The 57,494-nt window shown below is 40.4% G+C and carries 58 protein-coding genes (1 of these 58 only partly in view); 33 read left to right on the plus strand and 25 right to left on the minus strand.

What is annotated here, in order from left to right; genetic code table 11:
• On the plus strand, positions 1-756 hold the end of the coding sequence (locus tag G564_RS0105695) for a DnaJ domain-containing protein (protein ID WP_029036807.1). Its footprint begins 831 nt before the window's first position; the window shows 756 of its 1,587 coding nt (coding positions 832-1,587); its start codon lies beyond the left edge, outside the window; it ends in the stop codon at positions 754-756.
• A 672-nt stretch (positions 757-1,428) separates the two neighbouring features.
• Here the strand turns inward: G564_RS0105695 and G564_RS0105700 are convergent.
• The 4 genes from G564_RS0105700 to G564_RS0105715 are packed head-to-tail and all read right to left on the minus strand — an operon-like array spanning position 1,429 to position 3,501.
• Positions 1,429-1,812: a hypothetical protein gene (locus G564_RS0105700; protein ID WP_029036808.1), complete on the minus strand. Its 384-nt coding sequence runs from the start codon at positions 1,810-1,812 to the stop codon at positions 1,429-1,431.
• A 15-nt stretch (positions 1,813-1,827) separates the two neighbouring features.
• Complete coding sequence (locus G564_RS0105705; protein WP_029036809.1) at positions 1,828-2,118, minus strand: hypothetical protein; 291 nt, start codon at positions 2,116-2,118, stop codon at positions 1,828-1,830.
• Positions 2,119-2,130: 12 nt separating this feature from the next.
• The gene (locus tag G564_RS0105710) at positions 2,131-2,613 is read right to left on the minus strand and encodes a hypothetical protein (RefSeq protein ID WP_156879183.1); all 483 of its coding nucleotides are present in this window, start codon (positions 2,611-2,613) and stop codon (positions 2,131-2,133) included.
• Positions 2,614-2,658: 45 nt separating this feature from the next.
• Complete coding sequence (locus G564_RS0105715) at positions 2,659-3,501, minus strand: hypothetical protein (protein ID WP_029036811.1); 843 nt, start codon at positions 3,499-3,501, stop codon at positions 2,659-2,661.
• Positions 3,502-3,678: 177 nt separating this feature from the next.
• On the opposite strand from G564_RS0105715, the gene G564_RS0105720 reads away from it, so the two are divergent.
• Entirely contained in the window at positions 3,679-4,050 is a 372-nt protein-coding gene (locus tag G564_RS0105720) for a hypothetical protein (protein WP_156879185.1), read from the plus strand.
• A 2-nt stretch (positions 4,051-4,052) separates the two neighbouring features.
• On the opposite strand, the gene G564_RS0105725 is transcribed toward G564_RS0105720, so the two are convergent.
• Positions 4,053-5,552, minus strand: a complete 1,500-nt coding sequence (locus G564_RS0105725; protein WP_029036813.1) for a tyrosine-type recombinase/integrase — start codon at positions 5,550-5,552, stop codon at positions 4,053-4,055.
• Positions 5,553-5,706: 154 nt separating this feature from the next.
• Between G564_RS0105725 and bcp the strand changes: the two genes are divergently transcribed.
• On the plus strand, positions 5,707-6,156 hold the full coding sequence (bcp, locus tag G564_RS0105730) for a thioredoxin-dependent thiol peroxidase (RefSeq protein WP_029036814.1): 450 nt from the start codon (positions 5,707-5,709) through the stop codon (positions 6,154-6,156).
• Between the two features lie 90 nt (positions 6,157-6,246).
• Here bcp and G564_RS0105735 read toward each other — a convergent pair whose 3' ends face one another.
• From G564_RS0105735 to porX, 6 genes are all read right to left on the minus strand, one after another.
• Positions 6,247-6,618 carry a DUF4258 domain-containing protein gene (locus G564_RS0105735; protein WP_029036815.1) on the minus strand — a complete coding sequence of 124 codons (372 nt, stop codon included), beginning with the start codon at positions 6,616-6,618 and terminating at the stop codon, positions 6,247-6,249.
• 6 nt (positions 6,619-6,624) lie between these two features.
• Positions 6,625-7,824, minus strand: coding sequence for an alanine dehydrogenase (locus G564_RS0105740; protein WP_029036816.1), 1,200 nt, complete (start codon positions 7,822-7,824; stop codon positions 6,625-6,627).
• 53 nt (positions 7,825-7,877) lie between these two features.
• Positions 7,878-8,177 (minus strand): hypothetical protein, encoded by a 300-nt coding sequence (locus G564_RS20675; RefSeq protein WP_245583661.1) that lies wholly within the window; start codon positions 8,175-8,177, stop codon positions 7,878-7,880.
• 232 nt (positions 8,178-8,409) lie between these two features.
• Positions 8,410-8,553, minus strand: coding sequence for a hypothetical protein (locus G564_RS20470; RefSeq protein WP_169578113.1), 144 nt, complete (start codon positions 8,551-8,553; stop codon positions 8,410-8,412).
• 277 nt (positions 8,554-8,830) lie between these two features.
• Positions 8,831-9,235, minus strand: coding sequence for a tRNA (adenosine(37)-N6)-threonylcarbamoyltransferase complex ATPase subunit type 1 TsaE (gene tsaE, locus G564_RS0105750; protein ID WP_029036818.1), 405 nt, complete (start codon positions 9,233-9,235; stop codon positions 8,831-8,833).
• A gap of 45 nt (positions 9,236-9,280) precedes the next feature.
• A complete protein-coding gene (gene porX, locus G564_RS0105755) occupies positions 9,281-10,831 on the minus strand; it encodes a T9SS response regulator signal transducer PorX (protein WP_029036819.1) in 1,551 nt (516 codons plus the stop codon).
• 40 nt (positions 10,832-10,871) lie between these two features.
• On the opposite strand from porX, the gene G564_RS0105760 reads away from it, so the two are divergent.
• The 20 genes from G564_RS0105760 to hisIE all read left to right on the plus strand — a co-directional run bounded on the left by G564_RS0105760 (position 10,872) and on the right by hisIE (position 30,415).
• Positions 10,872-12,101, plus strand: coding sequence for an HD domain-containing protein (locus tag G564_RS0105760; RefSeq protein ID WP_029036820.1), 1,230 nt, complete (start codon positions 10,872-10,874; stop codon positions 12,099-12,101).
• Between the two features lie 24 nt (positions 12,102-12,125).
• Entirely contained in the window at positions 12,126-13,145 is a 1,020-nt protein-coding gene (gene lpxD / locus G564_RS0105765; RefSeq protein WP_029036821.1) for a UDP-3-O-(3-hydroxymyristoyl)glucosamine N-acyltransferase, read from the plus strand.
• Complete coding sequence (locus G564_RS0105770; RefSeq protein ID WP_029036822.1) at positions 13,145-14,533, plus strand: bifunctional UDP-3-O-[3-hydroxymyristoyl] N-acetylglucosamine deacetylase/3-hydroxyacyl-ACP dehydratase; 1,389 nt, start codon at positions 13,145-13,147, stop codon at positions 14,531-14,533. The genes lpxD and G564_RS0105770 overlap by 1 nt, the downstream gene beginning before the upstream one ends.
• A gap of 5 nt (positions 14,534-14,538) precedes the next feature.
• On the plus strand, positions 14,539-15,324 hold the full coding sequence (gene lpxA / locus G564_RS0105775; RefSeq protein ID WP_029036823.1) for an acyl-ACP--UDP-N-acetylglucosamine O-acyltransferase: 786 nt from the start codon (positions 14,539-14,541) through the stop codon (positions 15,322-15,324).
• A 13-nt stretch (positions 15,325-15,337) separates the two neighbouring features.
• Positions 15,338-15,904, plus strand: a complete 567-nt coding sequence (gene efp, locus G564_RS0105780) for an elongation factor P (protein WP_029036824.1) — start codon at positions 15,338-15,340, stop codon at positions 15,902-15,904.
• 150 nt (positions 15,905-16,054) lie between these two features.
• A complete protein-coding gene (locus G564_RS0105785; protein ID WP_029036825.1) occupies positions 16,055-16,987 on the plus strand; it encodes a UDP-3-O-(3-hydroxymyristoyl)glucosamine N-acyltransferase in 933 nt (310 codons plus the stop codon).
• Between the two features lies 1 nt (position 16,988).
• A complete protein-coding gene (locus G564_RS0105790) occupies positions 16,989-17,399 on the plus strand; it encodes a nuclear transport factor 2 family protein (protein WP_029036826.1) in 411 nt (136 codons plus the stop codon).
• A gap of 64 nt (positions 17,400-17,463) precedes the next feature.
• The gene (gene sucD, locus G564_RS0105795; RefSeq protein ID WP_029036827.1) at positions 17,464-18,336 is read left to right on the plus strand and encodes a succinate--CoA ligase subunit alpha; all 873 of its coding nucleotides are present in this window, start codon (positions 17,464-17,466) and stop codon (positions 18,334-18,336) included.
• 135 nt (positions 18,337-18,471) lie between these two features.
• Positions 18,472-19,218: a 3-oxoacyl-[acyl-carrier-protein] reductase gene (fabG, locus tag G564_RS0105800; protein ID WP_029036828.1), complete on the plus strand. Its 747-nt coding sequence runs from the start codon at positions 18,472-18,474 to the stop codon at positions 19,216-19,218.
• A gap of 166 nt (positions 19,219-19,384) precedes the next feature.
• Complete coding sequence (locus G564_RS0105805) at positions 19,385-21,412, plus strand: hypothetical protein (RefSeq protein ID WP_029036829.1); 2,028 nt, start codon at positions 19,385-19,387, stop codon at positions 21,410-21,412.
• Between the two features lie 21 nt (positions 21,413-21,433).
• Positions 21,434-22,249, plus strand: coding sequence for a prohibitin family protein (locus G564_RS0105810; RefSeq protein ID WP_029036830.1), 816 nt, complete (start codon positions 21,434-21,436; stop codon positions 22,247-22,249).
• A gap of 215 nt (positions 22,250-22,464) precedes the next feature.
• A complete protein-coding gene (gene hisG, locus G564_RS0105820; RefSeq protein ID WP_029036831.1) occupies positions 22,465-23,322 on the plus strand; it encodes an ATP phosphoribosyltransferase in 858 nt (285 codons plus the stop codon).
• 11 nt (positions 23,323-23,333) lie between these two features.
• A complete protein-coding gene (hisD, locus tag G564_RS0105825; protein WP_029036832.1) occupies positions 23,334-24,632 on the plus strand; it encodes a histidinol dehydrogenase in 1,299 nt (432 codons plus the stop codon).
• Positions 24,625-25,677 carry a histidinol-phosphate transaminase gene (hisC, locus tag G564_RS0105830; RefSeq protein ID WP_029036833.1) on the plus strand — a complete coding sequence of 351 codons (1,053 nt, stop codon included), beginning with the start codon at positions 24,625-24,627 and terminating at the stop codon, positions 25,675-25,677. The genes hisD and hisC overlap by 8 nt, the downstream gene beginning before the upstream one ends.
• Complete coding sequence (gene hisB, locus G564_RS0105835) at positions 25,674-26,810, plus strand: bifunctional histidinol-phosphatase/imidazoleglycerol-phosphate dehydratase HisB (protein ID WP_029036834.1); 1,137 nt, start codon at positions 25,674-25,676, stop codon at positions 26,808-26,810. The genes hisC and hisB overlap by 4 nt, the downstream gene beginning before the upstream one ends.
• Positions 26,811-26,837: 27 nt before the next feature.
• Entirely contained in the window at positions 26,838-27,458 is a 621-nt protein-coding gene (gene hisH, locus G564_RS0105840) for an imidazole glycerol phosphate synthase subunit HisH (RefSeq protein ID WP_029036835.1), read from the plus strand.
• 60 nt (positions 27,459-27,518) lie between these two features.
• Entirely contained in the window at positions 27,519-27,869 is a 351-nt protein-coding gene (locus tag G564_RS0105845) for a four helix bundle protein (protein ID WP_029036836.1), read from the plus strand.
• Between the two features lie 52 nt (positions 27,870-27,921).
• Positions 27,922-28,641 carry a 1-(5-phosphoribosyl)-5-[(5-phosphoribosylamino)methylideneamino]imidazole-4-carboxamide isomerase gene (gene hisA, locus G564_RS0105850; protein ID WP_029036837.1) on the plus strand — a complete coding sequence of 240 codons (720 nt, stop codon included), beginning with the start codon at positions 27,922-27,924 and terminating at the stop codon, positions 28,639-28,641.
• Between the two features lie 90 nt (positions 28,642-28,731).
• Positions 28,732-29,487 (plus strand): imidazole glycerol phosphate synthase subunit HisF, encoded by a 756-nt coding sequence (gene hisF, locus G564_RS0105855; RefSeq protein ID WP_029036838.1) that lies wholly within the window; start codon positions 28,732-28,734, stop codon positions 29,485-29,487.
• A 325-nt stretch (positions 29,488-29,812) separates the two neighbouring features.
• The gene (gene hisIE / locus G564_RS0105860; RefSeq protein WP_029036839.1) at positions 29,813-30,415 is read left to right on the plus strand and encodes a bifunctional phosphoribosyl-AMP cyclohydrolase/phosphoribosyl-ATP diphosphatase HisIE; all 603 of its coding nucleotides are present in this window, start codon (positions 29,813-29,815) and stop codon (positions 30,413-30,415) included.
• A 52-nt stretch (positions 30,416-30,467) separates the two neighbouring features.
• On the opposite strand, the gene G564_RS0105865 is transcribed toward hisIE, so the two are convergent.
• The gene (locus G564_RS0105865) at positions 30,468-33,029 is read right to left on the minus strand and encodes an ATP-dependent Clp protease ATP-binding subunit (RefSeq protein WP_029036840.1); all 2,562 of its coding nucleotides are present in this window, start codon (positions 33,027-33,029) and stop codon (positions 30,468-30,470) included.
• A 258-nt stretch (positions 33,030-33,287) separates the two neighbouring features.
• Here G564_RS0105865 and gyrA point away from each other — a divergent pair, with 258 nt between their 5' ends.
• Both gyrA and G564_RS18665 read left to right on the plus strand, forming a co-directional pair.
• Entirely contained in the window at positions 33,288-35,843 is a 2,556-nt protein-coding gene (gene gyrA / locus G564_RS0105870) for a DNA gyrase subunit A (protein WP_029036841.1), read from the plus strand.
• Between the two features lie 21 nt (positions 35,844-35,864).
• Positions 35,865-37,142, plus strand: a complete 1,278-nt coding sequence (locus tag G564_RS18665; protein WP_037373568.1) for a tetratricopeptide repeat protein — start codon at positions 35,865-35,867, stop codon at positions 37,140-37,142.
• A gap of 48 nt (positions 37,143-37,190) precedes the next feature.
• Here G564_RS18665 and G564_RS0105880 read toward each other — a convergent pair whose 3' ends face one another.
• On the minus strand, positions 37,191-37,937 hold the full coding sequence (locus tag G564_RS0105880; RefSeq protein ID WP_029036842.1) for a C40 family peptidase: 747 nt from the start codon (positions 37,935-37,937) through the stop codon (positions 37,191-37,193).
• 23 nt (positions 37,938-37,960) lie between these two features.
• Complete coding sequence (locus G564_RS0105885; RefSeq protein ID WP_029036843.1) at positions 37,961-39,139, minus strand: acetyl-CoA C-acyltransferase; 1,179 nt, start codon at positions 39,137-39,139, stop codon at positions 37,961-37,963.
• Positions 39,140-39,250: 111 nt separating this feature from the next.
• Between G564_RS0105885 and G564_RS0105890 the strand changes: the two genes are divergently transcribed.
• On the plus strand, positions 39,251-41,296 hold the full coding sequence (locus G564_RS0105890; RefSeq protein WP_029036844.1) for an HD family phosphohydrolase: 2,046 nt from the start codon (positions 39,251-39,253) through the stop codon (positions 41,294-41,296).
• Between the two features lie 10 nt (positions 41,297-41,306).
• Here the strand turns inward: G564_RS0105890 and G564_RS0105895 are convergent, their stop codons facing one another.
• The gene (locus tag G564_RS0105895) at positions 41,307-41,759 is read right to left on the minus strand and encodes a transcription elongation factor (RefSeq protein WP_029036845.1); all 453 of its coding nucleotides are present in this window, start codon (positions 41,757-41,759) and stop codon (positions 41,307-41,309) included.
• A 99-nt stretch (positions 41,760-41,858) separates the two neighbouring features.
• Positions 41,859-42,266, minus strand: a complete 408-nt coding sequence (locus G564_RS0105900) for a hypothetical protein (RefSeq protein WP_029036846.1) — start codon at positions 42,264-42,266, stop codon at positions 41,859-41,861.
• 159 nt (positions 42,267-42,425) lie between these two features.
• On the opposite strand from G564_RS0105900, the gene G564_RS0105905 reads away from it, so the two are divergent.
• Genes G564_RS0105905 through G564_RS0105915 form a run of 3 tightly spaced genes read left to right on the plus strand, consistent with a single transcriptional unit; the run spans position 42,426 to position 44,620 of the window.
• The gene (locus tag G564_RS0105905) at positions 42,426-43,778 is read left to right on the plus strand and encodes an NAD-dependent succinate-semialdehyde dehydrogenase (protein WP_029036847.1); all 1,353 of its coding nucleotides are present in this window, start codon (positions 42,426-42,428) and stop codon (positions 43,776-43,778) included.
• Between the two features lie 5 nt (positions 43,779-43,783).
• Entirely contained in the window at positions 43,784-44,209 is a 426-nt protein-coding gene (locus G564_RS0105910; protein WP_029036848.1) for an NUDIX domain-containing protein, read from the plus strand.
• 21 nt (positions 44,210-44,230) lie between these two features.
• Positions 44,231-44,620 carry an acyl-CoA thioesterase gene (locus tag G564_RS0105915; protein ID WP_029036849.1) on the plus strand — a complete coding sequence of 130 codons (390 nt, stop codon included), beginning with the start codon at positions 44,231-44,233 and terminating at the stop codon, positions 44,618-44,620.
• A gap of 3 nt (positions 44,621-44,623) precedes the next feature.
• Here G564_RS0105915 and G564_RS0105920 read toward each other — a convergent pair whose 3' ends face one another.
• From G564_RS0105920 to G564_RS0105930, 3 genes are all read right to left on the minus strand, one after another.
• Entirely contained in the window at positions 44,624-45,721 is a 1,098-nt protein-coding gene (locus G564_RS0105920; protein WP_029036850.1) for an endonuclease/exonuclease/phosphatase family protein, read from the minus strand.
• A gap of 111 nt (positions 45,722-45,832) precedes the next feature.
• A complete protein-coding gene (locus tag G564_RS18670) occupies positions 45,833-47,164 on the minus strand; it encodes a mechanosensitive ion channel family protein (protein ID WP_051205330.1) in 1,332 nt (443 codons plus the stop codon).
• A 3-nt stretch (positions 47,165-47,167) separates the two neighbouring features.
• A complete protein-coding gene (locus G564_RS0105930) occupies positions 47,168-47,452 on the minus strand; it encodes a DUF3817 domain-containing protein (RefSeq protein WP_029036851.1) in 285 nt (94 codons plus the stop codon).
• Positions 47,453-47,668: 216 nt separating this feature from the next.
• Between G564_RS0105930 and galE the strand changes: the two genes are divergently transcribed.
• Positions 47,669-48,700, plus strand: a complete 1,032-nt coding sequence (gene galE, locus G564_RS0105935; protein WP_029036852.1) for a UDP-glucose 4-epimerase GalE — start codon at positions 47,669-47,671, stop codon at positions 48,698-48,700.
• A gap of 135 nt (positions 48,701-48,835) precedes the next feature.
• On the opposite strand, the gene G564_RS20120 is transcribed toward galE, so the two are convergent.
• Positions 48,836-48,979: a YqaE/Pmp3 family membrane protein gene (locus tag G564_RS20120; RefSeq protein WP_084625583.1), complete on the minus strand. Its 144-nt coding sequence runs from the start codon at positions 48,977-48,979 to the stop codon at positions 48,836-48,838.
• Positions 48,980-49,191: 212 nt separating this feature from the next.
• Here G564_RS20120 and G564_RS0105940 point away from each other — a divergent pair, with 212 nt between their 5' ends.
• Positions 49,192-50,304: a DEAD/DEAH box helicase gene (locus tag G564_RS0105940; protein WP_029036853.1), complete on the plus strand. Its 1,113-nt coding sequence runs from the start codon at positions 49,192-49,194 to the stop codon at positions 50,302-50,304.
• On the opposite strand, the gene G564_RS0105945 is transcribed toward G564_RS0105940, so the two are convergent.
• From G564_RS0105945 to G564_RS0105955, 3 genes are read right to left on the minus strand one after another with little or no spacing between them, the layout of a single operon-like run.
• Positions 50,305-51,207 (minus strand): cation diffusion facilitator family transporter, encoded by a 903-nt coding sequence (locus G564_RS0105945; RefSeq protein ID WP_245583662.1) that lies wholly within the window; start codon positions 51,205-51,207, stop codon positions 50,305-50,307.
• Positions 51,208-51,244: 37 nt separating this feature from the next.
• Positions 51,245-51,886 carry a YqaA family protein gene (locus G564_RS0105950; RefSeq protein WP_037373570.1) on the minus strand — a complete coding sequence of 214 codons (642 nt, stop codon included), beginning with the start codon at positions 51,884-51,886 and terminating at the stop codon, positions 51,245-51,247.
• Positions 51,887-51,943: 57 nt separating this feature from the next.
• Positions 51,944-52,318, minus strand: coding sequence for a hypothetical protein (locus G564_RS0105955; protein ID WP_029036856.1), 375 nt, complete (start codon positions 52,316-52,318; stop codon positions 51,944-51,946).
• A gap of 229 nt (positions 52,319-52,547) precedes the next feature.
• On the opposite strand from G564_RS0105955, the gene G564_RS0105960 reads away from it, so the two are divergent.
• The gene (locus tag G564_RS0105960; RefSeq protein WP_029036857.1) at positions 52,548-53,267 is read left to right on the plus strand and encodes an SDR family oxidoreductase; all 720 of its coding nucleotides are present in this window, start codon (positions 52,548-52,550) and stop codon (positions 53,265-53,267) included.
• Positions 53,268-53,298: 31 nt separating this feature from the next.
• Here the strand turns inward: G564_RS0105960 and G564_RS0105965 are convergent, their stop codons facing one another.
• Positions 53,299-54,207 (minus strand): alpha/beta fold hydrolase, encoded by a 909-nt coding sequence (locus G564_RS0105965; protein ID WP_029036858.1) that lies wholly within the window; start codon positions 54,205-54,207, stop codon positions 53,299-53,301.
• Between the two features lie 9 nt (positions 54,208-54,216).
• Entirely contained in the window at positions 54,217-54,897 is a 681-nt protein-coding gene (locus G564_RS0105970; protein WP_029036859.1) for a type 1 glutamine amidotransferase domain-containing protein, read from the minus strand.
• 200 nt (positions 54,898-55,097) lie between these two features.
• On the opposite strand from G564_RS0105970, the gene G564_RS0105975 reads away from it, so the two are divergent.
• Positions 55,098-57,311 carry an FUSC family protein gene (locus G564_RS0105975; protein WP_051205331.1) on the plus strand — a complete coding sequence of 738 codons (2,214 nt, stop codon included), beginning with the start codon at positions 55,098-55,100 and terminating at the stop codon, positions 57,309-57,311.
• The last annotated feature ends 183 nt before the right edge of the window (positions 57,312-57,494 follow it).

Here is a 57,494-nt window from a genome sequence, read left to right on the forward strand (position 1 = left end):
GATGATTATTTTGAAGAAAAGGCAGTTACTAATTACATATTAAAAAATGAATCATCCGAAAAAATTGATGTTGCAGTTAGCTATCTGAATAAAGATGGGAACGTTGTTACAGAAGGTTGGTGGGTTGTAGAACCTTATGGGAATACAGAGTTGGAATTAGAAAAACCAGGAGATAAATTATACTTGTATGCAACCTCCTCCAATAATAGTTTAATCTGGGATGGAAGAAATAATGCTAATTCTACTACGAATCCAGTGAGAATAAATTCCAAAAGATTCGAAATTAATGGAAATATTTCTGGATTTGACGGAATTAAATATGAGCATTTCTATCCTATTAATATTAATGAAAGTGGGAAAATGATAAGCTTATCCCCATTTGATAAGAATTGTAACCGTTATTACAATTTAAGCTTGGAAAACCGTTGCTACGAATCTATTTCTGTTGCAGTTCATTATCAGGGTTTAAAAGGAGATTGGATAACAACAGGTTGGTTTATCTTAAAACCTGATGAAACTCTAGATACTGGTTTAAAATTCCAGAATAAGCACGTATACTTCTTTGCTGAATCAAATACTTATAAGTGGTCAAAAGATTCTAGAAATATTACCCGAACAGTAACTTCTGATCGATTTACAATTAAAAATAATTCCGGGTTAGAACCAAATAATCGGAATATTAGGAATGAGAACTTTTTCGAAAGACAAATAGGTATAAATTACGGTACCTATACCCATTTTTTTACCTGCGATTGAGAGCCAGTTAACTGCACTTTTCCAAATCATATTAGATAAAAATGGAATCAAAGGCGAGCTGCAAAAAAAATTGCGCAGGTCGTAGGATACGCCCTTGGATTTATCTAACTCCCAATCTCTCATTAAGCCTTTTCTTTGTACCGGATCTACTCCTAAATCTATAAGATGCTCTTCAATTCGGGACTTTATAAGTGTCTTTACTTCCTTCCGGGAGACGATCTGGTGAGATCTACGTTCATATAACCTCTCCTGGTGATCATAAATATATGTCCATAGAAGAAGCGAAACCTGTGTGCTGGTAGAGCTAATTTTCTTCCCGGCAAATTTGTAATCAAAGGTTACTCCAAGGTGAGCCTCTTCTATTCTACAACTAAGGTGTGAATCTATGGAGTATTTCAAAGAAGAGAATGACAGCTCTAGGCGTTCCAGTTAAGGAAGGGAATTGAGGGCAGTACTCTACAAGTAAACAGGCTAATGAAGAAATACTTCTCAGGCTCTGACATCTCTTCTCACACCTTGGAAAGAGTTTTTGTAGAGGAGTGTGGAATAGCCCTCAACAGTCAGAGAAAGCCCTGATATGCTTCTCTGAGCTGTTCAATCACACCTCTGTATCTGTGACCAGGAAGTATTTGGAATCCGGCAGGAGGAGTTGGATGATATTTACATGAACCTTTAAGAAGAAAGGCTTTTAAATTCAGTACTTCGCCTTATTTTGGTCTCAAGGTCTAATTCAGGGTCTATTAATATTCTGATGTAATCCGGAAGGTAGGAGCTTCTATCAACTTTCTTTAATAGCCGTTCTATAAACCTTTGATGAGTAGTACCACCTATTCTTCCTATGTAGTGAGAAACATAAGTCATGTGCTTAAGAGCTTCATACCACCTCTTCTCCCTGGCTAAAATATCTGCCATTTGGTAGTACATCATGTACCACATTTGATGACCCTCAGAAACAAGCTTTAGCATGTTCTCATTTGCCTTTCTCCATGCTAAGTCATACTCCTTTGTCTTCTTCAGGTCTATAACTTCTTTCACATATACTTCAAAATTATTCATGCAGCTCCATATGACTTAGAACTTGGTATTTTCGAATAGCTCATCATACTTTTTTTCTAATGCTAAATTTATTAAGTAGCCATTCATTTGTACTTTCTTCCATTCTATCTTTACCTTGATGTTTTGAGGTTCTCCATTAGTAAGCATATACTCCATCTCATCTCTTATACCTTCAATTTTATGAGCATTTATTTCCTGCAGCCTTACCAGCTCAGAGAAAGATAACCAAGTTAGCTTCTCAAATATCTGAGGATTTTTGTCTATTGCTTCTTGAGCAATTTTGTTGAGGTCAAGTTGTTCTATCATTGTTTCTTTAATTTATTTTTTATTGTCATAGATCTTTTTTGCAGCCTCAAAAAATTTCTTCAAGGTATCTTCTATGTTAGAGGCTTCAATATCACCCTTTACTATTTTTGTGAGTTTCTCGTTATTGGATCTCGCTAGTTCATCTATTTCTTTGAAGGCTTGACTATCCTTATCCAACATCATCTGGATTTTCGTTATTGTACTGGTTAATTGACTTAGTGATAATGAGGTATTGGCTATTGAATGGTCTTTTGCAGCCCCTCCAAATGGTGATGCTTTTAAACTAGTAGTATTAAATAATGCAGTCATGTATGCCTCCAAATAATCGGAAACATGCAGCCGGAAATCTTCCTTCCATTTGTTCCTAGCCTGGAGTTTAATACTCTGCCTTTGATTGTATAGTGCTATGCCCCCGGCAATGAAAACTAGGAGTAGGGGAGAGATAAGTGTTATAATTTCTTTGAGGGTGTATTCTTCCATAAAATCTAGTATCATTGGCAATGATTTTATTCCCGTAGGAACAGCCATCGGTTGAGACGACTAGTTAAAGGTGTAGCTATATTCTATCCTCCCTACTTGTTCAAATGTCTCATCAAAATCACCTGCTTCGAATACGTCAATTTGATGGATTGAACCATTCTCCTTGTATCCATATTTGTGCTGTTGAACATAATACATTGATGACGTAAAAGTTTTTATAAGAATATCTCCTTGATTGGCATACTCATATTCAGCACGATATTGTGTAGAAACATTTCCCGTATGTGGAGATCTATATGATTCCTTAATCACGTTGTCGTAATTATCATATTCCCAATAGAGAACCCCGTTCTCTTCGTCTTCATTCTGAAAATCTATTTCCTCTTCAATTTTGTTTCCCCTTGAGTCGTATTTGTATGTGTGAATAGTAGGGGGATTATCAAAAAAGTTCCACCAATAATGCATTTCACTCGGATTAGAAGAACTTCCTGAGTAGAAGTAAAGAAACTTTTCTATTAAGCCGTCTTCATCATAGACTTCTTCTTTAGTCAGTCGATTATCTGAATATGTGTAGACATGCCTACTTTTTCCGGAAAGACTCCATTCTTCCATTTCAATTAATTGATCATTCTCATACGTAAAGTCTTGGATATAGAGAATATTCGTTGGAGAGTCCACACTGTTGCCGGGACGGAATTGCCTTTTAATTATTCTACCTTCACTATCATAGGTCTCTGATTCCCATATCAGATCATCAGTAGGACTTGGTTCCCCATATTTGAAAGGAATCATAGTTGCGGTAAAACTTTGGAGATTTTCTTCTGTTTGAGGTGAGTCGGTATCTTCTTTTGAGCAGCCTACAACAATAAAAAAGACAATGAGGGGGAGAATAATTCTTTTCACTTAATTGGGATTTGGTTTGTTCTTTGGTGTAGGGACTATAAATGTATGAAATTTATTGTAGGAAGAATATATATTTCACCCCGGCTTGCATTTCGTTGGCAGATACCAGGGAAAAATCTTATAGGGTATTATGGAGTAATTCCAATTATTATATATTTGTTGGAAACATTCCATACTATGAAATCACAGCTAAAACTACAGGGAAAAGTGGATTTGCACCCACAACCGGAAATAGAGGAAAGCATCAGAGGAGTAGAGTACGACTTCTTTTACACCGGAAAGAGGCAAGCCCTTAGAAGTCCAGTGATAGAGCTACATATCACTTCAACTGTTTGTGACTGGGCAGAGAATGTGTATATAAGGAAAGCCTGGTACATGGGTCACAAAGATCAATGGAAGCAGTGTATAGAAGATCATGTCAGACAACATTTGTTAGATCTTTCTGCTGGACATATGCTCGTCATGCGACTAATGCAGGACTTTGAAATAGGAGAGAAGCACTTTAAGGAATGGGATAAATACAATCCTAATCACTTCCGTACTGCCTGATTTTAGCTGCTAAAGGTATCACTAAATAACTGAGTCACGTCCTTTGCTTCATCCGTAACCAGCTTCTCCCGGTAATTCTCTGTCACTTGTAAGGTCGAATGACCTAGAGCCATACTGATGTAGTGGAAGTTAGCTCCACTTAAAAATAGCCTCTGAGAGAAGATATGCCTTGCCTGGTGATTACTGATACCAGTATTTATTTCACAAGCAGTCTGAATGAGCTTTAGGTGGTAATTGAAGGTGTTTTTAAGGACGTGGGACTTATTATGGAGGTCAGTATTCAAAGATTGTTCTCCCCTGTAGAAACCTCTCATATAAGGCAGAATAGTATCTTCCGGATGGGCTGCTCTTAGCTCCATGATCTTATTGCCATAGTGTTCAAGCCTCGCCCTATTTATGAGCTCTAGATTTCTTTTTTGACTATTGATACGGTGTTGTAATTCTTCTTTTTCCATTTCTTTTTCCTGCTCTCGAATCACAAGATCTTCAAAATCACCACTGTTCTCATTCTCATTTTCATATTCTTCCTTAAGTTCCTGAAATGACAGGATTTTAATAAGATCATGATCACTTTGCAGTATTCTTAGTCTACTCTTGATTTCTTTTGATGTCTGGTCTAGGTAATCCGCTTTTTCACCAAACCCTTCATCATACTCCTGTAGAAATACCCTTAGCTGTACCAATGCTTCAATGGTCAACTTAGTTTCCATTACAGTACCTGTTTTTTGAATCCGGTACTGAAGAAAGTAGCTATCATTAACCTTCTGAATATTCTTCCATTGTAAGAGTAGAGCATCTGATATTCTTATCCCGGCTGCATACATCATGAACAGAAAACTCTTTTGTACAAGAAGGGTGGATTTTCTTGATGGTTCGTATTCCATAAATATTTTTAGTTCCTCCTCATTTAGAACCCTGTACCTCTTAATACTTTTCTTTTTTTTGAGACCTTTAAAGGGATCTTGAGCGTACACATGTAAACCATTCTCTACTCCTTGATTCACGAGATACCGGAGGACAGTGATGTATTCATTTGCTGTTGAATACGCTAGCCCGGAGTCAATTAAAAAGCTATAGTACCCTCTTACCAGGAAGATATCTATGTCACTGAACTCAATGTCATCTTTGTTAATGGTCTGCAGGTACTCCTTAAACTTGTTTAGAGCGTCTCTCCTGCCTCTTCTTGTATTTCTTGAGGATATCACATCAATGACCTTCTCAGCATAGGCTATAACTGATTTATTGCCACGCTTGAGATTGAGAAAATCAACTTTACCACCTCTAGCTTCAAGCAGTACTTTCTGGATTCTGTCATTGATCTTATCACTGTCAGGTTCCTTGCTATAGACAACCTGCTTCTCAGCATTCCAGTTCTTAATTTGTATCTTTATGCCAAGAGATTTATCTGAAGGTTTCCGGTTGGTTATTGATCTTAATTTTAAATAACCCTGTTTTTTATTCCGGGGGTCTTTTACAAGAACAACATTATGAGTAGTTGCCATTTCAAAAATTTAGGTGAAGCAAATATACTCTAGTGACAAACATGTAACAAACAATTTGAGGAAAATATCCTCAAATGTGACAAACAAAAAATTATAAATAGCTATAAATAAATAAGTTACAAGATAAAGTAACTTTGAGACAAAAGTAATAATTATGACAACACTTCAACCCGGCGATAAGGCGCCACAATTTTCTGCAAAAGACCAGGACGGGAATCTCCATAGACTGGAAGATTACAAAGGGAAAAAACTGGTGGTTTTCTTTTATCCTAAAGCCAGTACTCCCGGTTGTACTGCCGAAGCCTGTAACCTTCGTGATAACTGGAAGACCTTTCAGGCAAAGGGTTACGAGATCCTTGGAGTAAGTGCCGATTCTGAAAAACGCCAACAAAATTTTAAAGAAAAATACGAACTTCCATTTCCTTTACTTGCCGACGAAGACAAGGAGGTTATAAATGCTTTTGGTGTTTGGGGTCCTAAGAAATTTATGGGAAAAGAGTATGATGGTATTCATCGTACCACTTTTGTTATTGATGAAAACGGACAGATCTCTGATGTAATTACAAAGGTAAAAACAAAAGAACACGCCTCTCAAATCTTATAGATTGAATATTGAATACTGAATATTTATTATATTAACCCTACTCAAGTCCTGGTTCTTGGTTCTTGAAGCGCAGCGGTCCTGGTTCTTTTTTTATTTTTTCCAGATCTGCTGAAGGGTGGCGGTGGAATCACAGTTCTCGAAAAGCATTTCCAGGGCTCCCGATTCAGTTTTACCGGTTATCATGTAGACCTTACATGAGTCTGGTTTGGTGTTACTCCGGCTAAAGTCAACATCTCCTTTGTGCAGGGCAGTGGTAATAGAAGCAGTATCTATTTGAAGACGTTCTATTTCGGCCAGGGCTTCGGGGGTGTAGATTCTTTCTTTATTCCTGATGTTTTTTAGAACACGGGCATCAACCCCATAGGCGCAGGAAGTTTTTTTACCGCTTAAAAAGAATGCAAGAATAACGAGCCCGATGGCAAAACCTCCGAGGTAAAAACCAAGTCTGTGAATGAATTTCATGGAGAATTAAAAAATAAGCAGGTTGATATCTCTGTAAGAGAGATCAAACCAGTCTGCAATAGATTTGTTTGTTAGAATTCCGTGGTAAAAATACAAACCATTTCGCAGACCCCGGTCAAAACGTAGCGTATTTTCTAATCCGCCCTGTTCTGCTATATGGAGCAGGTATGGAGTAAAAATGTTACTGATGGAAAGAGAGGAAGTCCGGGCGTATCTCGAAGGGATATTAGGCACGCAGTAATGGACAACTCCCGATTTTACAAAGGTGGGTTTGTCATGTGTGGTGATCTCACTGGTTTCAAAACATCCACCCATGTCAATACTAACATCAATAATGACAGCACCTTTCTTCATATGTTCCACCATGGTTTCTGTTACCAGAATAGGGGAGCGGTTCTTTCCTCTCACAGCTCCAATTACGACATCACAGCGTTTAAGAGCTTTAATAAGATTTTTTGGCTGAATGGTAGAGGTATGTAATGGCCGGCCCAAATTCGCCTGAACGGCACGGAGGCGAGTGAGGGAATTGTCAAAAATTTTGATGTTAGCTCCAAGTCCCAGGGCAGATCGGGCAGCAAATTCACCCACAGTCCCGGCACCAAGGATCACTACTTCAATAGGAGGCACTCCGCTGATGTTCCCGAACATTAGTCCGTTACCGGCGGGATTATTGCTCATGATCTCCGATGCAATAAGAATAGAGGCTGTACCTGCGATCTCACTAAGAGCTCTGACAGCGGGATAAGTGCCATCATCATCACGAATAAATTCAAAGGCAAGAGCGGTAATACGTTTAGATGCCAGTTTTTGGAAATAGCTTTTGTCCTGCGTCTTTAGTTGGAGTGCAGAGATGATGGTAGTTTGAGGATTCACCATGTCCAGTTCCTCCAGAGTGGGAGGTTCTACCTTAAGGATCATGGGACAGGAAAAAACCTTTTTGGCATCTTTCGATATCTCGGCTCCTGCTTCGGAATAATCCTTGTCACTGAATTTCGCTCCATCCCCGGCACCAGATTCGATCATTACCCGGTGACCATGAGCGGTCATCGCGGCAACGGCATCGGGACTAAGGCATACCCGCTTTTCCTGATAGGCGTTTTCTTTGGGAATGCCAAGAAATAACTGGCCCTTGTGTTTATAGACTTCCAGGGTCTCCTCCTGCGGAAGCAACTGTTCCCTGGTGAAAGGCGAAACTTGTTCGGTCATAATTTGTTGGTCAGGCAGATAAAATTACGACTTTTTAAGGAGTAGCGGAAATTTTAAAGTTTTGCGTAGTATTCCTCCTGGATTTCTTCTTCCGGAGTATCTTTTTTGAAATCTTTAATTTCTTGATACTCCTTATCAGAAAATGGAGAAAAAGGTGATATATTTTCTCGTTCAAGCTCTGTCAGATCAATACCGAAAATTCGGTCAAAAATTTTAATTCGAATTAAATAAACCAACGAAAGAATAATAATAAAAAAAGGAGCTAAATAAATTAATTGGTTGGTATCCATATATCTGCTAGAATCAACATAGACATCACTGTAAAAAGCAATCAATAATTGGTATGCGTACATAGAAATGGGAATAAGAATAACATGATACCACCAGTGTTTACATGTGAAAAACCAGATGAGAAGAAGGAAAAGTGGAGTAACTTTTCCTAGATAGGTCCACATTGCTGTGGTAACATTCTCGTAATATCTGCTTTCATATGTAAAAAAATAATTTTCCCAGATGGGTCCATCTGGGAAAATTTCATATAAATAAAATAAATATGGTGAAAATGCTATGGAAATAGCTATTAGACTACCCAGCAGGAGGAATTCTGATGGTCGTTTTGTCGACAGCTGTTTTCTTGATTTCATCTTTTTGGCTATTTTCTGATGTTGAAGTTACAAAGAAAGTTGCTCCAAAAATAGATACGGCTAGGAAAAGGGCTTTAATTTTCATGATATAGTTTTTTAAAGTTGTGTTTGTTTCGATTTGTTGATACAAACCTATAGAAAACTAAATCCCTAATAATTAATACATTATTTGTACTTTTGCCGCCTTTTTGAAGGAAAAATCTTTAAACTCTTAAAATATTATATTTAAATAAAATTAGTTAAAATAACCCTCATTTCGTTCAAGTGCTTCTGCTCAGTCCTAATATGTTAACAAAACCTTAATTATGAAAGAAATTTCTCACGTTACATTTTGTTATTCAGCACGAAGAAATTCTTTAAAATTAACAAAACTTTAACTTTCTAGCCTCATTATCCTCGATAGAAATTTCAAGTTTTTGATGCTCCTCTTCAATAAAATTTTCAATTTTTTGAGGCCATTCAACAAAATTCCAGTTGCCTGATTGTAAATATTCTTCAAATCCCATGTCCCAGGCTTCAGATTCATCATTGATCCTGTAGAAGTCAAAATGATTTACCGTTCCATTCTCAGTTTCATATACATTAACAAGGGAAAAAGTCGGACTGGAGCCAATATCTTCGGCGCCTAAAGCCTTTAGGAGTGCTTTTATAAGAGTGGTTTTACCTGCTCCCATTTCACCATAGAACAAGATTGTTTTACTCCTGGTTTTTTCCAGAAGTTCACGGGCAACAGCTTCAATTTCAGATAGAAGGTAGGTTACTTCCATTCAAAAGTATTATAATTTGGGGTGATAAATATAGTTAAATTATTGTTATCTAGGTGATAACACCGCAAAAGGGATGATCATTTCTTCCATAGATACTCCTCCATGTTGAAATGTGTTGCGGTAATAACTCACGTAATGATTATAGTTATTAGGATAAGCAAAGAACAGATCTCCCTTGGCAAATATAAAGGAGCTACTCATATTTATTGCGGGTAAATGTATGGTCTTTGGGTTTGGAGCTGCCAGTACATCCTTTTCTTCGTATGTGAGACTTTTTCCCGTTTTATACCTCAGGTTAAGACTCGTCTGTTTATCTCCAATAACCTTTGAAGGGTTCTTTACATTAATAGTACCATGATCTGTAGTCATTATCAATTTAAAGCCGAGCGTCTGTGCCTGCTGGATGATCTCAAGTAAAGGTGAATTCCTGAACCAGCTATGCGTAAGAGATCGGTATGATTTATTCGTCGAAGCCAACTCCTTAATTACTTCCATTTCTGTCTTGGAATGGGACAGCATGTCCACAAAGTTGTACACCACTACAGTCAGGTCATTGTTTTTTTGGCTTCTAAAATTTTCCACCAGTCTCTTTCCTGCTTTAAGACTGCTTATTTTGTGATATTCGTGTTTGATGTTTACTCCCAGTCTTTTTAATTGGGCCTGCAGGAATTCGGCTTCATGTAAATTCTTGCCGCCTTCCTCAGTGTCATTTTTCCAGAGGTCGGGGTGTAATTTTTCCATATCTCCCGGCATTAATCCGGAGAAAATAGCATTTCGGGCGTATTGAGTTGCCGTGGGCAGGATACTGAAAAAGGGTATTTCCTGCTCCTTTTTATAATAATTGTTTATTACGGGTTCAAATGCCTTCCATTGATCGTAACGCATGTTGTCAATCACCACCAGTAAGGTAGGTTGTTCTTTAGAAATCTCGGGGAGTACCTTCTCCTTAAATAAGGTATGGGACATTATCGGGGCATCGGCATTCTTTTCAAACCATTTGGGATAATTCTTATCAATGAATTTGCAGAACTGGAGATTAGCTTCTGTTTTTTGGGATTCCAGAATTTCAAACATGCCGGTATCCTCAATATGCTCCAGTTCCAGTTCCCAGTACAGCAACTTTAAATAAAGATCTTCCCAACCTTCATAGGAATTGATCATAGCCATGTCCATAGCAATTTTCCTGAATTCCTGCTGATAGCTGGAAGTAGTTTTTTCGGAGATCAACCGGGAGTGATCAAGATTTTTCTTTATGCTTAACAAGATCTGATTTGGATTTACAGGCTTGATCAGGTAATCGGCGATCTTGGAACCAATCGCTTCCTCCATAATATACTCTTCTTCACTTTTGGTGATCATCACCACGGGGAGATTCGCCTGCTTCTCCTTAATTTCAGATAAGGTTTCCAATCCCGAAAGGCCGGGCATATTCTCATCCAGGAATACAATATCAAAATTCTCTTTTTCTATTTCTTCCAATGCTTCAGTTCCACTTTGGCATGTAAAGACCTTATAATTTTTGCTTTCCAGGAATATTATGTGAGGTTTGAGCAGATCAATTTCATCATCTACCCAGAGTATTTTGATATCGTTCATATATGTATCTTTGTTGACATTAATAAATAAAAGACCAGGCTTGCTTCAAGGAAACAAACTCAAGATTTTAAACGATCCAATTTACGGATTTATTACGATACCCAATGAGCTGCTCTTTGATATCATGGAGCACAAATATTTTCAAAGACTCCGCCGAATTTCTCAAATGGGGCTGTCTTACCTGGTTTATCCCGGAGCACACCATACACGTTTTCATCACGCTCTTGGTTGTCTGCATTTAATGCAGAAGGCTGTAAGAGTCCTACGATTAAAGGGAATAGAGATATCCGAAGAGGAAGAGGAGGCACTTCAGGTTGCTATCTTATTGCACGATATTGGGCACGGACCGTTCTCCCATGCAATGGAACACAGCATAGTGGAAGGGGTGAGTCACGAGACTATTTCCTTCCTGTTTATGGAAGAATTAAACCGGCAGTTTAACCAAAGATTAACTTTAGCCATCAGGATCTTTCGTGGGGTATACCCCCGGAAGTTTCTTTGCCAGTTGATCTCAAGTCAGCTGGACATGGACCGTATGGATTACCTGAAGCGGGATAGTTTTTATACCGGGGTGGCAGAAGGGAATATCAATAGTGAGAGATTGATAAGTATGCTAACCGTGGTCAATAACGAATTGATGGTAGAGGAAAAAGGCATTTACTCTGTCGAGAAATTCCTCCTTGCCCGCCGGCTTATGTACTGGCAGGTTTACCTGCACAAAACCGGGGTGGTGGCCGAGCAGTTGCTCATCAGGGTCCTAAAGAGAGCTAAGGAACTGGTAAGTTCCGGCCGTGAGCTTTTTGGAAGTACCGCTTTAAATTACTTCTTAGAGCATCAGGTCACGGCGGATAATTTTTCTGAAGAAACGCTTCATATTTTCGCAAGACTTGACGACTATGATATTCTTTCAGCTATGAAAGAGTGGGCCCATGATGAAGATTTTCTCTTAAGCAGCCTGTGCCAGATGATCATCAACAGGGATCTTCTAAAGATCAAACTGAAAAAAAATCCTGTTTCCGAAGAAAAACTGGAAGCTCACATCCAAAAGATCATGGCGCGTTTCAATATCAACCGGGAAGAAGCACAGTATTTCGTCTTCAGTGGAGATATTAGTAACCTGGCTTATAAAAGGGAAGATGAGAAGATCCATATCCTGTTTAAAAGCGGAAAGGTTACCGATGTTATAAAGGCTTCAGATCATTTTAACCTGAAGGCGCTATCGAAGCCGGTAATCAAATATTATATCTGTTACCCTAAACCTAAAGATTAATCCATTTTTTTTACTTTTGCCAGAATGAAGTTCACAGCAGCGCAAATAGCAGGTATATTAGAAGGAGAGGTCGTGGGTGACCCCGGGGCAGAGGTTGACAGGTTGTCAAAGATCGAAGAAGGATCGGCCGGTTCCATAACCTTTCTTGCAAATCCAAAATATACATCTTTTATATATTCGACCAGGGCTACTATTACTATAGTCAGTAAAACATTTAATCCTGATGATAAGATTTCTACGACACTTATAAAAGTTGATGATCCTTACAAGGCTTTTTCCAAACTCCTCGAATATTACAACCAGGTCAAACTGAATAAAACAGGGATTGAGCAGCCTGTACACATTTCAAAGACGGCTAAATACGGAGAGAACCTTTATCTCGGGGCCTTTTCTTACCTTGGAGAGCAGGTACAGCTTGGAAATAATGTAAAAATTTTTCCCAATACTTATATTGGAGATAATGTTCGTATAGGGAATGATGTCATGATCTTTCCCGGGGCTAAAATATATTCAGAGACTATCATAGGTAATAATTGTATTATTCATGGCGGTGTGGTCATTGGAGCAGACGGTTTTGGTTTTTCTCCAAACCCGGAAGGAGAATATTCCAAGGTGCCTCAAATAGGTAATGTAATCATAGAGGATAATGTTGATATTGGTGCGGGAACAACTATAGACAGGGCAACACTTGGATCTACGATCATAAGAAAAGGAGTAAAGCTGGATAATCAAATACAGATCGCCCATAATGTGGAAATAGGAGAGCATACGGCTATTGCAGCGCAAACAGGAATTGCCGGCTCTTCGAAAATCGGGAAAAACTGCCTTATTGGTGGCCAGGTTGGAATTGCGGGACATATTCATATTGGGAACAGAGTGAAAGTTCAGGCACAAACGGGTATCGGCAGGAATATTAAAGATGATGAAGTGATTCAGGGTTCTCCGGCAATTGGATATAATGAATACAATAAATCATATGTACATTTTAAGAATCTACCCAAAATAGAAGATCGCTTAACCAAACTAGAAAAAAAAACTGAATAATGGCTAAACAACGCACCATAAGTAAAGAAGTTTCTTTACAGGGAGTGGGACTTCATACCGGCAACGAAGTCACCCTTACTTTTAAACCTGCTGCTAATAATACAGGTTATTGTTTTGTACGAACAGATCTTGAAGGGAATCCTGTGGTTGAGGCCGATGTCAATTATGTAGTTAACACCAAGCGCGGAACTAACCTTAACAAGAATGGAGTGAGTATTCAAACTTCAGAACATGTGCTGGCGGCCTGCGTTGGTTTGGACATAGATAATATCATTATTGAATTAAATGCTTCTGAACCTCCTATTATGGATGGGTCTTCGAAATATTTTGTGCAGGCTCTTGAAGAAGCCGGTATCGAAGAGCAGGAGTGTGACAGGGAAGAATTTGTGGTTACAGATGTTATTCGCTACACAGATGAGAATTCCGGAAGTGAGATCCTGGTAATGCCTTCAGATGAATACCAGGTTACGACCATGGTGGATTTTGGAACCAAGGTTCTTGGTACACAGAATGCTTCTTTGCAAAAGTTGTCGGATTTTAAGACGGAGATCGCCGATGCACGAACTTTTAGTTTCCTGCATGAGCTGGAAACCTTATTAGAACACGGACTTATCAAAGGCGGTGATCTCAATAATGCAATTGTTTATGTTGACAAAGAGCTAAGTCCCGAGACTATGGACAAGCTGAGGGTGGCTTTTAAAAAGGATAATATTTCTGTAAAACCAAACGGTATACTGGATAATTTAACTTTGCATTATCCAAATGAAGCTGCACGTCACAAGCTTCTTGATGTAATAGGTGATCTTGCCCTTGTGGGAACAAGAATCCGGGGTAAGGTCATTGCCAACAAACCCGGGCATCATGTTAATACCCAGTTTGCAAAAAAGCTTGCAAAGATCATTAAAGCTGAAAAGCGAAATAATGTCCCTAAGTACGACCTTGACCAGGAGCCGCTTATGGACGTGAATGAGATCATGAACATTCTGCCTCACAGGCCTCCCTTTATCCTTGTAGATAAGATCATTGAATTAACAAGTGATACCGTGGTAGGGGTCAAAAATGTGACTATGAATGAACCTTTCTTTGTAGGTCATTTCCCGGGAAAACCGGTAATGCCCGGGGTTCTTCAGGTGGAAGCTATGGCGCAGACAGGAGGAATCCTGGCACTTAAATCTGTTCCAGATCCTGAGAATTATCTCACCTTCTTCATGAAGATCGATAATGTGAAATTCAAAAGACAGGTAGTACCCGGAGATACTTTAATATTTAAACTTGAATTGCTGGCACCAATTAGAAGAGGTATTTGCCAGATGCAGGGATATGCTTACGCTAATGGTAAGCTTGTCACCGAAGCCATTTTAATGGCACAAATTGTAAAACAAAAATAAAAACTATGAATCAACCCTTAGCATACGTACATCCCGGTGCCAAAATCGCGAAAAACGTTGTTATTGAGCCTTTTACTACCATACATAATAATGTAGTAATTGGAGAAGGAACGTGGATAGGCTCGAATGTTACTATCATGGAAGGGGCGAGGATCGGAAAGAACTGTAATATTTTTCCCGGTGCCGTTATTTCTGCAGTTCCTCAGGACAAAAAATTTAATGATGAAGATACGCTCACGGAAATTGGGGATAATACCACCATCAGGGAATGTGTGACCATAAATCGTGGGACTACAGACAGGATGAAGACCAAGATTGGGAGTAATTGCTGGATCATGGCTTACTGCCACATTGCGCATGATTGTGTGGTAGGCGACAATTGCATCTTTTCGAATAACAGTACTTTAGCCGGACATATTAATGTTGGAGATTATGTGGTACTTGCCGGTATGGCGGCTATTCAGCAATTCTGCAGCATAGGAAGTCATGCTTTTGTTACCGGAGGATCTTTGGTGCGTAAAGATGTACCACCTTTTGTAAAAGCCGGAAGAGAACCACTATCTTACGTTGGGGTAAATTCCATAGGTTTGAGAAGAAGAGGTTTTACTACGGAAAAGATTCGGGAGATCCAGAATATTTACAGGATCCTTTATCAGAAGAATTATAATAACAGTCAGGCAGTTGCGATCATCGAAGCTGAAATGGAAGCAACTTCAGAAAGAGATGATATTTTAGAGTTTATCAAGAATTCCCAGCGGGGGATCATGAAAGGATATATAAGTTCAAACTAATCAGACGAAAAAAATGGCAAGTACAAGTGACATCAGAAATGGATTGTGTATAAGATACAATCATGATATTTTTAAGATCATTGAATTCTTACACGTTAAGCCCGGTAAGGGTCCGGCCTTTGTAAGAACCAAATTAAAAAGTGTGACTACCGGGAAAGTTATCGATAACACTTTTTCTGCAGGTCACAAGATCGACGAAGTGCGTGTAGAAACCCATAAATTTCAGTTTCTCTATAATGACGGGGAATTCTACCACTTTATGAATACAGAAGATTACACCCAGATAAGGCTTTCAGAAAGTGCACTTGATGCACCCGGGCTTTTAAAAGAGGGGGAAGTGGTTACTATTCTTATCAATACTGAAGATCAAATGCCGCTATCTGTTGAAATGCCTGCAAGTGTAATTCTGGAGGTGACGCACACTGAGCCGGGGGTCAAAGGTAACACGGCTACAAACGCCACAAAGCCTGCAACGGTAGAAACAGGAGCCGAAGTGAATGTTCCGCTGTTCATCAACGAAGGAGATAAGATCAAGATCGAAACTGAAAAAGGTACTTATAAGGAGAGGATTAAGGAGTGATCAGTGGTCAGTGATCAGTGGTCAGTGGTCAGTGGTCAGTGTTCAGAGTGAAAGAGCAAAACCCTTCTAACCTCTAGAACCTAACTTCTCAATACTCAATACTCAATACTCAGTACTCAATACTCAATACTCAATACTCAGTACTAACACATGAAGTTTCCGCAACAGCATACACTTGAGCAAATTGCCACTATAATTTCATCGGAATTTATTGGTCCAGCAGACTTTCCTGTATTGGGGATGAATGAGATCCATGTAGTGACACCAGGAGATATTGTATTTGTAGATCATCCCAAATATTATGATAAGGCATTAAATTCGGCAGCAACGGTAGTGCTTATTAATAAAGAGGTGGATTGCCCGGAAGGAAAAGCATTATTGATATCAGATGATCCTTTCAGGGATTTTAATAGGCTCACCAGGTATTTTAAACCTTTTGAAAAAGCATCTTCCAACATTGCTGTTTCCGCAGAGATAGGGGAAGGAACAATAGTGCAGCCGACCGCTTTCGTAGGGAATAATGTAAAGATTGGAAAAAATTGCCTTATTCATGCGAACGTAAGTATCTACGACAACACTGTCATTGGAGATAATGTTACTATACATTCCGGCAGTGTATTGGGTGGAGACGCTTTTTATTACAAAAAACGACCCGAAGGATATGATAAACTACTTTCCGGCGGAAGGGTTGTTATTAAAGATAATGTTGACATAGGAGCAAATTGCACCATTGACAAAGGTGTAAGCGGAGATACTACTATAGGAAAGGGAACCAAGCTGGACAATCTTATTCAGGTAGGTCATGACACGGTGATTGGCGAAAATTGTCTTATTGCATCCCAGGTGGGTATTGCAGGTGCTGTAGTTATTGAGGATGATGTCACCATTTGGGGACAGGTAGGCTTCCGCAGCGGGATCGTGGTAAGAAAAGGAGGAGTGATGATGGGACAGGCCGGTATTACTAAATCAACAAAAGAAAATACCGTATATTCGGGAAATCCTGCGATGGAATCCCGGGAGTGGCTAAAAGAGTTGGCTCTTTTGCGTCGATTACCTAAATTAATGGAAAATTTAAACGGTTGATATGAGCTTAGAACCTAAAGATTGCGTTGCCAAATTTTACTCTTCTGACTTTCATAGAAATCCTGAAATGTTGAAAGAATATCTTCATCCAGATGTTCAGTTATTCTGGAACAGCAGTGCCGGGTTTAACAAACTGGAATATTCAGATCTTGAAAAACTGTCTCAGGAACTATCGAAATCCTTTGAACATCTTCGTGCAGACATAAGTCACCTGTTAAGTGATGGCAATATGGTCACAATCAGGTTTACATACTATGTGCGCACTGTTGAGAATCCCGATGAAGAACTTCCCATGGCACATTTCATTGCTATATGGCAGGTAAAGGATGAAAAGCTATACAAAGGTCATCAAATAAGTCAGCAGGCCGATGACAGCCCGGAAAATCTCGATTCTTTCATTCCAATTAATTAATAAAACCTTTTAGGTTTCTTTTATAAAAACCTAATTTTGCACCTGAAAAATCAAATAATCAACTATGAGCGTTTTAGTCAATAAAGATTCAAAAATAATTGTACAAGGATTTACCGGAAGTGAAGGTACTTTTCACGCCGGACAAATGATCGAATACGGAACGAATGTGGTAGGAGGAGTTACTCCCGGAAAAGGAGGGCAAAAGCACCTTGAAAAACCTGTTTTCAACACCGTGTCTGATGCTGTAAAAGAAACAGGAGCCGACGTTTCAATTATTTTTGTGCCACCGGCATTCGCAGCCGATGCTATTATGGAAGCTGCAGATGCAGGGATCAAAGTAATTATTACAATTACTGAAGGGATTCCGGTAGGCGATATGATTAAAGCAGCCGATTATATAAAAGATAAAGATTGCCGTCTTGTAGGTCCTAACTGTCCCGGAGTGATCACTCCCGAAGAAGCTAAAGTAGGGATCATGCCCGGATTTGTTTTCAAAAAAGGGAAAGTTGGTATCGTATCAAAATCAGGTACATTAACCTATGAAGCTGCCGACCAGGTTGTAAAACAGGGATTAGGTATTACTACTGCAATTGGAATTGGAGGAGATCCTATCATTGGAACAACTACAAAAGAAGCCGTTGAACTTCTTATGAATGATGACGAGACAGAATGTATCGTTATGATCGGAGAAATTGGGGGGCAACTTGAAGCCGATGCTGCCCGATGGGTGAAAGAAAACGGTAACCGCAAACCTGTGGTTGGATTTATTGCCGGAGAAACTGCTCCCAAAGGAAGAACAATGGGGCACGCCGGTGCAATTGTTGGTGGTAGCGAAGATACAGCACAGGCTAAAAAGGCCATTTTAAGAGAGAATGGAATTCACGTTGTTGATTCTCCTGCAGAGATCGGCAAAAAGGTAAAAGAAGTAATGGGATAAAAGCTCCCGTACCAGAATAACAAAAACCTCCGTAACTTGCCAAAAAGGCAATTTCGGGGGTTTTTTACTGTAAACCACTTGTTTTATTATATTTGAACGAATATTAACCCAGACCAGGAAAACAGATATTTAATCATGAAATTATTAGAAGGAAAAAATGCTATTATCACCGGTGCCAGTAGAGGGATTGGAAAGGGAATAGCCGAAGTATTTGCAAAACACGGGGCTAATGTTGCCTTTACATACAGCTCTTCTGCCGAAGCTGCCAACCAGCTGGAAAAAGAACTACAGGAATTAGGTGTAAAAGCCAAAGGATATAAATCTGATGCGGCCGACTTTAAACAGGCTGAAGAACTTGTGATGAATGTTTTGGAAGATTTTGGAAGCATTGATGTTCTGGTGAACAACGCGGGGATCACAAAAGATAATCTGCTCATGCGAATGAGTGAGGAAGATTTTGACAAGGTAATCGAAGTGAACCTGAAATCTGTCTTTAATATGACCAAAGCTGTACAGCGTACTATGCTGAAGCAGCGACAGGGGAGCATTATCAACATGAGTAGTGTTGTAGGTGTGAAAGGGAATGCAGGACAGTCAAATTATGCAGCTTCAAAAGCCGGAATGATTGGATTCTCCAAGTCTATGGCTCTTGAGCTTGGTTCCAGAAACATTCGTACCAATGTTATTGCTCCCGGTTTTATTGAAACCGAAATGACCGGAAAACTCGACGAAAAAGTTGTGAAAGGATGGAGAGAGGCTATTCCGTTAAAAAGAGGGGGAACTCCCGAGGATATTGCAAACACCTGTGTTTTCCTTGCAAGTGATCTAAGTGCATATATTACCGGCCAGGTGATTGGTGTAGACGGGGGAATGCATACCTAAAATAATAGAGGCTGTTCAAAATAAATATGTCATTCGGAATTTCTTTTCAGAATCCGGATGATCTGAATTTATAACTGATTGAAACCTGAAACTCCCGATGCCTCGGGACAGGTTGACGTTGAATAGGAATTCTTTGAACAGCCTCTTTTTCTTAAACTGAGATTCAATGCCGGCTACAACAGTATTTCTTCTTATTGCTGCTTTTCTTCTTTCGCTGGCACTCGCGGGATTTCAATATTTTTTCCGGTCAAAAGGAAGGAGGGCCCAAAATCTCATTTTTGGCACCTTAAGGTTTATCACTCTTTTTTGTGTTTTACTCCTCCTTATTAATCCGAAGATCACAAGTACCGAATACACTCTCGAAAAACCCACTCTGGTTCTTGCTGTCGACAATTCTTCTTCAATTAAGGAACTTGGAGCAGGGGAGGAGGTTAGGAGTTTAGTGGAGAAGATTCAGGATGACAGCGAGCTGCAAAAGCAATTTGATATCCAGACCTTCACGTTCGGAAGAGATCTTGAACAGAACGGCGAGATCAATTTTTTGGAGAAGCAAACAGATCTTCCCCGGGTTTTCAAGGATCTGGAAATGCTCTTCCGTGAAAAAAATGCTCCGTTACTTCTTATAACCGACGGAAATCAGACTATGGGTGAAGACATTACTTTCGTAGCCCGGAGATTTCGGCAGCCTGTGATTCCGGTGGTGGCAGGAGACACCACAACCTATCAGGATCTAAGTATTTCCCGGCTCAATGTAAATAAATATGCTTTTTTGAATAACAGGTTTCCTGTTGAGGTCATAGTTAATTACTCCGGAAAAACTTCCGTAGAGACACAACTGGAGATCAGGACCGGGAACTCAGTGGTATTCAAGAGAAATATATCTTTTTCTGCCGAAAATTCTTCCGAAGTTATCAATGCCGAATTATCTGCAAACAGTATTGGTACCCGTATCTATGAGGTGCGTCTATCCCCTCTAGAATCCGAAAAAAATATCCTGAATAATAAGCGGGAATTCGCGGTAGAAGTTGTTGACGAGCGTACAAATGTCCTAATTGCCTATTCTTTTCTGCACCCCGATGTGGGTGCCCTAAAAAGATCTATAGAAAGCAATCAACAGCGGGAGGTGGATCTAAAGCTCATTACGGAGGTAACAGATCCCGATGCTTATCAACTTCATATACTTTACCAGCCAGACAACCGGTTTGCAAATTTGATCTCGGGTTTAAATTCGGGTAATCGAAATTACCTGGTTGTCACAGGTCCTAAAACAGATTGGCGGTTCCTCAACCAGGTCCAGAGCGTTTTTGAGCAGGAGCTAACTTTTCAAACGGAAGAGTTTTTTCCGGTTTGGAATGAAAATTTTAAAGCTTTTCAAAACGAAGATCTTCAGTTTTCAAGATTTCCTCCTTTGGCAGGTAATTTTGGGCATCTTGGATTTCCTGAAGATATGGACATTCTGCTGTACCGGCAGGTTCAGGGAGTAAAAACTCAGGAACCTTTGCTGGCTATCGCAGAATCTGAAGGCTCTAAAATGGCATTCCTATTGGGTGCTGATATCTGGCGCTGGAGAAATCATGTCTATCAGGAATCGGGATCATTTCAGAAGTTTGATGAGCTCATTGGAAAGCTGGTACAGGTATTAGCGTCCGGAAGCAGAAATGAGAGGCTAATAGTTTCTTACGAGCCACTTTACCAGGGGGATGAGGCCGTTATCATTCAGGCAGATTATTTTGACCAAAATTATAATTTCGATCCCCGGGCCAGTTTAAAACTGCGGTTAACAGAAGAGGGAAATGGTACAAGTGAAATTCCTTTTCTTTTAAAACAAAATTCTTACCAGGTAGATCTGAGCAACCTGGAAGCGGGGGAATATAGATTCAGAGTTAATGTAGATGGAGAATCCATTTCCAGATCGGGCAACTTTAGAATTGAGGATTTTGATGTGGAGAAGCAATTTGCGAGTGCGAATCTTAGCGGTATGCAAAAAGTGGCTGCAGATAAGGGCCAGCAGGTATATTTCCCCGCGGAATTCGAAAAGCTTAGAAATCAGCTTTTATCAGACGATTCTTACGCTATAGTCCAAAAAAGCCATGAAAAGGACGTATCTTTGATCGACTGGAAATATTTGCTGTTGATCATCATTCTGGCATTAAGTGCAGAGTGGTTTTTGAGGAAATACTACGGTCGAATTTAAACCTTTTATATATTTATTACTATGGACAGATTGCCCAAAATTGGCCTGCCAATTCTATTTGCAGGTATTATTCTTATTATTCTTATGGCCAAATCAACTGTGACGATCAACTCGGGAGAAGCAGGAGTACTTTACAAAACCTTTGGAGGTGGTGTGGTCACAGATGAACCCCCGCTTAATGAAGGTTTTCACTTTGTAGCTCCCTGGAATAAAGTTTTTGTTTATGAAGTACGTCAACAATCTCTTGATGAGAAAATGCAGGTACTTTCATCTAACGGTCTTGAAATCAAGCTTGATGCTTCCATATGGTTTCAACCAGATTACCAGGATCTTGGTTCACTTCACAAAGAAAGAGGGGAAGCCTATGTACAAAGAGTTTTACAACCGGCGGTACGTTCTGCTGCAAGAGCTGTAGTCGGGAGATACATTCCCGAGCAACTTTACGCCAGTAAAAGAGAAGCTATCCAACAGGAAATTTTTGAAGAAACTCAAAAATTACTCCAGGATCAATATGTGCAAATAAACGAAGTCCTGGTGCGTGATGTTTCTTTGCCATCCACTATTAAAGAGGCTATTGAACGTAAGCTACGCCAGGAACAGGAATCTCTGGAGTATGAGTTCCGTTTGACCAAAGCCGAACAGGAAGCTGAAAGACAACGTATCGATGCTGAAGGTAAGGCACGTGCCAACCGAATTCTTGATGCATCCTTAACACCATTGGTACTTCGTGAAAAAGGTATTCAGGCTACAGTAGAACTAGCAAAATCACCAAATGCAAAAGTTGTGGTTATAGGATCCGGAGATGACGGAATGCCATTGATCCTTGGAAACAATTAAACTTTAGAATAAAATTTACTTTTGTTTTTAAAATAAAACTGTATTTTCGCAGTAACAAAATGAAAAAACAACAACTACATCATCATCATTCTCATATGTTCGCTCTTGCGAGGTGAGATTGATATGTGTATAATCCATATTTTCAAAACCCGTTTGAGCAGCTCAAACGGGTTTTTTTGTTCCCTTTGGTCTGCCTTGAACACAAAATTAAACACATGAACAGAATTAGAATAGCAGTACAAAAGTCAGGAAGATTACACGACGATTCCCTCAAGCTTCTTAAAGATGCAGGAATCTCTGTCGATAACGGGAGAGAACAGCTTAAAGCGGCTTCAGGAAATTTTCCCCTTGAAATATTTTATCTCCGCAACGGTGATATTCCTCAATATCTGAGAGACGGCGTGGTAGATGTAGCAATCATTGGAGAGAACGTCTTGATAGAAAAAGGAGAAGACATTGTAACCGCCGAAAAACTTGGTTTTTCAAAGTGCCGTGTTTCTCTTGCAGTTCCTAAATCCGCCAAATATAATGGAGTGCAAGATCTGCAGGGCGCCAGGATCGCAACCTCTTATCCTAATACTGTAAAGGATTACCTCTCAAAAAAGGGAATTACGGCCGATCTTCACATTATCAACGGATCGGTAGAGATCGCACCTAACATAGGTCTTGCCGATGCTATTTGTGATATTGTCTCCAGCGGAAGTACCCTTTTTAAGAATAACTTGAAAGAAGTGGAAGTAATGCTGAAAAGTGAAGCAGTACTGGCTGTTTCGCCTCAAATTTCTTCTGAAAGAAAAGAGATCCTGGAAAAGCTTCAATTCCGTATAAAATCTGTTTTACGCGCCCGCAATTCAAAATACATTTTGATGAACGTTCCTAATTCCAAAATTGATGCTGTAGTAAAGCTGCTTCCGGGAATGAGGAGTCCCACGGTTCTGCCTCTGGCTGAAGAAGGCTGGAGCTCCCTTCACACTGTAATTTCAGAAGAGAGATTCTGGGAGGTGATCGATGAGTTAAAACAGAATGGGGCAGAAGGTATCCTTGTTGCTCCTATTGAAAAAATGGTACTTTAAAAACTGAGAAAATGATTAAAAGTTTTGATCCCGAAAAGAACGAATGGTTTTCTTTATTAAAACGTCCTACCCAAACAGTTGAAGATATTGAAAAGGTGGTGGAGCAAATATTTGGGGAAGTAAGAGACCAGGGAGATGAAGCCGTTAAAAAATATTCCCGCCTTTTTGATGGGAATGGTTCTCCCAATCTTGAAGTGAGCGAAAGCGAATTAGCCAATGCGCCGCTGCAGGTTACCGATGAGTTGAAAAAAGCAATTGATCTGGCTAAAGAGAATATTCGGAAGTTCCACACTGCTCAGAGAACAGAAAGAGTTTCTGTAGAAACAATTGCCGGAGTAAAATGCTGGCAGGAAAAACGTCCTATCCAAAAAGTGGGACTATATATCCCCGGGGGGACTGCGCCACTATTTTCGACTATATTAATGCTTGCTGTACCTGCTCAGATAGCAGGCTGTAAAGAGATCATCCTTTGCACCCCGCCTGCCAAAGACGGTTCTGTCAATCCCGTCATCCTGTATACTGCAATGATCTGTGGGATCAAAAGGATCTACAAAGTTGGTGGAATACAGGCTATCGCTGCCATGACCTTTGGTACAGAAAGCATTGAAAAAGTTTATAAGATCTTTGGTCCCGGAAATCAATACGTCACCGTTGCAAAACAATTGGCTACCAAATATAATGTAGCTATCGACATGCCCGCCGGTCCGTCAGAATTACTGGTGGTTGCCGATCAGTCTGCCAATGCCGCTTTCGTAGCTTCCGATCTGCTTTCACAGGCCGAGCACGGAGCCGATAGCCAGGTTGTTCTGGTTTCCCTATCCAAACAGCTTCTGGAAGAGGTTGAGGAAGAAGTGCAAAAACAGTTAGAGGTATTGCCGCGGAAGGAGATCGCAAAGTCAGCTATTGAAAATTCGCGGTTGATTTTTATGACTTCGGAAGAAAAAGCACTTGAATTGATCAACGAGTACGCTCCCGAGCATTTTATAATTTGCACCAAAACTCCCGATTTCTTTGTGGAAGGAATCAACAATGCCGGCTCTGTTTTTATCGGAAACTATACTCCCGAAAGTGCCGGAGATTATGCTTCCGGGACAAATCACACCTTGCCGACAAACGGATATGCAAAACAATACAGTGGAGTCAATCTTGACAGCTTTACCAAAGCCATCACTTTTCAGGAGATTTCTGCGGAAGGAATTCAGAAGATTGGAAACGCTATTGAATTAATGGCTGAAGCCGAAGGTTTACAGGCACACAAGAATGCCGTAAGCCTCAGATTAGATGAATTGAAAGCTTCAAAAAATGAGTAGCAGCTTTGACCTAAATCGCCTGGTGCGGGAGAATGTGCTGAAAATGAAACCATATTCTTCAGCCCGGGATGAATACAAAACAGACGGCCGAAAAATGACATTTTTGGATGCCAATGAAAATCCGTTTGAGAACGGAGTCAACCGCTATCCCGATCCACAGCAGGGAAAAGTGAAGCAAATGTTAGCCTCTCAAAAAAGCCTTTCTGCAGCACAAATTTTGCTTGGGAACGGCAGTGACGAAGTGCTGGATTTGATCTTTCGTGCCTTTTGCCGGCCTCGGGTCGACAATGTGATCACGCTTCCGCCAACTTACGGAATGTATAAAGTTCTGGCAGGATTAAACGAAGTGGAAGACAGGGAGGTGGTCCTGGCTTCAGGTTTTCAACCCAATGTAGCCGCAATTTTTGAGAAAATTGATGAGCAGACAAAGATAATCTTCCTCTGCTCCCCAAATAACCCTACCGGTAATTCATTTTCTGAAGCTTCAGTAGAGGAAATTTTGAGAAATTTTAATGGCCTTGTGGTCATTGATGAGGCATACATAGATTTTTCGGCTAAGACAAGCTGGCTGGAGCGGCTGGAGGAATTTCCAAACCTGGTGATCACCCAAACCCTTTCTAAAGCTTATGGTTTAGCCGGAATAAGACTTGGAATATGCTATGCTTCCGAAGAGATCATTAGCATTCTCAATAAGATCAAGCCGCCGTACAATGTAAACGAGCTCTCTCAACAAAGAGCTCTGGAGCGACTTTCACGTCCTGAGGAGGTGAACAGGGAAGTTCAAACAATTTTACAGGAAAGAGAACTGCTGCGGGCTAACCTCTCAAAAATGTCATTTGTGAAGGAAATTTTTCCGTCAGATGCAAATTTCCTCCTGGTGCGGGTGGAAAATGCAGGTAGGAAATATGAGCAGCTTCTGGAAGCAGGAGTGGTGGTGCGTAACAGGAGCAATCAGCAATTGTGTGAAAACACCCTGAGATTCACTGTCGGTACGCCGGACGAGAATAAAGAATTACTAAAGAAATTAACTCAGCTTAAAGCATGAAAAAGGTTTTATTTATAGATCGTGACGGGACCATAGTCTTGGAACCCGATGATTATCAACTTGACAATTTTGAAAAACTGGAATTTTATCCCGGAGCTTTTTATTATCTAGCTAAAATCGCAAGGGAGCTGGATTATGAGTTGGTGATGGTAACCAATCAGGATGGATTGGGAACAGACTCTTTTCCGGAAGATACATTCTGGCCGGTACAGAATTTTATTCTGAAGGCTTTTGAAAATGAAGGCGTGAAATTTTCTGAAATTGTCATTGACCGCACTTTCCCTGAAGATAATGCACCCACGCGAAAACCCGGCACCGGACTTCTAAAAGCATATTTTGACACTGAAAAGTATGATCTTGAAAATTCCTTTGTTTTGGGCGACAGGCTTACCGATATGGAGCTGGCAAAAAATCTGGGAGCAAAAGGAATATTCATTACCGGCCATGAAGAACTTGGGAGTAGTGAGATTTCCGTGAAGAAGGAGGAACTTCAGAAGTTTATCCGTCTGGAAACAAACAGTTGGAAAGATATCTATGAATTTTTAAAACTTGACGAGCGAACAGCTACTATCAGCAGGAAAACAAATGAAACCGAAATTTCCATTTCTCTGAACCTGGATGGCACCGGAAAAAGCAAGATCGACACCGGAATAAAATTCTTCGATCATATGCTTGACCAGATCGCGCGTCACGGACAAATGGACCTGGAGATCAATGTGAAAGGTGACCTGGAGGTAGATGAGCATCACACTATTGAAGATACGGCGATTGCTTTGGGAGAAGTATTTTCCAAAGCTTTGGGGAATAAGCTGGGAATTGAACGCTATGGATTTGCACTGCCAATGGATGATTGCCTGGCACAGGTAGCTATTGATTTTGGTGGAAGGAACTGGCTTGTATGGGAAGCAGATTTTAAGAGGGAAATGATAGGAGCAATGCCGACAGAAATGTTCTACCATTTCTTCAAATCCTTCACCGATGGCGCTAAAGCGAACCTTAATGTAAAAGCCGAAGGGACTAATGAACACCACAAGGTAGAAGCAATTTTCAAGGCTTTTGCCAAAGCAATTAAGGTGGCGGTGAAAAGAGATCCCGAAAAAATGATCCTGCCGTCAACAAAGGGAATGCTTTAGGTAGACGTGAGATTTTAGATTTTAGATATGAGTATTGAGAAAAAAGACAATCTTGAGAAGATTGTGATCATTGATTACGGGGCGGGAAATATACAGAGTATAAAATTTGCTCTGGAAAGGCTCGGCTATACCGGAATATTGAGCAGCGATGCTGAAGAAATAAGATCGGCCGATAAGGTTATTTTTCCGGGAGTGGGAGAGGCAAGTTCGGCCATGAAAAAGCTGAAAAGTACAGGCCTGGATAAATTGATTCCGCAGTTGAAGCAGCCGGTACTGGGAATTTGCCTTGGTATGCAGCTGATGTGCAATCGGTCTGAAGAAGGAGACACCCAAGGCCTCGGAATATTTGATGTGGATGTGATCCATTTTGAAAAAACATTAAAAGTGCCTCACATAGGCTGGAACAGGATAAAAAACCTGAAAACTGACCTTTTTGAGGGGATAGCTGAACAGGAGTTCGTTTACCTGGTGCACAGTTTTTACGCACCTGTTTGTTCCGAAACCATAGCCAAATGCGACTACGGAGTTAACTATTCCTCTGCGTTAAAAAAACATAATTTCTACGGAGTACAATTCCACCCTGAGAAAAGCAGTGAAGCAGGGGAGAAAATTCTAACGAATTTTTTGAAGTTAGATTTACGAAGTTAGAAGTACGAAGTAAAGTTAGAGATACGAAGTTAGAAGTACGACTGTTTTAAGATTAAGAAAATGAAAGATATAAAATCAAGAACAAAGGAGTTTGCTGTCAATTGTTGGAAGTTTTGCAGCAAGATTCCTCATTCAAGGGAATATAATGCATATGTCAATCAGCTACTTAGGAGTTCAAGTTCAGTAGGAGCAAATTATCGTGCAGCCCAAAGAGCTAAATCAACTGCTGATTTTATTAATAAGCTTAAAATAGTAGAGGAAGAGGCAGATGAAAGCTTATACTTTCTTGAGTTGTTTCTTGAAAATCTCGGTAATGATTGGAAAGAGGCAAACGCTCTTCATGCTGAGGCAAATGAAATATTATCTATTGTAGTGGCTTCAATAAATACTGCTCGCCGCAACCAGAAATGATGCCGATTAAATTTATGACTTCTAACTTCGTACTTCTAAAATCTAACTTCAAATGAGATTAATTCCAGCCATAGACATCATCGACGGAAAGTGTGTAAGACTTTCCCAGGGCGATTATAATACGAGTAAAATATACAATGAGAATCCGCTGGAGGTGGCGAAAATGTTCCAGGATCACGGAATAAAATATCTGCACCTGGTGGATCTTGATGGGGCCAAGTCAAAGCACATTGTCAATTATAAAGTGCTTGAACAGATCGCTTCAGGAACTGATCTAAAGATCGACTTTGGCGGCGGTTTAAAATCAGATAAAGATCTTGAGATTGCTTTCAACAGCGGAGCTTCCCAGATCACCGGCGGAAGTATAGCCGTGAAGGATCGGGAAACTTTTTTGTCATGGATAGAAAAATATGGCAGCGAAAAAATCATTTTAGGAGCAGATGCAAAAGATGAAAAAGTGGCGGTAAGTGGCTGGTTGGAAGAATCTAAAGAAGATCTGCTTCCGTTCATTAAAAACTATTCTGAAAATGGAGTGGAATATGTGATCTGTACAGATATTGCAAAAGACGGAATGCTGGAAGGACCTTCTTTTGAGCTATATCAAAAGATCCTGGAAGAAATTCCCGATGTAAAATTAATAGCTTCGGGAGGAATAGCGGAATTTGATGATCTCCCAAAACTTCAGGAAATTGGTTGTGAAGGAGCTATTTTAGGAAAGGCGATCTATGAGCACAAGATCAGTTTGAAACAGCTGGAGAAATTTATAAAATAAGAGGACAGTGGACAGAGGACGGAGGTCAGGAGGAAATATCAGTTCCAGATTATCTCAATACTTAATACTCAATACTAACTACTGATTACTATGTTAACAAAAAGAATCATTCCCTGCCTGGATATCAAAGACGGAAGAACTGTAAAAGGAATTAATTTCGTTAGCCTTAGGGATGCGGGAGATCCTGTGGAGCTGGCGGAGATCTATTCGAAATCGGGTGCAGATGAACTGGTGTTTCTGGACATTTCTGCCACCGAAGAAAAGAGAAAAACCCTGGCAGAACTTGTACGGAAGGTGGCTGCTACGGTCAACATTCCGTTTACTGTTGGTGGCGGAGTATCTTCAGTAGAAGATGTGGATGTTCTGCTGCAAAATGGAGCAGATAAAGTGGCAATAAACTCGGCTGCAGTAAAGAACCCGGAGTTGATCAATCAGCTGGCGGCAAAATTTGGGAGGCAGTGTATAGTTGTGGCAATAGACGCAAAGCAGGTGAGAGGCAAATGGCTGGTGCATCTGGTGGGTGGAAAAGTTCCAACAGAAATAGACCTTTTTGACTGGGTAAAAGAAGTCGAGGCGCGGGGTGCAGGGGAGATCCTCTTCACATCCATGGATCACGATGGAACGAAGGAAGGCTTTGCTAATGAAGCTCTTGCCCGAATATCGGAGATGGTGAGTATTCCTGTGATAGCTTCCGGCGGAGCAGGGAATAAGGAGCATTTCTGTGATGCCTTTACCAAAGGAAAGGCCGATGCCGCATTGGCTGCAAGTGTTTTTCATTTTAAAGAGATCGAAATAAAAGATCTTAAGCAGGAAATGAAGGAAAAGGGGATTGAAGTTAGGATTTAGTTATTGGTGATTGGTGATTAGCTAATGGGGGAATTGTTAATTTGGGATTGGTAAATGGGTGATTGGTTAAAAATTTGATTTTAATTCTAAATTTCCCGGTATGAAAAGATCTGCAGGTTGAGGTTACGAGTTGCTATTTGTCTGTGGTTAAATAAATAAACTGCCTACTAATTACTGCGTACTGTATACTAAAAAGGTTGTTGCCTGTTGCAGGTTACAAGTCACAGGTTATTTTGGAATTTGGAATTTGGTGCTTGGATTTTAAGAGGGGGATCTCGACTTCGGTCGACCTGACAGCAGAATTATTATGATTAAAAAAAGTAAAATGGAAGTAGATTTTAGTAAAGACAAAGATGGTTTAGTGCCTGCAATTATACAGGATGCAGAGACAAAGAATGTTCTCATGTTGGGTTATATGAATAAAGAAGCTCTGGAAAAAACCAAAGAGACCGGAAAAGTGACATTTTTCAGTCGGAGCAAGCAAAGGCTTTGGACAAAAGGGGAGGAAAGTGGTAATTTTCTGACTCTGGTGGATATGAAACCTGACTGCGACAATGATACACTACTTATTTACGCTCATCCAAAGGGGCCTACCTGCCACACAGGAACTGACACCTGCTGGGGAGAAAAGAATGTTTCAGATCTGTCATTTTTGAGTCAGTTGGAAGAGGTGATCTCTAATCGCAGATCAAATCCCGAAAACGAAAAGAGCTACGTAGCTTCCCTTTTTAGAAGCGGGATCAACAAAATAGCTCAAAAAGTAGGAGAGGAGGCCGTGGAGGTCGTTATTGAATCAAAAGATGATAATCATGACCTGTTCCTGAATGAAAGTGCCGATCTCTTATTCCACTATTTGATCCTCCTGCAGGCTAAAGGCTTCACTTTAAAGGATGTTACCGAAGTTTTAAAGGCCAGGCATGGCAAATAAAAGAAAAAGCCTGTGATCATCTCACAGGCTTTTTTCATTTATTATATTGATTCTATTTTGAATCTTCGGAATTGGTTTCTTTGCTGGCTTTTTCAACCTTGATAGTCAATTCCTTTTTCTCTTCATCCAGATCCATAAAGACCTTATCTCCTTCAGAAATATGTGAAGTAATGATCTCTTCGGCCAGTGCGTCTTCGATATACTTCTGGATCGCACGGTTCAATGGTCTTGCGCCATATTGTTTATCAAAACCTTTTTCGGCAATGAACTTTTTGGCTTCGGGACTTAGTACAAGGTCGTAACCTAAAGCACCAATCCTACCAAAGAGCTTTTCAAGTTCAATGTCAATGATCTTAAAGATATCTTCCTGCTCAAGAGGATTAAAGATCACTACATCGTCCACACGGTTAAGAAATTCGGGCGCAAAGGCTTTCTTCAGTGCACTTTCGATCACACCGCGGGCGTTTTCGTCTGCCTGTGATGTTCTTGCGGCTGTACCAAATCCAACCCCCTGACCAAAATCTTTTAGTTTACGCGCTCCAATATTGGAGGTCATGATGATAATGGTATTTCTAAAGTCGATCTTACGACCTAAACTGTCAGTTAAATATCCGTCATCAAGCACCTGTAACAGCATGTTGAATACATCTGGGTGGGCTTTCTCTACCTCGTCCAGCAGGATCACTGCATAAGGTTTACGTCTTACCTTTTCGGTAAGCTGTCCTCCTTCTTCATATCCCACATATCCCGGAGGTGCACCAATCAACCTGCTCACTGCAAATTTCTCCATGTATTCACTCATGTCAATACGTATCAACGCATCTTCATTGTCGAACAATTCCCGGGAAAGAATTTTCGCAAGCTGGGTCTTACCAACTCCGGTCTGCCCGAGGAAGATGAAGGAACCAATTGGTTTGTTCGGATCTTTAAGTCCGGCGCGGTTACGCTGGATGGCTTTTACAACCTTACCAACAGCTTCATCCTGACCAATTACTTTCCCTTTGATCAATTCAGGCAACTTGTATAATTTGTTGATTTCTGTTTGAGCAATTCGGTTAACGGGAACGCCTGTCATCATCGAAACAACATCGGCGACATTATCCTCTGTCACCGTTTCACGGTGCATTTTAGACTCTTCTTCCCATTTAGCCTGTGCTTTCGCCAGTTCCTTTTCTATATTTTTCTCATCATCACGGAGTTTGGCAGCCTCTTCATACTTCTGTTTCTTAACAACAGTATTTTTAAGCTCCCGTACTTCTTCCAGCTTTCTCTCCAGTTCGAGAATCTGCTTTGGCACGTCAATGTTAGTAATGTGCACGCGGGATCCCGCTTCGTCAAGGGCATCGATAGCCTTGTCCGGTAAAAACCTGTCGGTCATATACCTGCTGGTAAGTTTAACACAGGCCAGTATGGCTTCATCTGTGTAAGTAACGTTGTGATGTTCTTCGTATTTGTCTTTAATATTGTTAAGGATCTCAATGGTTTCCTCAATGGTAGTAGGTTCTACTATTACCTTTTGGAAACGTCTTTCCAGAGCCCCGTCTTTTTCAATATACTGCCTGTACTCATCAAGCGTAGTAGCACCAATACATTGGATCTCTCCTCTCGCAAGGGCAGGTTTGAACATATTACTTGCATCCAGACTTCCTGTAGCGCCACCGGCACCAACAATAGTATGGATCTCATCAATGAAAAGAATGATATCATCGTTCTTCTCAAGCTCGTTCATAACAGCTTTCATTCTTTCTTCAAACTGTCCGCGGTACTTGGTACCTGCCACTAAACTGGCGAGGTCAAGGGTAACGACCCGTTTGTCAAAAAGAATCCTCGAAACTTTTCTTTTAATGATGCGCAAAGCAAGACCTTCGGCAATAGCCGATTTACCAACTCCGGGCTCCCCAATAAGAAGCGGGTTGTTCTTTTTTCTACGGCTTAAGATCTGCGATACACGCTCTATCTCTTTCTCACGACCTACAACAGGATCGAGTTTATCCAGTTCTGCAAGTGCAGTGAGATCCCTTCCGAAGTTATCCAGGACAGGGGTCTTGGATTTCTTTGTCGATTTTCCCGGGGTTCCTGCAAACGGATTGCTTTTTCCGGCATCGTCAGAAGTTGCATCTTCATCAGAAAATGATTCGGAAGTAGGGGAGTCTATAAAGTCATCATCGTTAGTGATCATATATTTAAACTGATCTTTTACTCCGTCATAATCCACCTTCAGCTTATTCAAAAGCTTAGTGGTGGGATCATTTTCATTTCTTAAAATACATAAAAGTAGGTGGGCCGTATTTATTGAAGTACTTTGAAAAAGCTTGGCTTCCAAAAAGGTGGTTTTTAAAGCTCTTTCTGCCTGTCTTGTTAAATGTAAATTTCTTTTTTCGTTAGATTCTATGGCCACATTTGGATTTGCGGGGCTAAGTATCTCTACTTTTCTGCGTAAGTGACTAAGATCTACGTCCAGGGCATTCAATATATTGATGGCTTTACCATCACCGTCCCGAAGCAGACCCAGCATCAAATGTTCTGTACCTATAAAATCGTGGCCAAGTCTTAAGGCCTCTTCTTTACTATAGGCAATCACATCTTTTACTCTTGGTGAAAAATTATCATCCATATTATTTTCCTTTCTCTCTGATTATTTTTATACAGGTTTCAAAAATCGTACCTGATTACGAACATGGTCTTTAATTGAAGTAAAGCTAATTGACAAATTTGCTTTTTAAAAACAAAGAAGAATGTAATGAACTTATTAACCACGCACAACTAAAAATTTGTTAATAAAATACAAGAAAACCTCAATGAATATAGCCTTCAGGTTGGCTAAAATGCGTAAATTGGCACGTTAGATTTTTGAACCAAAATATGCAAATTTATGGCTGAAGGAGAAAAGTTAATTCCTATTAATATTGAAGATGAAATGAAGTCGGCTTACATTGATTATTCAATGTCGGTCATTGTGTCACGTGCACTGCCAGATGTGCGTGACGGCTTGAAACCGGTACATCGCCGGGTTCTATATGGAATGTATGAATTAGGAGTTCTTTCCAACAGGGCTCACAAAAAATCGGCCAGGATCGTAGGGGAGGTACTCGGTAAGTTTCACCCACACGGGGATTCTTCTGTTTACGATACTATGGTTCGTATGGCACAGGAATGGAGTTTAAGATATATGCTCGTTGACGGGCAGGGTAACTTTGGTTCTGTTGACGGGGATAGCCCCGCGGCAATGCGTTATACCGAGGCGAGAATGCGCAAGATCAGTGAAGACATGCTTGCCGATATCGACAAGGAAACAGTTGATACTCAACTCAATTTTGATGACACCCTGCATGAGCCTGTAGTACTTCCTACAAGGATTCCAAACCTGCTTGTGAATGGTGCCAGTGGTATCGCGGTAGGGATGGCGACTAACATGCCTCCACATAACCTTTCTGAGGTCGTAGACGGAGTGGTTGCCTACATTGACAACCCCGATATTGAGGTAGATGAATTGATCGAGCATGTGAAAGCTCCTGATTTCCCAACCGGAGGAACTATCTATGGATATGACGGGGTGCGGGAAGCTTTTAAAACCGGCCGTGGTAGAGTAGTGCTAAGAGCAAAAGCTCATATTGAAGAAGTTGCAGGGAAGGAAGCTATTATTATAAGCGAAATTCCTTATCAGGTCAACAAAGCTGAAATGATCAAAAAAACAGCCGAATTGGTCAATGATAAGAAGATTGAGGGTATTTCCCTAATCAGAGATGAATCCGACAGGAATGGAATGCGCATTGTTTATATCCTTAAGAGGGATGCAATTCCAAATATTGTACTTAATACGCTATACAAGCATACCTCATTACAAAATTCTTTCAGTGTAAATAACATTGCACTTGTAAAGGGAAGACCACAAATGCTAAATCTTAGAGACATGATCCACTATTTTGTGGAGCATCGTCATGAGGTTGTTGTCCGTCGTACCGAATATGAACTTCGTAAAGCTGAAGAAAGAGCACACATACTTGAAGGATTAATTATAGCTTCAGATAATATAGATGAGGTTATTGCATTGATCAGAGCTTCCAATAATGCAGATGAAGCTCGTGCAAAGTTGATCGAACGCTTTGAGCTATCAGAACTACAGGCCAAGGCGATCGTTGAAATGCGATTAAGACAACTTACCGGCCTGGAGCAGGATAAGTTAAGGAGCGAATATGAAGAACTCATGTTGACCATTGAAGATCTTAAAGACATTCTTGCAAGAAAAGAACGCAGAATGGAGGTGATCAAAAATGAAATGCTTGAGGTGAAAGATAAATACGGGGATGAAAGACGCTCTACCATAGAATATGCCGGAGGAGACCTAAGCATGGAAGATATGATCCCCGATGAGCAGGTGGTGATCACCATATCTCATGCCGGATATATTAAAAGGACTTCCCTTACCGAATACAAAACTCAAAATCGTGGAGGTGTAGGACAAAAAGGATCTACGACACGTAATGAAGATTTCCTCGAAAATTTATTTATAGGAACTAATCACCAGTACATGTTATTCTTTACTGAAAAAGGTAAGTGTTTCTGGATGAGGGTCTTTGAGATTCCTGAAGGAAGTAAAACTTCAAAGGGAAGGGCTATCCAGAATCTTATCAATCTTGAACCGGATGATAAACTGAAAGCCTTCATCTGTACAAAAGATCTTAAGGACGAAGAATACATAAACAGCCACTATGTAATGATGGCTACCAAGAAAGGACAGGTGAAGAAAACTTCCCTGGAGCAGTATTCCAGACCGCGAACAAATGGAATCAATGCCATCACGATACGGGAGGGAGATGAATTGCTGGAAGCACGATTGACCACTGGGGAAAGTCAGGTGATGCTGGCCCTTAAGAGTGGAAAGGCTATACGTTTTGACGAGAGCAAGACAAGACCAATGGGTAGAAATGCTTCGGGAGTAAGAGGTATAACACTGGCTGACGATAATGATGAAGTGGTTGGAATGATCACTGTTGAAAATCCAATGGAAGAAACAGTACTCGTAGTTTCTGAAAACGGATACGGAAAACGTACCTATATAGATGACCCCGAAGATGGGGAACCAATCTACAGGATCACCAACCGTGGAGGAAAAGGAGTTAAAACAATTTCCATTACTCCAAAAACAGGAAGTCTTGTTGCTATTAAGAATGTTACAGACCTGGATGACCTGATGATCATTAATAAATCCGGTCTGGCCATAAGGACCTCTGTTTCAAATTTACGGGTAATGGGCCGTGCTACTCAGGGGGTAAGGCTTATAAATCTTAAAAATAATGATTCTATTGCTGCCGTTGCAAAAGTTATCAATGAGGAAGAAGATGTGGAGGACGTAGCAGAAGATGCAACACCCGAAAATCCTAACCTTAACGAGGATGGCACAACAATTGCAAATGATAGTGAAGAATAAATTAAATCAAAACCAGAAAAGATGAAAACTAGAATTTTAACGGCGGTATTAGCGATGTTTACTGTCGTAGCATTTGCGCAGAAAAAGGAAATAAGACGCGCCGGTAAAGCTGTTGAAAAAGGTGATTACCAGGAGGCTAAAAGTTATTTGAACCAGGCAGAAGCACAATTATCCGGTGCGAAGCAGGACGAGCAGGCTGATTTTTACCTTTACAAAGGATATGCTTTAGTAGGTAATGGAGAAAATGTTCCTACTGCAGATCTTATGGAGGCTGCCGAAGCGATGAAAAAAGCTAAGGAATTAGGTCATGAAGAAGCTGAGCAGGGAATGGCGACTGTAAGTAATGCTTTGGTCAATTCAGCAATTGCTGATCAAAATGCACAAAATTTTCAGGAAGCAGCAAAGAAACTTGAAACCAGTTACAGGTTAAATACACAGGATACTATTTATTTGTACTATGCAGCGTCTAACGCGGTGAACACTCAGGACTATGATGCAGCCCTTAAGTATTATGAGGAGCTTCAGGATCTTGGTTTTACAGGTGAAGAGATGATATTTACTGCTGTAAATAAAGAAACCGGAGAAGAGGAAAGAATGGCTTCCAAAGAGCAGAGAGACCTTTTCGTTAAGGCTGGTACCTACATCAATCCCCAGGAAAGAAAAACTGAGTCAAGAAAAGGAGAAATAGCCAAGAACGTAGCCTTGATCTATATTGAAAAAGGAGAGAATGAAAAGGCTATTGCCGCAATGGAAGAAGCAAAGAAGGAGAATCCAAACGATGCCATTCTTATGCAGGCTGAAGCCGATATGTATTATAAAATGGGTGACATGCAGAAGTACCGCGAAACTATTGAGAAAGTAGTGGAGCAAAATCCTGATGATGCTACTCTTTACTATAACCTGGGAGTAAGTTCTGCAGAACTTGGGGAGAAAGATAAGGCAATTGAGCACTATAAAAGAGCAATTGAACTTGACCCGGAAATGAGTAACGCCAGAATCAATATTGCTTATGTTATTTTATCTCAGGAGGAACCTCTTGTTGAGGAAATGAACAAGCTGGGAATGAGTAAAGCTGACCAGAAAAAGTATGATGAGCTTTCAGTACAACGTCAGGAAATTTACAAAGAAGCCCTTCCACACCTGGAAAAGGTTCTTGAAAATGATCCTAACAATATCGAAGCAGCAAGAACCATCATGAACATTCATTATCAGCTAAACAATACTGAGAAAGCTGAAGCAATGAAAGCGAAAATAGATCAAATGCAAGGGGCTAATGCTGCTCCAACAAACGGACAGTAATCCTTGCAGAAGTAATATGGAAAAACCCGCTCAAATCGAGCGGGTTTTTTATATGATCTTTTTTATCACCCTAAGCTGATGGGTATGTCGCCGCAAGTCGGCATTGTAAATTCCCGAATGGTCGATACGATCTAATCGTACTCTTCCATCTGCGTGAATGATGTAGTTATCGTTCATCATTATTCCCACATGATTGATGATTCCATCAGGGCTATCGAAAAAAGCAAGATCTCCGGGTTCACTTTCTTCAATAAAGCTTAAAGAGTCTCCTTGTTGTGCTTGTTGGCCGGCATGGCGGAATAACTTATATCCGTGAAGTTTATACACCATCTGTGTAAAACCGCTGGCATCAATACCAAAGGGACTTCTTCCCCCATGCAGGTAAGGAGCGTTTAAATAGAGAAAAGCTGTTTCTATTAGTCTTTCCTTTTCAAGAATACCTGTAATGGTGTTTCCGGAATGTTTATGATCTAAAAGATCTATGCCGTTGAGTGTAGAACCCAGTGGAATGGGTATTAATTGACTGTTTGCCGTAACAAATTCCACCAGGTCTGCAGAGAGATTTGGAGCCTCTTCGTAGAGCCGGTGGTAGTCGTTTTCATCTATTTTTGCTAACTGTTTATTCTCAATCCAGGCTTCCATAGCTTCAAAAGAAGTACGGATCCTTGACCATTTCGCCCTTTCCTCCAGCACTTTACAGGTTTCCCCATAAAGTAGCTGGCTCAGCATTTCGGAAGTATGGGAAGGTTCTGTCCTTAAGGGGACAATACCTAAATAAGATATGCCATATTGCATTAAACAGAATTTCGAGATAGACGTTACTGGCGTTCAATGATCATTGCCGAAGCACCACCACCACCGTTACATACTGCAGCGGCACCAATTTTTCCATTATTTTGTTTGAGTACGTTAATGAGGGTCACAAGGATCCTGGCCCCTGAACAACCCAGTGGGTGACCCAAAGAAACAGCTCCTCCGTTGACATTCACGTTACTGTCTTCAAGACCCAGGAGCTTCATATTTACCAAGCCAACAACAGAAAAAGCCTCATTGAATTCAAAATAATCTACCTTATCGATGGAAACTCCCGCTTTATCAAGTGCTTTAGGTAATGCTTTTGCAGGTGCCGTGGTAAACCAGATTGGTTCTGTCGCTGCATCTGCAAAACCTTTAATGCTTGCTAAAATTTCAAGCCCCAGTTCTTCAGCTTTTTCCCTACTCATTAGGATCAAAGCAGCGGCACCATCATTAATAGTGGAAGCATTGGCTGCAGTTACTGTACCTTCTTTACTAAAAGCAGGACGTAATGAAGCTATTTTATCCATTTTTACATTCCTGTATTCCTCATCCTCTTTCACAATTACAGGATCTCCCTTTCGCTGTGGGACTTCAACAGGAACAACTTCGTCATCAAATTTTCCTTCTTCCCATGCCTTACGTGAGCGTTCGTATGACTGAATAGCAAATTTATCCTGCTCTTCCCTTGAATAATTATGCTCTTTTGCACAATGATCTGCCGCTACTCCCATGGCATTATTATCGTAAGCATCTACAAGACCATCTTTTTGCATTCCATCGATCATTTGGGCAGGACCAAATTTTTGTCCATTCCTTAGATGCAGATAATGTGGGATAAGGCTCATATTTTCCATTCCTCCGGCTACAATTATATTAGCATCACCAAGAGCTATAGACTGTGCTGCCTGCATCACTGCCTTCATTCCACTTGCACAGACCTTATTTACCGTTGTGCAGGGAACATTAGTAGGAATTCCTGCATCCAGAGCGGCCTGTCTTGCAGGAGCCTGGCCGTTACCGGCCTGCACCACATTTCCCATGAGTACTTCATCCACCATTTCTGGCTTCAGGTTTATTTTGTCGAGAGCTCCTTTTATTGCGATAGAACCCAGTTTAGTGGCCGGAACACTGGATAAGCTTCCAAGGAAACTACCTATTGGTGTTCTTACGGCGCTCACTATTACTACTTCCTTATTCATGGTTTCAGTTTTAATTTTTTCTCTCGCGAATTTAATCATTTTATAAGGAACAAACCAATGACTTAGATACAGCCGTCTTTTTTAGTACATTTGGAGAGAGATAATTTCTGTATGAAATCTTTTATCAATAGTCTTTATAAGAATCAGGACCTTTTCTATAAGGTCTTTTTATTTCTCCTTACCACTTTTCTCATTGTGTATTTATTTCCAAAGGGAGGAAAATTTAAATATGAAATTCCTAAAGGAAAGCCATGGCAGTATGAAAATCTTTATGCTCCCTTTGACTTTGCTATTCTTAAATCCCCTGAAGAGATTTCGGCAGAGAGAGAGGAGATAAACAAAACTCATATTCCATACTATGATTACAATGCTGATATCGCAGCAGAAGTAGGAGCCGCTCTTCAGGAACAGTTCTCGAGGGTTTTTCCGGATACCCTAACCAGAAACGAAACCAACCGTTTGCGGGAATTCATTGAAAATACTTACGAGGAGATCTATGATGGTGGGTTGCTTCAGGAGATAGTCCCTCTGGATTCAGACCAGCTTATCTATTTGCGGGAAGGCAATGAAGTGGTGGAAACTACTTACCAGAATATCATAAAACAAAATCAGTTAAGAGATCTGCTCAATCGAAGGATAGATCAGGCTCAGCTTCAAATTTTCAGGGAGGAGCTAATAAGTTTATTCTTTGATTCGGTAAAACCTAATGTCACCTATAATGAGGCACTTACCCAAAGTGATCTTGAAAGCAGGTATAATCAGATTTCTTATACCCGCGGAAACGTGGAACGTGGGACAATAATAGTTGCCAAAGGGGAAGTAGTCGAAGGGAATAAGCTCCAGATCCTAAATTCTCTAAAGGCAGAATATGAATCTCAGGTTTGGAGTGAGGCGAATTATAACTGGGTAATAGTAGGATACACCATGCTCGTTTTCCTGGCATTGCTAATGCTCATGTTGTTCATTAGGAAATACAGGTATGATATTTTTCAGAACAATATAAAAGTCACCTTTATCTTCTTTAACGTGACCATAATGGTGCTTTTAACTATGGTAGTGATAAGATTCAATGTGGAGTATATTTATGTAGTGCCATTGTGTATCCTGCCGCTTACCTTGAAAGGATTCTTTGATTCAAGGCTTGGCTTATTCACACATGTTATTACAGTCCTGCTTTTGGGTTTTATAGTACCCGACAGTTACGAATATATGTTCCTCCAGATCATTGCGGGAATAGTAACTATACTCACTGTATCAGAACTATACAAGAGGGCTAATCTCTTCATTACTGTCGGCCAGATTACGCTGGTGTATATCCTGTCATATTTTGCATTTACCATTATCCAGGAGGGATCAATAAATGAGGTAGAGCCTGAAACTTTTTTAATGTTTATCCTGGGAGGGCTGGCTACTCTTTTTGTACAACCCCTCATCTATGCTTATGAAAAGATCTTTGGATTGGTTTCAGACATGTCTCTGCTCGAACTTTCAGATACCAATACAAAGTTGCTGAAGGAATTGTCGGATAAAGCCCCCGGGACCTTTCATCATTCCCTCAACGTGGCGAATCTTGCTGAAGCAGCTGCCAATGAAATTAATGCCAATTCAATGCTGGTGAGGGTGGGAGCTTTATATCACGACATTGGAAAGATGAAGGATCCAACTTACTTCACAGAAAATCAAACCACCTCAGTCAATTCTCATGATGAGCTTTCGCCAAAGGAGAGTGCCCAGATAATTATCGAGCATGTAATCAATGGTATTGAGATTGCAAAAAAGAGGAATCTGCCAGACAGGGTCATTGATTTCATTCGCACCCATCATGGGACTACCACGGTTTATTACTTCCTGAAAAAGGCGCAGGACAATGAAGGAGAAGTCAATGAAGACGATTTCAGATATCCTGGGCCTATGCCCTTTAGTAAGGAAACCGCTATTCTCATGATGTGTGACAGCGTGGAAGCAGCCAGCAGGAGTATAAAGGAACCCACCTCCAGGGTGATTGATGAATTCGTTGAGAAGATTATCAATAAGCAAATGGAGGAAGGACAGTTCCTTAATTCAGACATTACTTTTATGGAAATTCAACTGGTAAAAAAAGTGCTAAAACGCAAGCTTAAGAATATTTATCACCTGCGTATAGAATATCCGGAATAGCCTTAGCCTTCTACCAAACATTTACAATGTCAACTTCTCCATCCCTGAATTTAAAGGAATCTCCGGCTTTCTTTCCGTCCAGTTCTTTATATAAAGGAGCATCTGTGGATATTGCATATACTTTGCTGCCACTTTCCAAGTCAATTTCTCCCAGGGGAACAGAAATAAAGTAATAGCCATTTTCGGTTTCTACCACACTGCCGGGCCTTATGACCTCACTCCTGTGATCGAGGTCCAGATTGGCAAGGGTTTCCTTCATATTGCGGACTCTATCCAGGTACGCGGCATTTTTTTCATATTCTGTGAGCATTTCACCTTTATTGCCATACTCGTCAAAATCAGGATGAAATTTATTCTGTTCATTCTGCCCACTTATGCTGTTCATTTTCTCATTATACTGCTCAATACGTTCATTTACGGTATCAAGACATTTGTAGTAGAGTTCTTCTTTATTTATGCTCATTTTTTCACGTTTTCCTTAAAATTAGCCAACGTGAAATTTAATAAAGAACAATTAGCAAAAGTTTAATAATTACGAATATCCAAGGGTAGCAGAGATGTTTTATACAGCCGAACGAGGATCCAGAAGTTGAATATTGCTCTGTATTCGTTCCACCACCAGGTTCATCATTCTTTTATTTAATGCAGACGAATTGGTAATATAGAATTGATATTCTTCTATAGTAAACTGGCCAATGATCATTCCCTTCAGACTATTTCTGAATTTGATATCCTTTTGTATGGCATTTTCGATATAGTGAATTCTCTTTTCCACACTCATTTCAAAAAAAACATTCTTGTGCTTTTGAACATAATTTTTAAATGCTTCCAGCAGGAGGTCGTTCTGTAATTTGATTACCGGGCGCAAAGTCCTGTTTTGAAATTTTTCATCGGGTAAGGTCGCCGATGAGATCACAGCAGATTTAATTTGCGGTCTTAATCTAAGCAGGTTTTCATCTCTGGTATTCATAACTTGGGTTTTTATTAAATATAAGAAAAGTACTTATAGAGATGTGGAAAAGGGTTTTACACTTATAAACGTGTTGTGAACAATGGAAGCAGCGTTAAAATCCTTCTAATAGTTTTAAAGGCTCCCGTGATCTTTTTATCTTTAGAAAAAGCCACTTTTATGATCCTTTCCCAAAATCCTTATTCCGGTGAAACTCTAAAGGAACACAAGGAATTTACTTCAAATGACATTGATAATGCTCTTAAAAAAGCAAGTTCTGCATTTAAATTCTGGAGAAATGAAACCTTTTCTAAGCGTTCTCAACTCATGCTTAAAGCTGCGGAAGAATTAGAGGAAAACAAGAAGGAATATGCCAGAACAATTACTCTGGAAATGGGAAAACCAATTACCCAATCTCTGGCCGAAATTGAAAAATGTGCATGGGTGTGTAGATATTATGCTGAAACAGCCGAAGAGCATCTGGCTCCTGAAGAAATAGCTACAGATGCCGGGAGAAGCTATGTGAATTATGCTCCCATGGGAGTGGTGCTGGCAATTATGCCCTGGAATTACCCTTTTTGGCAGGTATTTAGATTTGCTGCCCCGGCACTTATGGCCGGAAATGTTGGGTTACTTAAACATGCCAGTAACACTATGATGTGTGGGGAAAAGATTGAGCAGGTCTTTAAACGGGCAGGCATTCCAGAGGGGGGCTTTCAGAACCTAATAATTGGAAGTAAAAAAGTAGAGGAAGTGCTTCGCGATGAGAGAGTAAAGGCGGTTACCTTAACCGGCAGCGGACCGGCAGGAAGTGCTGTTGCCGAAACAGCCGGAAAACTCATCAAAAAATCTGTACTTGAATTAGGCGGCAGTAATGCTTTAGTGATCTTCGAAGATGCTAATCTTGAGGAGTCTGTAGGTACCTGCGTACAGGCCCGCTTTCAAAATACAGGTCAAAGTTGTATTGCAGGAAAAAGACTGCTGCTCCACAAAGACATAGCAGATAAATTTACAGAGTTGTTCCTTAAAAAGGTAAAGGAACTGAAAGCCGGAGATCCCCTGGACGAGGAAACTTATATAGGAGTGCAGGCAAGGGAAGATCTGGCGAAAGATCTTGAGGAGCAGGTAAAAAGGTCTGTTGAAATGGGCGCAAAACTTTTAACAGGAGGGGATCGAAAAAAGGCATTTTTTGCACCTGCTGTTTTAGGAAGAGTTACTAAAGAGATGCCGGTTTTTAAAGAGGAAACTTTCGGTCCGGCGATAGGGATAACAATTTTTAATAAGGATGAAGAGGCTGTGGATCTCATTAATGTCACAAAATTTGGTCTGGGAGTTTCCCTGTTTACCAGCAGTCATGAAAGAGCCGAAAAATTAATTCCAAGTATTGAAGATGGGGCTGTGTTTGTCAATGAACTTGTAAAAAGCGATCCGCGCCTTCCGTTTGGTGGAACGAAGGAATCAGGTTATGGCCGTGAACTTTCTAGATTCGGGATCAGGGAATTTGTAAATATTCAAACTATCTATTTTAAATAAAAAAGATGTCCAAACAAAATATTGCAGTAACTACAGATAGCGTAATATTTAGTACTCAAAACGGTGAGACTAAAGTTCTTCTGGTAAAGCGAAAACAGGATCCTTTCAAAGGAAAGTGGGCTCTTCCGGGTGGTTTCCTTGAGGATGAGGAACCGCTGGAAGACGGTGCGAAAAGGGAACTTGAAGAAGAGACGGGACTCAAGGTCACAACACTTAAACAACTAAAAGCTTATGGTACTCCGGGGCGCGATCCCCGCGGCCGGACCATCAGCATCGTCTTTTATGGTGAGACCGGTTCGGAAGAAGAAGTCAAAGGAAATGATGACGCCGAAGAAGCTAACTGGTTTTTACTCAATGACCTGCCTCAACTTGCTTTTGATCATTCCGAAATTTTAGAGGAGGTAAAACAGGTTTTTTACTCCAACAGCTAATTTAATTTTAATATTTTTTTCATGAGATTTCATACCCGAAAATGGATCAAGCCGCAGGATCTCAATCCCAACGGAACCTTATTTGGAGGCCGGCTTTTAGAGTGGATAGACGAGGAAGCTGCTCTTTACGCTATTATTCAGCTGGAAAATCCCCGTACCGTTACAAAATTTATGAGCGAGATCGATTTTAAAAGTTCTGCCAGGGAAGGAGACATTGTAGAAATTGGAACGGATGTGGTGAAGTTTGGTAAAGCTTCATTAACTCTTAAATGTGAAGTAAGAAACAAGATGACCCGGGAAGTCATTATAACCATTGAAAAGATCGTTATGGTAAGTCTTGATGAAGAAGGAAAAGCCCGGCCCCATGGCAAAACAAAGATTGAATATGTAAAGGACAGGTTAGAAGATTAATTTTCACTCCTTTCCTTCAGCTTTTTCCTTTCGATCTTTTTTATCTTCTTTTTTGATCTGGTCTTCTGCCTCCTTCATTTCGGCTTCATCTGGCGGTGATTTCTTTTGAATGGCTCCTCCTTGCGGTTCCAGACTTAACCTGGCATAAAGAGGGAAGTGGTCAGACTCAATATTGTTTCCTACATGCATTTGAACCAACCGAAATTCTTCTGAAACAAATAAATGATCGAGTGGCCACCTCATGAGCCAACTGTCTGCATTATAGGTATTAAAAAATCCTCTACCAATACGGGGATCAAGTAAGCCACTTATCTTTTGAAAAAGCTGTGTAGATTCAGACCAGGCTACATCATTAAAATCTCCCGCCACTATTACCGGAAGCTCTTCTTCTTTTGCCATTTTTGCGACCATCATCATTTGCGCATCCCTGTCAGTTGAAGAGGCATCATGAGGAGGCATTGGAGGAGTGGGATGTATAACATGTAATCTAATGAGTTCCCGGGAGGGTAGAACCACCCTGGCGTGCATTGAAGGAATACTGTCTTCCAGAAGGAATCTAATTTGCGGCTCTACCAGTTCAAGACGTGAAAAGACCAGCATGCCGTAGGTATTGTCCAGTGGCATTTCTATTCGATATTCATAACCATAATTTTTTAATCCTTTTCTTATTTCCTCCTGCCAAACCCTGTCTGTTTCGGTAAAAATGATCAGGTCAGGGTTTTGCAGAAAAATTTCATTGATAAGCATGTGGTATTCCTTATTCTTCTGAAGCACATTGGCAGCCATAATGCTTATACTACGCTGAGGAATTGCGGCATCATTTTTATTCACCTCGACTTTAGAAAAAGGTGTATAGGGAAAGATCTTTGTTAGCTGAAGAAGAAAGCAGGCACCCAGGACAATTATGAAGGTGTAATCTCTCCAGCTGCGGATATTGAACCTGAAAAAATAAACCAACAGTGCAACCAGTGTAAGGATAGTTAACTGCACATGAGGAAAGTCAAACATTCGTATCCACCAGTAATCTGAAGCTACAAAAGGAAATAGAGAAAGTATTACAGCCAGAATTCCGAAGCCCTGGAGAAAAGGTTTTAAATGCATGAAGAATTAGCCTTAGATTAAGAAGCAATTTAATTCTCATCTAAAATACGTTATTCCGGGAGTTCTCAGGGAAATTTGAAAGCTTTTACTTTCTTTCTGACTTAGAAGCCTTTATTCGAGCCGCTTGGATTTATCTATTGCCATTTCAGGCTGAGAATTATCAGAAGTGCTTGAATAACTTTTTAAAGCTTTAACAATATCATCGCCCGAAGGAGATTCAAATAACTGTAAATCAAAATAAGGTACGGCAGCAATAAGATGGTCGAAAATATCTGCAGTAATGGCTTCATAGAATTCCCAGCGCTTATCTGCACTAAAACAGTAGATTTCCACAGGAATTCCCTGTGTTGTAGGTGGGAGATGTCGCACCATCATAGTCATTTCCTGATGGATCTGCGGATGACTTTTTAGATAAGCAAGCGCATAATTCCTGAATATTCCCAGGTTTGTTTGATGCCTTCCGTTAAGCAGATGCTTTTTATTCACACCAAGCTTCCGGTTATATTCATTGATCTCTTCCTGTCGTTGTTTAATATAAGGGGCAATCAAGCCAAATTCTTCGAATTTTGCGATGTCTTCATCATTTACAAACCTTATGGAATTCTGTTTGATATTTAAAGAACGTTTTATCCTCCGGCCCGGGGATTCCTGCATTCCTCTCCAGTTATGAAAAGAATCGGCAATGAGGTTGTAAGTGGGAATAGTGGTGTAGGTATTGTCCCAGTTCTGCACCCGCACCGTTGCAAGATTTATTTCAGTTACAAAACCGTCTGCTCCATATTTGCTGAAGGTGATCCAGTCCCCAATACGAACTATATCATTTACAGAAACCTGGATAGAGGCTACAAAACCAAGGATGGTATCTTTAAATATAAACAGGATGATCGCAGAAGCAGCTCCCAGGGAAATTAGAAAACCTATTACAGATCTTCCCGTAATTTCTGAAAAGATGAAGATAAGTCCTATGGACCAGAAAACGATCATTAAGACCTGGGTATAACTTTCAATAGGTTTATCATGGTAGCGCTCATGCCGCTTCATATAGTTTGTTGTAGTGCGCAACAGACTCCGGGCAATGAGCACAGTAAGAATGATAATATAAATGTTGACCAGTTTCTCGAATACCCCCAGTAGCTTTGGATATTCTTCAAAAACGACAGGGACCGTAAGGATGAGCAGCAAAAGAGGAAAGATGTTGCTCACATATTTGGGAAAATTACTCTTTACCAGGTAATCATCAAAAGTGGTCTTGGTTTTATTTGTAAATCGTTGAAAAGCAGTGAGCAGGATTCTCTTCATCACGAGGTGAATAATATACCACAGGATAAAAACCACTGCGATATTCACCAACATGTTCAGGAAGTGAGCTACATCTGCATCGAGGCCTTTCTCTATAAGAAATTCGGCTAAAAAACTACTAAGATCTTTAATATCTTCCCACATGGGTTAAAGGTACTTTTTCTCGACATAGAAAGGACCCAAAGGTAGCACAGAGCTTACGCAAATGATCATGAGGGTCTTTAGATTCCATCCCAGAGGTTTAAAGAGGAGCAGTGCACCCAGTATATAGGCCACGAACAAAATTCCGTGTGCCATTCCCACTGTCTGCACCATTTGAGGGGCATCCCAGATATATTTTAAAGGCATGGCAATTAATAAAAGGACAAGAAATGAAACACCTTCAAAGATGCTGATCCATTTAAAAGTTTTAACCTGATTTTCCAGTGACATATTTCCAATTTTTTATGGCTGCAAATATACTCCATTCTCTTCGATCCTGAATCCAAATTTTTAATTCATTCTCAGGAAAATCAGGGATCAGCAGCAGCTTGTTGTCTGATTCAGAAAAGTTTAAATGACCTCCTAAAAAACCCGATACTTAATAGCGAAACCCATGGGTAATAAGGTTACATTTTCTTAATTTGCGGAAGATTCAGAAATATAATAATGAGCAAAAAGATATTAGTTACCGGCGGTCTTGGGTATATTGGCTCCCATACGGTTGTTGCCCTTCAGGAAAAGGGTTTTGAAGTGGTCATCATTGATAATCTTTCCAATTCCTCTTTGGATGTACTTGGAGGTATCACCAGGATCACCAAGGTGTCTCCGGAATTTGAGAAGTTAGATCTAAGAGATAAGAATTCAGTAAAGGCTTTTTTTGAAAGATATTCGAAAATAGATGGGGTTATTCACTTTGCTGCTTCAAAGGCTGTGGGCGAAAGTGTTCAAAATCCTTTGCTTTACTACGAGAATAATATAAATACTCTCATTTATATCCTTCAGGAATTAAAGGAGAGGGAGGATTCCAGATTTATCTTCAGCTCCTCCTGTACAGTGTATGGACAGGCCGATGAACTGCCAATCACAGAAAATGCTCCTGTAAAGAAAGCCGAATCTCCCTATGGGAATACCAAACAAATAGGAGAAGAGATCATCGCCGATACCTGTAAGGTTGTACCACGATTGAAAGCAATATCCCTTCGCTATTTTAATCCTATAGGGGCCCACCCAAGTGCGAATATTGGAGAGCTTCCTATAGGGACACCTCAAAACCTTGTACCGTTCATCACCCAGACTGCAGCCGGGAAAAGGGAAAAACTTTCAGTTTTTGGTAATGATTATCCAACGCCCGATGGAACCTGTATAAGAGATTATATCCACGTCATGGATCTTGCAAGGGCACATGTAGTTGCACTCGAGCGATTACTGGAAGGGGAACAGGAGGAAAATTATGAAGTGTTCAATCTGGGAACAGGAAAAGGTAATTCAGTTCTTGAAGCCATAAAAGCCTTTGAGAAAGTTTCAGGACAAAAACTGCCATATGCGTTTGCCGACAGGAGGGAAGGAGATGTAATTTCTGCATATGCAGATACCACCAAGGCAAATGAAGTCCTTAAATGGAAAGCAGAATATGACATTGAAGATGCTATGGAAAGTGCGTGGAAATGGCAACAGAAGCTTGAAGTAAAAGAAGATTAAAAGAGAAACTGTCTAAAATATAAGCTTAAAGGCTAATTCAAACTTTTGGATACCTTCGTTAGAAGGTTTTTGAACCCGATCTCTCACATCGGGTTCTAAAAGGGGATTTACATTTTAGACAGTTTATAATTTCTCTTAATTTACTATGAATGCATGGATCACTCCAGGCAGCCAACCTATTAAAGTAAGGACAATGCTTATCAAAAGAGTTGTTCCTACTCCATGATTTAGATAGACTGCTAAAGGAGGTAATAGGATATTCAAAATGATCGTAAGCATGATTCTTTTTTTATTGGTTATATAACCAAATTAGTGATAAATTATTAAAATTTCTTTTCGAATTTTCGGTTTAGCTTCATTTTAACATGCAGATTATTAATAATTTATGCATCCTCAAGAATGAAGGCAGAGTTGATGCGGCCTCAGCTTATTTGGAGCCCGGCCACTTCGGAATATAACAGAATAAGCTATCTTCGCTAAAAATTAACGGAATGACATTTAAGGAACTGGGAGTTTCAGAAGAAATAATAAAAGGCTTAAAAGAGATGGGAATTGAGCATCCTACAAAGATTCAGGAAGCCGCTATTCCTGTGCTGACGGAAGGCACAGTAGATTTTGTAGGGCAGGCGCAGACGGGAACAGGAAAAACGGCTGCTTTTGGATTACCGCTACTTGCCCAGATAGATCCAGCAAAAGAAGAGGTGCAGGCTTTGATCCTCGCTCCAACCCGCGAACTTGGGCAGCAGATCGCACGACAATTGTTTAAATTCACTAAGTATTCGGATAAAGTCTTTACTGAAGCTGTCTATGGAGGTGAAAAAATTGATATCCAGATAGCGCGCCTTAACAGACCTACACAGATCGTAGTGGCTACGCCCGGACGATTAATAGATCTTATGAAAAGAAAGGCCATAGACATTAGGCGAATCAAAACCCTTGTGCTGGATGAAGCCGATGAGATGCTTAGTATGGGCTTCAAAAAAGATCTCACTACTATTTTGGAAGCTACTGATTCTAAAGAAAGGAACGTATGGTTATTTTCTGCTACCATACCTCAGGAGCTAAATGAGATCATTAATAAATATGTCAATAAGGGGGCCAGAAGGGTGAATATTGACAAGCAGGATGCCGTAAATACCGGAATTCAGCATCAGTATGTCGCCGGGGATGATAACAGTAAACTTGATACGCTGGCATACTTCCTTAAATCTATGGGTAAGAAGCGGGGAATAATTTTCACAAAAACCAAAACTGCAGCCAGAACGCTCTCAAAACAGCTGTTGGCTAAAAATTATGAAGTGGGTTTACTGGAGGGAGATATGCTTCAAAAAGACAGAGATAAAGTCATGCGGGCATTCAAGAATAAGAATCTGAGACTTCTCGTTTCTACAGATGTTGCTGCCCGCGGAATAGATGTTGCCAACCTTGCTTTTGTGGTTCACTACCAGTTGCCAGATCAAACAGAATATTATACACACCGCAGCGGCCGTACGGCCAGGGCAGGAAATACAGGAATATCCCTTGCGCTGGTGAATCAGTATGAACTAAAAAGAATTGGACAATTGGAAAGGGATTTGGGAATAAAATTTACCAGGATCAGATAATTAATTCAGGTCACAGGATTCCTCATCAAGTTCGGTCTCTATTGTGTAGTGATCGAACTTGTATTCTCTGAGAATATTTTTCACTTTCATCTTTACATCCAGTAATTGCTGGAACCGGCTAATGTTCTTAAGTTTTATATGTGTTGTAAAAACATGATCTGTTCCTTCCAGTGACCAGACGTGCATATGATGTAGAGAGTCCACGTGAGGGATTTCGATTAATTTCCTTTCGATTTCTTCAAGGTCGATCTCCCTGGGCACTCCCTGTAAAAATATGAACAGGGTTTCCTTAAGTCTTTTGAATACATTATACAGGATATATAGAGTAATTAAAAGAGAAAGTGCAGGGTCCAGATATGGGGTCTCATAAAAATGCAGGATTATTGCTACAATTAATACTGCCAGCCATCCCAAAACGTCTTCAATAAGATGCCAGGAAACTACTTTTTCATTCATGGAAGTACCTTTAGAAAGTTTCCAGGCTGCAAATCCATTTACTGCGACACCGACAATGGCAAAGAGAAGCATTCCTCCGGCATCTGAATACTCCGGCTCAAATAGCCGTTTAACGGCTTCTGTGATCACGAAGACAGAACCTGCTATTAGAACCAGGCTATTGATAAGTGCTCCCAAAAGAGAGAAGCGTTTATACCCAAAGCTAAACCTGGAGTCGCCCTTTTGACGTGATTTGTTCTGCAGGTACCATGAAGTTCCTAAAGACAGCGTGTCGCCAAGGTCATGAACAGCATCTGAGATAATTGCGACGCTGTTTACATAAAATCCACCTATTAATTCAAATACAGTAAAGGCAGCATTCAGAAAAAACGCCAGTTTTAGATTTTTAGAAGAGTGGTGATCGTGCTGATGTTGGCCCATAAAAAATCCCGTACTAAGGATATCCAAAAATACGGGATTTAAATGCTTTTTTTAATGCTTTGCCTTACACGATCTTAAAAATCACCAGGGCATAACCATAAAATCTAATGAATCTCAAAAGTCCAAATAGTAAATAATACCTGAATTTATAATGTATAATTCCTGCTGCAACACTTGTTATAGCGAACGGAATAGGTAAAAGAGCACCTACCACGATTAAAAATCCACCCCATTTCTCGGTGTTTTTAATGTGTTTGGACATTTTAGTCTCCATGTAACGGTGAACAGAAGGTATTCTGGTTATTGCTTTTCCTGCCCAATAGGAAATGATCCCACCTACATAGGAAGCTAAAGCCAAAAAGCTGAGATAGAGAACCGGCATTGCAGACTTTCCTGCCCAGGCAATAAACAATTCCGGCGGAACAAGCCCTAAACCAATGGATTCTGAGGCCAAAAATACCGCAAGTATACCTAAGGGGGAAAATGTTTCAGTTACGGTAATCAGTACGCTATTGATACTAATGACATATTCATTTACAGCAACTATGGCTCCAAGAAAAAGAAGAACAGGCAAAATTGCCTTTTTCAAACTGGCACCAACAAACCTGTAAAAACCTGTATAATTATAATATTGATGAAGTAATTTCCAACGGGGTTTTTTATTCAACACCACATCATTCTTCTTCTTCATATTCCTTTCCTTCATTTAAGCTCTTTTTCAGTAATATATTCAATTATTGAGCCACAGTGGTAAAACAAAAGGTTAATTCTCTTCAGCGTAGGCCGTTAAATTATTACTGTATTCTCTTAATTCCAGGGCATTGATCTTGTTCCGGGATTCAGACATAAGAGACAGGAGGTAATCCAGACTTTCTTTGGGATCTGCTTCAGTAGTTTCCAATTCATCTTCGAATCCCTCTACCGGCTCATCTTCCGGAATTGGAATATCGAAGGTATCGTAGGTTTCGATGTGCTCATAGGTAAGCCTTATCACTTTAGCCAGCAGCGGATTTTTTTCTTCTACCGCATAGGGCCTCAACTCCTTCAGATCTTCAACAATAGTGTTTGTGATGATACCATTACGCATTAGGTCGCGTTGTATTTTATTCAGAAGTTTTTGTGCCTTAGGATTTTCCAACTTTGCAATTTTTTGATTAGACAATGATTTCTGAAAAAACCTTTAATCCCTTTCAGAAAGTGTGCAAAGATAATTGAATCTGCGGGTAAACAAAGTGACTTTTTTTAAAGATTTTTTCTTCTCACGTTAAATTTTAGGCAGCTTCTTATTAGAAAGAATTAACAAACAATTAAAAGCTGCCTTTTCAGCATAGCACAGGGATTTAATAGCTTTACGGGAAAACACACACATGAATGATTTAAATAACAAAGTAGCTTTCGTCACAGGCGGTAGCAAAGGAATAGGATACGGCGTAGCCGCAGCTCTTTCGGCAAAGGGCGTGAGAGTGGGAATTACAAGCCGGCACCTGGATGAAGCAGAAAAGGCTGCCAGGGAGATCACTGCTAATGGAAAGGCCGAAGTCATTGGCCTGGAAGCTGATGTACGCGATTTTGACAGTCAAAAATCTGCAATTGGAAAAGTTGTAGAAAAGTGGGGACAGCTCGATGTACTTGTTGCTAATGCAGGTGTCGGGCATTTCGGGTCTATTGAAGAACTAACTCCCGAGCAGTGGCAGCAAACCATAGACACTAATCTTACCGGAGTATTCTACAGCCTTAAAGCATCTGTACCTTACCTTAAAAAAACAGGGGGATATATATTTACCATTTCAAGTCTCGCAGGGACCAATTTCTTTGCCGGCGGCTCTGCATATAATGCCAGTAAGTTTGGAGTGACTGGTTTCACACAGGCTGCCATGCTAGACTTAAGAAATTATGACATAAAGGTTACTACTATAATGCCCGGCTCTGTAGCTACACATTTTAATGATCACACTCCTTCAGATGAAGATGCATGGAAAATCCAGATTGAGGATATAGGAGAACTGGTAGTGGATCTATTAAAAATGAATCAGCGTGCTTTGCCGAGTAAAATTGAGATCAGGCCCACAAAGCCTCCACAGAAATAGTAAAATAATATAGTATTAAAAAAGGAGGTTTTCAAGCCTCCTTTTTTACTGTTTTAAGATGTACAGATTTGGCCAGCTCGATAATCTTATCGGCAATGGCTAGCCAGGCTTCTTCCTGCAAAAAATGGCGGGATCTTAATTGATGAATCTCTTGAAGACCGGCCGCTTTCTCAATCTCCTTTCCATAAGTATCCAGTTGCAGGGCAGGGTCATTTGCGCCCCAAATTGCCTGAACCGGGTATGAGGTATTCTGAACAGCCTTGTAACACAGGTTCCTGAAAGATTCAGAAGATTCAAAGCTGCGCATGATCTTCAAAAATGCTTTTCCGTTATCTTCTCTTTTGAGCAGATCGACATAGGCATTCATCTCTGCCGGGCTTATACGGGAGGAATTGACCACACCCATTTGCCTGAACATTACCGGCCAGGTGAGGTGTGTCATCATCTTTAATTCTGCTTCTCCTAAAACCCTTTTTTCAAAAGGTCTCATCACCACCGGTTTTTTGAAATTCACAACGTCAATCCAGGTATTGAGTATGGTGAGAGACATAATACGGTTGGCATGTCTCGCGGCAAGAGCGAATCCTATGGGTCCGCCAATGTCGTGAACTACTAGATGAAATTTCTTAAGCTTTAAGACTTTTGCAGCATTGTATACGAAATCTGCCAGATTGGAAAATGAATAATCGAAATTTTCAGGTCTTTCAGTTAAACCAAGACCCGGAAGATCTATAGCAATGCCCTTATATCCTTTTTTCTCTAATGACCTGAGAACTTTTCTATATAAGAAAGAAGAAGTAGGAACACCGTGAATACATAAAACTGTTTCCCCGCGTCCATACTTTAAAGCGAAAGTTCTTAGCCCATCGACCTGAAAATAAGTGCCTGAAGCTTCATGTTCTTTTATTACATCTGTAACAGATCTCTCTTTTTTTGCCATAGGCATTTTTTAAGCTTTTTGAAGCAATCTGAGCAATTCTCTTGCAGCTTTCTCTGAAGAAGCAGGATTTTGACCGGTAACCAATTTACCATCCACTTTGACATAAGAACCCCAATCGTCTCCCTTACTATAATTGGCGCCCAATTGATTCATTTTGTCTTCGATTTTGAAAGGCACCACATCAGACAGACCTACTGCATCTTCTTCAGAATTGGTGAAGCCGGTGACATCTTTTCCTCTCACCAGGGGATTCTTATGATCTTCTACATTTGCCAGTGCAGCAGGAGCGTGGCACACAAAAGCCATAGGTTTCATTTGCTGATTGAAATCTTCAATTAGAGAAATTGATTTTAAGCTGTTGGCCAGATCCCACAGAGGACCATGCCCACCCGGATAGAACACTCCATCATAATCTGAAGCATCAACATCTTCAAGCTTCCTGGTCATGGAAAGCTTTTTTTGCAGTTCCTCATCTTTGTCAAATCGTCTTGTGGCATCAGTTTGTGCATCTTCGCCTGTACTTGAAGGGTCTATTGGAGGTTGTCCTCCTTTAGGGGACGCAAGTGTGATTTCGGCTCCTGCATCGGCCAGTACATAATAAGGGGCAGCAAATTCTTCTACCCAAAAACCGGTTTTCCTGCCTGTATCTCCCAATTTATCGTGAGAGGTTAAGACCATTAAAATTTTCATAGATATAATTTTTATTAATTGAAGTAAAGACAAGGCTTGGAGCCCTGTTTCCCCATTTTTAAAATTACAATGCCTGCAGGCTTCAGCCAAAGTTGAGATACTAATTAAAGGTTAAAAATCATTAGTGTATCAAAGTTTTTTGAATTCTTCTGCTTTCACTTTTAAAACAGGATTAGCTTTGTAGTAAATTATTTATGTAGTTGAATCCTTACCAGCAAATTAAATCTTTCTTTCATCTTCTCAAGACTGCCGAATTTTCCAGGGGAATAAGGTTTGCAGTAGCTGCCATCCTTCCTCTATTGATTGCAGGTTACTTTGATGCTCTTGAAATTGGTATTGCCATGGCTATAGGAGTTTTACTTACTTCCCCAAGTGAAGTTCCGGGTAGCCTGAGACGGCGTGTAATAGGAGTTTTCCTGTCTGTAATTATAGCAGTCTTTGCAACAGTCATTATTGGATTTGCTTTGGGAAACACGCTGGTCTTCCTTCCTATATTCATCTTACTCACTTTTCATTTTTCCATGATCTCGGTATACGGTTTCAGAGCTTCCCTGATTGCCTTTTCGGGTTTGTTAGCCATTGTACTGAGTATGGCGCAGGTGGCTTCAGAAGGAGGGATTATCACCCATGCCTTATGGATTGGGGCGGGAGGTTTGTGGTACCTGCTTTTTTCGCTTCTATTGCACCATCTTTTCCGCAGAAGGGAAACCGACCTCTTACTTTCTGAAGCTTTTGATCTAACTGCAGAGTACCTGGAAATACGCGCTTCATTAATGTGTCAAAAAGGGGAAGAAACAGAGGAGCTTCAAAAGCAGCTTTTTGTTTTGCAGACTTCCATAAATGAGAAGCATGAGCTAATAAGAGAAATGGTGATCACCCGCAGGAAAAACTTCGGAAGGTCTGGTATGGTTAGAAAGAGGCTACTCATCTTCATGGAACTGGTGGATATCCTGGAGTTGGGAATGGCTAACCCGGTAAATTCTGAAAGAATGACAGAACTTTTCAGCAATCACGAAGGGAAGGTACGGCAGGTAGAGGAATGGAGCCTTTTAATGGCGGCCCGGTTAAGAGAAATTGCTGAGGTTTTTCGGAAGGATCGAACCTATGAGAAGGAAACTGCCCTTCATTCCAAAAAGTCGGAAATATGGAAAGATTTTGAAAATTTTGAAAACTCAGCTAATCTTCCTGAAGAAAATGAATTGTTACCGGTTTACAGAAACCTGCTTTCGTTCAAAGATAAGCAGTTCCAGAAATTAATTTCTATCGAGCGACTCCTTACTGAATGGGACGGAAAAAGCGGATATGGGATGAAAAGACAGGATGCTGTTCGTTTCCTCACAACTACAGACTATGATCTGAAAACGATGCAGGACAACCTTGATTTGCAATCCCCGATCTTCAGACATTCACTGCGGTTAACTGCAGCCATGATCATTGGATTTTTAATCGGGGAATTTTTTGCAGTACAGAATGCCTACTGGGTTCTTCTTACAATTCTGGTGATCATGCGACCCGGTTATGCTCTAACCCGCGACAGATTTAAACAGCGGCTCTATGGAACTTTAATTGGCGGGGCGGCCGCAGTTACCCTGGTAATATTTATTAAAAGCCAGATCTTATATGGTGTCCTAGCTGTAATATCCCTTGTCCTGGCCCATTCCATGATACAACGCAATTATAAGACGGCTGCTGCTTTCATTACCCTCAATGTGGTTTTTGTTTATAGTCTGTTACAGCCAAATGCGCTTGAGGTAATCGAGTATAGGGTATTAGATACTGTTGTAGGTTCCGGGATAGCTTTTTTGTCTGCCAAATTTCTCTGGCCCACCTGGGAATATTCAACTATTAATAATTTTATTAAAGAAAGTATCAGATCAAACTCAGCATTTCTCAACGAAGTCGAATTATTCTATAGGGATGAATCAAGTATGGCTTCCTACCGGTTGGCCAGAAAGAAAGCTTTTCTTGCTATGGGAGACCTGAATGCTGCTTTTCAAAGAATGGCGCAGGAGCCTAAAAGCGATAAAAAACATCTTGAGGAGATCTTCAGGATCGTTTCTCTAAACCAGGAGTTGCTTTCGGCTACCGCCTCCCTTGGAACCTTTATCCGGACTCATCCCGTGACGGAGGCTACAGAACATTTTAAAAATTATATGTTGGCTATCCGGCAGAACTTATCGACCTGTTTGGGGGAATCCCGACTTGATGAAAAAGATTTCTCAGGCGAAATAGCAGCTGCAGAAAAATTTTACCGGCAGTTGTATCAAAGACTTATAATATTGAAGGAAAGAAAACAGGAAGAGCGGGAAGGTTTTGTTGGAGCTGAACTACAGGAAGTACAGGTGGTAATGGATCGGCTCAAGTGGCTTTATGAAATAAGTGAAAGTCTCAAAAAAAATATCATTAAAGCATAAAGCCACCCTTGTGAGGTGGCCTGAAAAAATGCTCGAATGTGATATAAAAGACAGATTACTTTTTAGTCTGCTGTCTTCCTTTTTGATCTGACTTCTGATCTTGCTTTTTAGCAGAATCCTGCTTTTGTCCGGATTTTTTTTGGTCTTGTGCCATGGTTTAAGTTTTTGATTAATAATACATTT

The sequence above is a fragment of the Salinimicrobium xinjiangense DSM 19287 genome (genome assembly GCF_000423585.1).
Lineage (GTDB): Bacteria > Bacteroidota > Bacteroidia > Flavobacteriales > Flavobacteriaceae > Salinimicrobium > Salinimicrobium xinjiangense.

Coding starts and splice junctions, on each gene's coding strand:
- G564_RS0105960 (WP_029036857.1), top strand. CDS start 52,548: ATGAATGATTTAAATAACAAAGTAGCTTTCGTCACAGGCGGTAGCAAA.
- G564_RS0105905 (WP_029036847.1), top strand. CDS start 42,426: ATGATCCTTTCCCAAAATCCTTATTCCGGTGAAACTCTAAAGGAACAC.
- G564_RS0105885 (WP_029036843.1), bottom strand. CDS start 39,139: ATGAATAAGGAAGTAGTAATAGTGAGCGCCGTAAGAACACCAATAGGT.
- hisC (WP_029036833.1), top strand. CDS start 24,625: ATGAGTAGCAGCTTTGACCTAAATCGCCTGGTGCGGGAGAATGTGCTG.
- lpxD (WP_029036821.1), top strand. CDS start 12,126: ATGAAGTTCACAGCAGCGCAAATAGCAGGTATATTAGAAGGAGAGGTC.
- G564_RS18670 (WP_051205330.1), bottom strand. CDS start 47,164: ATGTGGGAAGATATTAAAGATCTTAGTAGTTTTTTAGCCGAATTTCTT.
- bcp (WP_029036814.1), top strand. CDS start 5,707: ATGACAACACTTCAACCCGGCGATAAGGCGCCACAATTTTCTGCAAAA.
- porX (WP_029036819.1), bottom strand. CDS start 10,831: ATGAACGATATCAAAATACTCTGGGTAGATGATGAAATTGATCTGCTC.
- G564_RS0105900 (WP_029036846.1), bottom strand. CDS start 42,266: ATGAATACCAGAGATGAAAACCTGCTTAGATTAAGACCGCAAATTAAA.
- G564_RS0105740 (WP_029036816.1), bottom strand. CDS start 7,824: ATGACCGAACAAGTTTCGCCTTTCACCAGGGAACAGTTGCTTCCGCAG.
- G564_RS0105910 (WP_029036848.1), top strand. CDS start 43,784: ATGTCCAAACAAAATATTGCAGTAACTACAGATAGCGTAATATTTAGT.
- G564_RS0105720 (WP_156879185.1), top strand. CDS start 3,679: ATGAAATCACAGCTAAAACTACAGGGAAAAGTGGATTTGCACCCACAA.
- G564_RS0105805 (WP_029036829.1), top strand. CDS start 19,385: ATGCCGGCTACAACAGTATTTCTTCTTATTGCTGCTTTTCTTCTTTCG.
- G564_RS0105890 (WP_029036844.1), top strand. CDS start 39,251: ATGAAATCTTTTATCAATAGTCTTTATAAGAATCAGGACCTTTTCTAT.
- G564_RS0105915 (WP_029036849.1), top strand. CDS start 44,231: ATGAGATTTCATACCCGAAAATGGATCAAGCCGCAGGATCTCAATCCC.
- G564_RS0105700 (WP_029036808.1), bottom strand. CDS start 1,812: ATGAATAATTTTGAAGTATATGTGAAAGAAGTTATAGACCTGAAGAAG.
- hisF (WP_029036838.1), top strand. CDS start 28,732: ATGTTAACAAAAAGAATCATTCCCTGCCTGGATATCAAAGACGGAAGA.
- fabG (WP_029036828.1), top strand. CDS start 18,472: ATGAAATTATTAGAAGGAAAAAATGCTATTATCACCGGTGCCAGTAGA.
- G564_RS0105930 (WP_029036851.1), bottom strand. CDS start 47,452: ATGTCACTGGAAAATCAGGTTAAAACTTTTAAATGGATCAGCATCTTT.
- tsaE (WP_029036818.1), bottom strand. CDS start 9,235: ATGGAAGTAACCTACCTTCTATCTGAAATTGAAGCTGTTGCCCGTGAA.
- G564_RS0105710 (WP_156879183.1), bottom strand. CDS start 2,613: ATGATACTAGATTTTATGGAAGAATACACCCTCAAAGAAATTATAACA.
- gyrA (WP_029036841.1), top strand. CDS start 33,288: ATGGCTGAAGGAGAAAAGTTAATTCCTATTAATATTGAAGATGAAATG.
- G564_RS0105880 (WP_029036842.1), bottom strand. CDS start 37,937: ATGCAATATGGCATATCTTATTTAGGTATTGTCCCCTTAAGGACAGAA.
- G564_RS0105735 (WP_029036815.1), bottom strand. CDS start 6,618: ATGAAATTCATTCACAGACTTGGTTTTTACCTCGGAGGTTTTGCCATC.
- G564_RS0105865 (WP_029036840.1), bottom strand. CDS start 33,029: ATGGATGATAATTTTTCACCAAGAGTAAAAGATGTGATTGCCTATAGT.
- G564_RS20470 (WP_169578113.1), bottom strand. CDS start 8,553: ATGAAAATTAAAGCCCTTTTCCTAGCCGTATCTATTTTTGGAGCAACT.
- G564_RS0105785 (WP_029036825.1), top strand. CDS start 16,055: ATGAAGTTTCCGCAACAGCATACACTTGAGCAAATTGCCACTATAATT.
- G564_RS18665 (WP_037373568.1), top strand. CDS start 35,865: ATGAAAACTAGAATTTTAACGGCGGTATTAGCGATGTTTACTGTCGTA.
- G564_RS20675 (WP_245583661.1), bottom strand. CDS start 8,177: ATGTACGCATACCAATTATTGATTGCTTTTTACAGTGATGTCTATGTT.
- G564_RS0105810 (WP_029036830.1), top strand. CDS start 21,434: ATGGACAGATTGCCCAAAATTGGCCTGCCAATTCTATTTGCAGGTATT.
- hisD (WP_029036832.1), top strand. CDS start 23,334: ATGATTAAAAGTTTTGATCCCGAAAAGAACGAATGGTTTTCTTTATTA.
- hisG (WP_029036831.1), top strand. CDS start 22,465: ATGAACAGAATTAGAATAGCAGTACAAAAGTCAGGAAGATTACACGAC.
- G564_RS0105770 (WP_029036822.1), top strand. CDS start 13,145: ATGGCTAAACAACGCACCATAAGTAAAGAAGTTTCTTTACAGGGAGTG.
- G564_RS0105920 (WP_029036850.1), bottom strand. CDS start 45,721: ATGCATTTAAAACCTTTTCTCCAGGGCTTCGGAATTCTGGCTGTAATA.
- G564_RS0105970 (WP_029036859.1), bottom strand. CDS start 54,897: ATGAAAATTTTAATGGTCTTAACCTCTCACGATAAATTGGGAGATACA.
- G564_RS0105705 (WP_029036809.1), bottom strand. CDS start 2,118: ATGATAGAACAACTTGACCTCAACAAAATTGCTCAAGAAGCAATAGAC.
- hisA (WP_029036837.1), top strand. CDS start 27,922: ATGAGATTAATTCCAGCCATAGACATCATCGACGGAAAGTGTGTAAGA.
- hisIE (WP_029036839.1), top strand. CDS start 29,813: ATGGAAGTAGATTTTAGTAAAGACAAAGATGGTTTAGTGCCTGCAATT.
- G564_RS0105725 (WP_029036813.1), bottom strand. CDS start 5,552: ATGGCAACTACTCATAATGTTGTTCTTGTAAAAGACCCCCGGAATAAA.
- efp (WP_029036824.1), top strand. CDS start 15,338: ATGGCAAGTACAAGTGACATCAGAAATGGATTGTGTATAAGATACAAT.
- G564_RS20120 (WP_084625583.1), bottom strand. CDS start 48,979: ATGCTTACGATCATTTTGAATATCCTATTACCTCCTTTAGCAGTCTAT.
- G564_RS0105950 (WP_037373570.1), bottom strand. CDS start 51,886: ATGAAGGAAAGGAATATGAAGAAGAAGAATGATGTGGTGTTGAATAAA.
- sucD (WP_029036827.1), top strand. CDS start 17,464: ATGAGCGTTTTAGTCAATAAAGATTCAAAAATAATTGTACAAGGATTT.
- hisB (WP_029036834.1), top strand. CDS start 25,674: ATGAAAAAGGTTTTATTTATAGATCGTGACGGGACCATAGTCTTGGAA.
- G564_RS0105965 (WP_029036858.1), bottom strand. CDS start 54,207: ATGGCAAAAAAAGAGAGATCTGTTACAGATGTAATAAAAGAACATGAA.
- lpxA (WP_029036823.1), top strand. CDS start 14,539: ATGAATCAACCCTTAGCATACGTACATCCCGGTGCCAAAATCGCGAAA.
- hisH (WP_029036835.1), top strand. CDS start 26,838: ATGAGTATTGAGAAAAAAGACAATCTTGAGAAGATTGTGATCATTGAT.
- G564_RS0105845 (WP_029036836.1), top strand. CDS start 27,519: ATGAAAGATATAAAATCAAGAACAAAGGAGTTTGCTGTCAATTGTTGG.
- G564_RS0105940 (WP_029036853.1), top strand. CDS start 49,192: ATGACATTTAAGGAACTGGGAGTTTCAGAAGAAATAATAAAAGGCTTA.
- G564_RS0105895 (WP_029036845.1), bottom strand. CDS start 41,759: ATGAGCATAAATAAAGAAGAACTCTACTACAAATGTCTTGATACCGTA.
- G564_RS0105790 (WP_029036826.1), top strand. CDS start 16,989: ATGAGCTTAGAACCTAAAGATTGCGTTGCCAAATTTTACTCTTCTGAC.
- galE (WP_029036852.1), top strand. CDS start 47,669: ATGAGCAAAAAGATATTAGTTACCGGCGGTCTTGGGTATATTGGCTCC.